This window comes from Acetanaerobacterium sp. MSJ-12 (assembly GCF_018917875.1).
In the GTDB taxonomy this organism is placed as follows: domain Bacteria; phylum Bacillota; class Clostridia; order Oscillospirales; family Ruminococcaceae; genus Bittarella; species Bittarella massiliensis.
The window spans coordinates 399,107-447,335 of the sequence record NZ_JAHLPK010000001.1; the positions used below are offsets into that span (position 1 = coordinate 399,107).

44 protein-coding genes and 2 tRNA genes (1 of these 46 only partly in view) are annotated in these 48,229 nt (G+C 62.0%); 30 read left to right on the plus strand and 16 right to left on the minus strand.

Annotated elements, in window-relative coordinates; all coding sequences use genetic code 11:
* From KQI11_RS01840 to KQI11_RS01860, 5 genes are all read left to right on the plus strand, one after another.
* On the plus strand, positions 1-112 hold the 3' end of the coding sequence (locus KQI11_RS01840) for a DUF4956 domain-containing protein (RefSeq protein ID WP_216400867.1). The gene continues 581 nt to the left of window position 1, outside the view; only the last 112 of its 693 coding nucleotides appear in the window; its start codon lies beyond the left edge, outside the window; the stop codon is at positions 110-112.
* A gap of 23 nt (positions 113-135) precedes the next feature.
* Positions 136-2,079, plus strand: a complete 1,944-nt coding sequence (locus KQI11_RS01845; RefSeq protein ID WP_502757125.1) for a carbohydrate-binding domain-containing protein — start codon at positions 136-138, stop codon at positions 2,077-2,079.
* Between the two features lie 150 nt (positions 2,080-2,229).
* Positions 2,230-2,667, plus strand: a complete 438-nt coding sequence (locus KQI11_RS01850) for a hypothetical protein (protein WP_286172422.1) — start codon at positions 2,230-2,232, stop codon at positions 2,665-2,667.
* Positions 2,668-2,680: 13 nt separating this feature from the next.
* Entirely contained in the window at positions 2,681-2,974 is a 294-nt protein-coding gene (locus tag KQI11_RS01855; protein ID WP_216400869.1) for a 3'-5' exonuclease, read from the plus strand.
* A 105-nt stretch (positions 2,975-3,079) separates the two neighbouring features.
* Positions 3,080-3,613: a 3'-5' exonuclease family protein gene (locus KQI11_RS01860; protein WP_216400870.1), complete on the plus strand. Its 534-nt coding sequence runs from the start codon at positions 3,080-3,082 to the stop codon at positions 3,611-3,613.
* A gap of 53 nt (positions 3,614-3,666) precedes the next feature.
* Here the strand turns inward: KQI11_RS01860 and KQI11_RS01865 are convergent, their stop codons facing one another.
* Positions 3,667-4,053, minus strand: a complete 387-nt coding sequence (locus KQI11_RS01865; RefSeq protein WP_216400871.1) for a desulfoferrodoxin family protein — start codon at positions 4,051-4,053, stop codon at positions 3,667-3,669.
* 502 nt (positions 4,054-4,555) lie between these two features.
* Here KQI11_RS01865 and KQI11_RS01870 point away from each other — a divergent pair.
* From KQI11_RS01870 to KQI11_RS01925, 12 genes are all read left to right on the plus strand, one after another.
* Complete coding sequence (locus KQI11_RS01870) at positions 4,556-4,747, plus strand: hypothetical protein (RefSeq protein WP_059003539.1); 192 nt, start codon at positions 4,556-4,558, stop codon at positions 4,745-4,747.
* 11 nt (positions 4,748-4,758) lie between these two features.
* Positions 4,759-5,211 carry a sigma factor-like helix-turn-helix DNA-binding protein gene (locus KQI11_RS01875; protein ID WP_216400872.1) on the plus strand — a complete coding sequence of 151 codons (453 nt, stop codon included), beginning with the start codon at positions 4,759-4,761 and terminating at the stop codon, positions 5,209-5,211.
* A gap of 154 nt (positions 5,212-5,365) precedes the next feature.
* Positions 5,366-5,959 carry a hypothetical protein gene (locus tag KQI11_RS01880; RefSeq protein WP_216400873.1) on the plus strand — a complete coding sequence of 198 codons (594 nt, stop codon included), beginning with the start codon at positions 5,366-5,368 and terminating at the stop codon, positions 5,957-5,959.
* An 11-nt stretch (positions 5,960-5,970) separates the two neighbouring features.
* Complete coding sequence (locus tag KQI11_RS01885; protein ID WP_216400874.1) at positions 5,971-6,414, plus strand: hypothetical protein; 444 nt, start codon at positions 5,971-5,973, stop codon at positions 6,412-6,414.
* A gap of 150 nt (positions 6,415-6,564) precedes the next feature.
* The gene (locus KQI11_RS01890) at positions 6,565-8,520 is read left to right on the plus strand and encodes a hypothetical protein (protein WP_216400875.1); all 1,956 of its coding nucleotides are present in this window, start codon (positions 6,565-6,567) and stop codon (positions 8,518-8,520) included.
* Between the two features lie 64 nt (positions 8,521-8,584).
* A complete protein-coding gene (locus tag KQI11_RS01895; RefSeq protein ID WP_216400876.1) occupies positions 8,585-9,451 on the plus strand; it encodes a hypothetical protein in 867 nt (288 codons plus the stop codon).
* 188 nt (positions 9,452-9,639) lie between these two features.
* Entirely contained in the window at positions 9,640-10,245 is a 606-nt protein-coding gene (locus tag KQI11_RS01900; RefSeq protein ID WP_216400877.1) for a hypothetical protein, read from the plus strand.
* A 200-nt stretch (positions 10,246-10,445) separates the two neighbouring features.
* Positions 10,446-11,156: a hypothetical protein gene (locus KQI11_RS01905; protein WP_216400878.1), complete on the plus strand. Its 711-nt coding sequence runs from the start codon at positions 10,446-10,448 to the stop codon at positions 11,154-11,156.
* 79 nt (positions 11,157-11,235) lie between these two features.
* The gene (locus tag KQI11_RS01910) at positions 11,236-13,005 is read left to right on the plus strand and encodes a phage tail spike protein (protein ID WP_216400879.1); all 1,770 of its coding nucleotides are present in this window, start codon (positions 11,236-11,238) and stop codon (positions 13,003-13,005) included.
* A 33-nt stretch (positions 13,006-13,038) separates the two neighbouring features.
* Positions 13,039-13,182, plus strand: a complete 144-nt coding sequence (locus KQI11_RS01915) for a hypothetical protein (protein ID WP_216400880.1) — start codon at positions 13,039-13,041, stop codon at positions 13,180-13,182.
* A gap of 48 nt (positions 13,183-13,230) precedes the next feature.
* The gene (locus tag KQI11_RS01920) at positions 13,231-16,293 is read left to right on the plus strand and encodes a DUF859 family phage minor structural protein (protein ID WP_216400881.1); all 3,063 of its coding nucleotides are present in this window, start codon (positions 13,231-13,233) and stop codon (positions 16,291-16,293) included.
* A gap of 11 nt (positions 16,294-16,304) precedes the next feature.
* Positions 16,305-16,634 carry a hypothetical protein gene (locus tag KQI11_RS01925; protein WP_185915660.1) on the plus strand — a complete coding sequence of 110 codons (330 nt, stop codon included), beginning with the start codon at positions 16,305-16,307 and terminating at the stop codon, positions 16,632-16,634.
* 132 nt (positions 16,635-16,766) lie between these two features.
* On the opposite strand, the gene KQI11_RS01930 is transcribed toward KQI11_RS01925, so the two are convergent.
* The 3 genes from KQI11_RS01930 to KQI11_RS01940 all read right to left on the minus strand — a co-directional run bounded on the left by KQI11_RS01930 (position 16,767) and on the right by KQI11_RS01940 (position 18,432).
* Positions 16,767-16,857, minus strand: a tRNA-Ser gene (locus tag KQI11_RS01930).
* A 38-nt stretch (positions 16,858-16,895) separates the two neighbouring features.
* Positions 16,896-16,982, minus strand: a tRNA-Ser gene (locus KQI11_RS01935).
* 151 nt (positions 16,983-17,133) lie between these two features.
* Complete coding sequence (locus KQI11_RS01940) at positions 17,134-18,432, minus strand: alkaline phosphatase family protein (RefSeq protein WP_216400882.1); 1,299 nt, start codon at positions 18,430-18,432, stop codon at positions 17,134-17,136.
* A gap of 251 nt (positions 18,433-18,683) precedes the next feature.
* On the opposite strand from KQI11_RS01940, the gene KQI11_RS01945 reads away from it, so the two are divergent.
* Positions 18,684-19,655: a GNAT family N-acetyltransferase gene (locus KQI11_RS01945; protein WP_216400883.1), complete on the plus strand. Its 972-nt coding sequence runs from the start codon at positions 18,684-18,686 to the stop codon at positions 19,653-19,655.
* Positions 19,656-19,818: 163 nt separating this feature from the next.
* On the opposite strand, the gene KQI11_RS01950 is transcribed toward KQI11_RS01945, so the two are convergent.
* The 4 genes from KQI11_RS01950 to spoIID all read right to left on the minus strand — a co-directional run bounded on the left by KQI11_RS01950 (position 19,819) and on the right by spoIID (position 26,834).
* The gene (locus tag KQI11_RS01950) at positions 19,819-21,285 is read right to left on the minus strand and encodes an amidohydrolase (protein WP_216400884.1); all 1,467 of its coding nucleotides are present in this window, start codon (positions 21,283-21,285) and stop codon (positions 19,819-19,821) included.
* Positions 21,286-22,577: 1,292 nt separating this feature from the next.
* Positions 22,578-25,175: a heavy metal translocating P-type ATPase gene (locus KQI11_RS01955; RefSeq protein ID WP_216400885.1), complete on the minus strand. Its 2,598-nt coding sequence runs from the start codon at positions 25,173-25,175 to the stop codon at positions 22,578-22,580.
* A 32-nt stretch (positions 25,176-25,207) separates the two neighbouring features.
* A complete protein-coding gene (locus KQI11_RS01960; RefSeq protein WP_216400886.1) occupies positions 25,208-25,567 on the minus strand; it encodes an ArsR/SmtB family transcription factor in 360 nt (119 codons plus the stop codon).
* 241 nt (positions 25,568-25,808) lie between these two features.
* Positions 25,809-26,834 carry a stage II sporulation protein D gene (spoIID, locus tag KQI11_RS01965; protein WP_216400887.1) on the minus strand — a complete coding sequence of 342 codons (1,026 nt, stop codon included), beginning with the start codon at positions 26,832-26,834 and terminating at the stop codon, positions 25,809-25,811.
* 257 nt (positions 26,835-27,091) lie between these two features.
* On the opposite strand from spoIID, the gene KQI11_RS01970 reads away from it, so the two are divergent.
* Together KQI11_RS01970 and KQI11_RS01975 are read left to right on the plus strand one after the other, a co-directional pair.
* The gene (locus KQI11_RS01970; RefSeq protein ID WP_216400888.1) at positions 27,092-28,456 is read left to right on the plus strand and encodes a citrate synthase; all 1,365 of its coding nucleotides are present in this window, start codon (positions 27,092-27,094) and stop codon (positions 28,454-28,456) included.
* Between the two features lie 11 nt (positions 28,457-28,467).
* Positions 28,468-29,592 (plus strand): hypothetical protein, encoded by a 1,125-nt coding sequence (locus tag KQI11_RS01975; RefSeq protein WP_216400889.1) that lies wholly within the window; start codon positions 28,468-28,470, stop codon positions 29,590-29,592.
* Positions 29,593-29,722: 130 nt separating this feature from the next.
* On the opposite strand, the gene KQI11_RS01980 is transcribed toward KQI11_RS01975, so the two are convergent.
* Positions 29,723-30,880, minus strand: a complete 1,158-nt coding sequence (locus KQI11_RS01980) for a sensor histidine kinase (RefSeq protein WP_216400890.1) — start codon at positions 30,878-30,880, stop codon at positions 29,723-29,725.
* 255 nt (positions 30,881-31,135) lie between these two features.
* Here KQI11_RS01980 and gap point away from each other — a divergent pair, with 255 nt between their 5' ends.
* Positions 31,136-32,152: a type I glyceraldehyde-3-phosphate dehydrogenase gene (gene gap / locus KQI11_RS01985; RefSeq protein ID WP_021660543.1), complete on the plus strand. Its 1,017-nt coding sequence runs from the start codon at positions 31,136-31,138 to the stop codon at positions 32,150-32,152.
* Between the two features lie 449 nt (positions 32,153-32,601).
* Here gap and KQI11_RS01990 read toward each other — a convergent pair whose 3' ends face one another.
* Positions 32,602-33,948: an APC family permease gene (locus KQI11_RS01990; RefSeq protein ID WP_353653890.1), complete on the minus strand. Its 1,347-nt coding sequence runs from the start codon at positions 33,946-33,948 to the stop codon at positions 32,602-32,604.
* A 245-nt stretch (positions 33,949-34,193) separates the two neighbouring features.
* Positions 34,194-34,871 (minus strand): helix-turn-helix domain-containing protein, encoded by a 678-nt coding sequence (locus tag KQI11_RS01995; RefSeq protein WP_353653892.1) that lies wholly within the window; start codon positions 34,869-34,871, stop codon positions 34,194-34,196.
* Positions 34,872-35,037: 166 nt separating this feature from the next.
* Here KQI11_RS01995 and KQI11_RS02000 point away from each other — a divergent pair, with 166 nt between their 5' ends.
* The 3 genes from KQI11_RS02000 to KQI11_RS02010 are packed head-to-tail and all read left to right on the plus strand — an operon-like array spanning position 35,038 to position 37,174.
* Positions 35,038-35,688 carry a histidine phosphatase family protein gene (locus tag KQI11_RS02000; RefSeq protein ID WP_185915671.1) on the plus strand — a complete coding sequence of 217 codons (651 nt, stop codon included), beginning with the start codon at positions 35,038-35,040 and terminating at the stop codon, positions 35,686-35,688.
* A gap of 53 nt (positions 35,689-35,741) precedes the next feature.
* Positions 35,742-36,284, plus strand: coding sequence for a cob(I)yrinic acid a,c-diamide adenosyltransferase (locus KQI11_RS02005; RefSeq protein ID WP_216400891.1), 543 nt, complete (start codon positions 35,742-35,744; stop codon positions 36,282-36,284).
* A 20-nt stretch (positions 36,285-36,304) separates the two neighbouring features.
* Complete coding sequence (locus tag KQI11_RS02010) at positions 36,305-37,174, plus strand: DUF975 family protein (protein WP_216400892.1); 870 nt, start codon at positions 36,305-36,307, stop codon at positions 37,172-37,174.
* Between the two features lie 223 nt (positions 37,175-37,397).
* Here KQI11_RS02010 and KQI11_RS02015 read toward each other — a convergent pair whose 3' ends face one another.
* Positions 37,398-37,637, minus strand: a complete 240-nt coding sequence (locus tag KQI11_RS02015; protein WP_021660535.1) for an AbrB/MazE/SpoVT family DNA-binding domain-containing protein — start codon at positions 37,635-37,637, stop codon at positions 37,398-37,400.
* Positions 37,638-37,807: 170 nt separating this feature from the next.
* On the opposite strand from KQI11_RS02015, the gene KQI11_RS02020 reads away from it, so the two are divergent.
* Both KQI11_RS02020 and KQI11_RS02025 read left to right on the plus strand, forming a co-directional pair.
* Positions 37,808-38,437 (plus strand): nucleoside recognition domain-containing protein, encoded by a 630-nt coding sequence (locus tag KQI11_RS02020; protein WP_216400912.1) that lies wholly within the window; start codon positions 37,808-37,810, stop codon positions 38,435-38,437.
* Positions 38,434-38,955, plus strand: a complete 522-nt coding sequence (locus tag KQI11_RS02025; RefSeq protein ID WP_185915674.1) for a spore maturation protein — start codon at positions 38,434-38,436, stop codon at positions 38,953-38,955. Before KQI11_RS02020 ends, KQI11_RS02025 begins: the two co-directional genes overlap by 4 nt.
* A 133-nt stretch (positions 38,956-39,088) precedes the next feature.
* Here the strand turns inward: KQI11_RS02025 and KQI11_RS02030 are convergent, their stop codons facing one another.
* The 3 genes from KQI11_RS02030 to KQI11_RS02040 form a co-directional block, all read right to left on the minus strand.
* Positions 39,089-39,346 (minus strand): helix-turn-helix domain-containing protein, encoded by a 258-nt coding sequence (locus KQI11_RS02030; RefSeq protein ID WP_185915675.1) that lies wholly within the window; start codon positions 39,344-39,346, stop codon positions 39,089-39,091.
* A 206-nt stretch (positions 39,347-39,552) separates the two neighbouring features.
* Positions 39,553-40,563 carry a tryptophan--tRNA ligase gene (trpS, locus tag KQI11_RS02035; RefSeq protein ID WP_286172423.1) on the minus strand — a complete coding sequence of 337 codons (1,011 nt, stop codon included), beginning with the start codon at positions 40,561-40,563 and terminating at the stop codon, positions 39,553-39,555.
* Between the two features lie 31 nt (positions 40,564-40,594).
* A complete protein-coding gene (locus KQI11_RS02040; RefSeq protein WP_216400893.1) occupies positions 40,595-41,785 on the minus strand; it encodes an aminotransferase-like domain-containing protein in 1,191 nt (396 codons plus the stop codon).
* A gap of 401 nt (positions 41,786-42,186) precedes the next feature.
* Here KQI11_RS02040 and gltX point away from each other — a divergent pair, with 401 nt between their 5' ends.
* The 3 genes from gltX (at position 42,187) to KQI11_RS02055 (ending at position 47,038) form a co-directional block, all read left to right on the plus strand.
* On the plus strand, positions 42,187-43,641 hold the full coding sequence (gltX, locus tag KQI11_RS02045) for a glutamate--tRNA ligase (protein ID WP_216400894.1): 1,455 nt from the start codon (positions 42,187-42,189) through the stop codon (positions 43,639-43,641).
* Between the two features lie 105 nt (positions 43,642-43,746).
* On the plus strand, positions 43,747-44,331 hold the full coding sequence (locus tag KQI11_RS02050) for a cyclase family protein (RefSeq protein WP_353653893.1): 585 nt from the start codon (positions 43,747-43,749) through the stop codon (positions 44,329-44,331).
* Between the two features lie 355 nt (positions 44,332-44,686).
* Entirely contained in the window at positions 44,687-47,038 is a 2,352-nt protein-coding gene (locus tag KQI11_RS02055; protein ID WP_216400895.1) for a SpoIIE family protein phosphatase, read from the plus strand.
* 229 nt (positions 47,039-47,267) lie between these two features.
* Here the strand turns inward: KQI11_RS02055 and KQI11_RS02060 are convergent, their stop codons facing one another.
* Positions 47,268-47,888, minus strand: a complete 621-nt coding sequence (locus tag KQI11_RS02060; protein ID WP_185915680.1) for a Crp/Fnr family transcriptional regulator — start codon at positions 47,886-47,888, stop codon at positions 47,268-47,270.
* Between the two features lie 44 nt (positions 47,889-47,932).
* Between KQI11_RS02060 and KQI11_RS02065 the strand changes: the two genes are divergently transcribed.
* Positions 47,933-48,229, plus strand: a 297-nt coding sequence (locus tag KQI11_RS02065) for a nucleoside hydrolase (RefSeq protein ID WP_216400896.1), incomplete at its 3' end; no start/stop codon positions are given.

Below are 48,229 nucleotides of genomic sequence, written 5' to 3' on the forward strand. Positions count from 1 at the left end.
CGCGCTGCGGGATCCGGCCCAGGAAAAGGCGTTTTTGGACGAACTGCGCTGCCGGAATGGCAATCTGGAAATTGTCTGCGGCCGCCTCCCCCTCCTCACCGAGGAGCTGTGAGTGGAGAAAGAAGGCGTATGGATTTGACAGGGAGAAAAAAACAGGAGCTGGCGCTGCTGCTGGCGGCGACCTTGGCCCTTTGGAGCTTGGCGGGATGCGGGAAGAAGGCCGTCGAAGAGACCGGAGAGGGGGAGAGCGGCGCGCCCGCCGTCTCCGCCGCCGACATCGACATCACCTTTACCGCCCGGGACCTGGACGTGGGATACGATGAGGGGAGCGCCACCAAGGTGGCGTTTGACGGCTCCGACGCGACCGTCACCGGCAGCGGTGCGGCCCTGGACGGCGGGGTGCTGACCATCTCCGCCGAGGGGACCTACCTCCTTTCCGGACGGTGGGACGAGGGGCAGATCCGCGTCTCGGTGGGGAAAGAGGAGAAGGTGCAGCTGGTGCTGCAGGGGGTGACGGTGCACTGCAGCACCGGCCCGGCCCTCTACATCGCCCAGGGGGACAAGGTCTTCATCACCCTGGCGGAGGGGAGCGAAAACGCCCTGAGTGACGGGGAGAGCTACTCCCTGGACGAGGCCGACGGCAACCTGGACGGCGCCGTCTTCAGCCGGGCAGATCTGACCGTCAACGGCGCCGGCGCGCTGACGGTGGACGGCCACTACAAGCACGGCATCGTCTCGAAGGACGACCTGGTGATCACCGGCGGGGAGCTGACGGTGACCGCGGTGGGGCAGGCCCTGTCGGGGAAGGACTGCGTCAAGATCGGGGACGGGACCTTTGTTCTCACCAGCGGGACCGACGCCATCCAGTCGAGCAACGCCGAGGACGCCGGGCGGGGCTTTGTCTATATTGCCGGGGGGGATTTTACCCTGCACGCGGGCAACGACGGCGTGCAGGCGGAGACGGTCCTCTGGATCGACGGGGGGACCTTTGAAGTGGTGAGCGGCGGGGGCAGCGCCAACGCCAGCACCGACGCTGCCGGTGAGGCCCAGCCCGGCTGGGGCCAATGGGGCGGCGACATGCCCGGCGGGGAGAGGCCAAGCGGAGGGATGCCCGGGGGGATGGGCAGCGCGCCCGATGCCGCCCCCACCGGGGCCCAGACGGTGCAGACCGCGGCCCAGCAGATCGACACCGCCGGCACCCAGAGCGGGGACAGCGCCAAGGGGCTGAAGGCGGGGAGCGAGCTGATCGTCAACGGCGGCACCTTTGACATCGACTCGTCGGACGACTCCCTCTACTGCAACGGCGATTTGACGGTCACGGACGGGACCCTTCGCCTCTCCTCGGGGGATGACGGCATTCACGCCGACGGCAGCTTGCAGATCGGCGGCGGCACCATCGAGATCGCCAAGTGCTACGAGGGGATCGAGGGGCTGCACATCGACATCTCCGGCGGTGAGATCGGCTTGGTGGCCAGCGACGACGGCCTCAACGCGGCGGGGGGGAACGACGGTTCCTCCCTGGGCGGCAGGCCGGGACAGAACAGCTTTGCCGGCGACGGGGACGCGGCCACCATCTCCATTTCAGGTGGGGTGCTCAGGATAGACGCGGCCGGGGACGGCATCGACTCCAACGGCAGCTTGCAGATCAGCGGCGGCACCGTCTATGTAGACGGGCCCACCGACGGGGGCAACGGGGCCCTCGACTACGACGGCAGCGGCGAAGTCAGCGGTGGCACCGTGGTGGCGGTCGGCAGTGTGGGGATGGCGATGGGCTTTACCAGCGGTTCCACCCAGGGCTCCATCCTCTGCAATTTCCCCTCGTCGGTGGCGGCGGGGACTGCGTTTGCCCTCAAGGACAGCGCGGGCAACACCCTGGCGAGCTACAGCCCCCAGAAGGCCTACCAGTCGGTGGCGATCAGCTGCCCTGCAATGAAGCAGGGGGAGAGCTACACCCTGTGCGCCGGCAGCCAGACGGCGGAGGTGACCCTGTCCGAGCTGGTCACCACCTATGGCCAGGGGGGAATGGGCGGCGGCCAGATGGGCGGCGCGCCCGGCCAACAGGGCGGAAGGATGCGCTAGGGGACGGCGCCAGTACAGGAGAAGAGCCCGGGAGGCGACGGCCTGACCGGGCTCTTTTTTTGGTGTGCGGGCATTGACCGGGGCCGCTGGGAAATGGTATGGTAAGGGGAGCAGATCGCCCGGCTTGGGACGGGGGAGAGGGGGATACAGATGGAGCGGGAAATCGATGTCTATTCCTATCAGTGCGGGGTGATGGACGCCTTTTGCGAGATGGTCCACGCCGGGGTCAAGAGAATCGCCCTGAGCCATCCCTGCCCCACCCGGGAGGAGCGGGACGGCTACCTGCCGGTGGCGGAAGAGCTCTGCCGGAAATACGGTGTGCACTGTTTCTTGGAGAACGGGGGGCTGGTGACCGACCTGTTTCCCCGCTCCCTCAACGAGGGCAGCTACAACCTGGTGTTTTACCGCCGGGAGGAGGACATTGCGGCCTACCGGGCCATTGGCGAGGAGAAGGCGCGACTGCTGGCCGACGGGGCCTACCGGGGGGCGGCGAGGGAACGGCTGGCGGTGGACTTTGGCCGATTGCTGGGCTACCGGGAGGATGACATTGCGCGGCTGATGGCGGAAAACAGCGACTGGGAACCGTGAGGGGATAAGACGGATGAACTATGTGATTTTGGATTTGGAGTGGAACCAGCCGGTCTCGCAGGACCGGGCTATCGAGGGGTTGGCCGGGGAGATCATTCAGTTTGGCGCGGTGAAATTGGACGGGGAAAAGCGGGTGGCGGACAGCTTTGAGGCGGTGGTCCGCCCCTGCCGCTACACCAAGATGAACCGGTATGTCAAAAAACTCACCGGCATCGACGAGAAGATGTTGGCGGGGGGGATGACCTTCCCTCAGGCGCTGGACGCCTTTCACCGCTGGTGCGGGGAGGATTTTGCCCTGTTGACCTGAGGGCACGACGACGGCCCGCTGCTCAAGGAGAACGCCCGGCTGCACGGCCTGTCCACCGACTGGATCGCCGCCCCCTACAACCTGCAGGTGCTCTTCAACGAGCAGGTGACGGGGGAGAACCGGCAGTGGTCTCTGGCCTCGGGACTGGAAAAGCTGGGGCTGGCCCCAGACGACGCGGCCCACGACGCCCTACACGATGCCCGCAGCACCGCCCAGATCGCCGCCCGGCTGGACTTGGACAAGGGGATCGCCGGGTACCGGGACGCCACCTCCGCCCTCCTCTGTGCCGATGTGCTGGCCAGCGCCGGTTTTCGGGGGCTGGCGGACCCGGCGGCCGCCCTGGAAGGGGCGGTGGGGGAAATCCCCTGCCTTGTGTGCGGGCGCCCGCTGGAGAGGGGCGAGTGGGTAGAGCAAAACGGCGAGAAGCGCATTGCCATGGCTGCCTGCCCCGAGCACGGGCGGTTTTTCGTGCGGCTCAAGCTGTGGCGCACCGGCAAGACCTTCTCCGCCCGGCGGACGCTCTGCCGGCCGGACGAACAGATCGACGCCTTTTACCGGGAAAAAGCGTCGCGCGCCCGGCAGCGGGCGGAAAAGCGGTGTGCGGATGGGGCCGCGGGCGAACAGGCGGGCGAGAACTAAAAAGGCGAGAAGCCGTTTCTCCGTGGGGGGAGGCGGCTTCTCGTTTTTTGCCTTTATTGGAAGGGGTACTCCTCTTTCCAGAGGCCGTGGAGGTTGCAGTACTCGTACACCGCTTTGGCCCGGTCGTCGGGGTCCAGCCAAAAGGTGGCCACCGGCCGCTGGTCAGGGGAGAGGGACTTGCACTGGCGGACGCCGTTTTTCGTCTCCAGCGCGATCCAGCGGATGGAGTGTTCAGGGGTCATGGGGTGCTCGGCAGAGCCGACGCAGACATGAACGGCATTGCCGTCGATCTGGACGACGGGGAGGTGCTTTTCGACCGCGCCGTCGGTGGTGCCGGGGTGCAGTTCCCCCATGGGCTGGCCGCAGCAGACGGTGGGGACGGGGGCCTCCTCTATCATCTCGACGATCTTTCCGCAGATTTCGCACTTGTAGAATTTCATCAGTGAACTCCTTTCGCGGAGAGGGGAGGGACATAGGCCCCTCCCGTCTTCTCTTATTGGCGGGTCTATGGCAATTATGTGCGGCCGGTTTGGAGAACATTCGCCAAGAGAGGAGAAAAGGGGAAAGGGGATCGCGGAGCGGGCACAGAAAGAGATGCGCCGTTTTTGATTCGCAACGAAATAGCCAAAAACCGTTTCAAAATATAGTGCAAGATTCTTGTCTATTGTACATTGAAAAACAAATGTTCTTGTACTATCATAGAGATACAGCCGATGCCGGGCAGAGACGAAACTGGCGAGAGGGTCAATGCTGGCTACAGAGTAGCGAAAACGATATAAATATCGCTTAAATTGTTTCTTTTTAGAGTTAAAAGAGAGGGAAGACCAGGGTGGATCGCACGGAGAGGTTGGGGGAATCTATCGCGTCGGCGGGGCTGCGGGGTGACGCGCCCTTACAGCGGCAGAGAAAAATACCGGTTGGATCGGCAAAGGAGGAGAGAAAATGATTTACCCCTGTTACAACTGCAAGGAGGAGAGACCCTGTGACCGGGAGCACTGCCTGGCATTTCAGTTGATGCGGCAGCACGGGGAGGAACTGCTGCAGGAGCGAAGGAGGGCCCAGGAGCGGGAGAGGGATGTCCGGCAGACGGAGATGGAGCGCACGGAGATGATCCGGCGCCGGTACAAGAGATAGAGGGTGTAGAGATGGCGACAGAGGAAGAGCAGGTCAAGGCGTTTTTGCGCCAGTATCTGGAGTGCGAGCGGGAGATAGAGGTGCGCGCAGAGGAGCTGGCCAGGTGCCGGTGCCTGGCGGTCAAGACCACAGGGGCAATCGGCGGTGAGCGGGTACAGGGGAGCCGGAAAAACCGTCTCGAAGAGACGGTTGAGCGGATCGTAGAGTTGGAAGAGGCCCTTCTGGAGCAGGTCGAGCGACTGCGGGGGACCAAGGAAGCGGTGGATCGGGCCATTGCGGCGGTGGACAGCGGGGAGCAGCGGGCGGTTTTGCAGATGCGATACCTGGCGGGAAAGAATTGGGAAGAGACCGGCGACGCGCTGGGGTACAGCCTGCGCCACGCCGCCCGCCTGCACAATTTGGCGGTAAAAGAGTTGGCGGGGAGAGGTCGGTTTGTCAAAGTGGGTGATGGGCGGCACCCTTGAGGGAGGATGTCCTTTTTTGTCCCTCCGCCGTGTGCTAAGATGATATTGGAGAAAAGAAGACGGACCCTCCGCTTCTTTTTTTCAGGAGGGCAGGCAACGTTTGAAGTTGTCTATAAGAAACAAATCTTATTGAAATGAAAAGGAGAATGCAACAATGGCAGTATCTGAAATCAAAAGAGGAACCGAGATGGCGATGATCGATTGCTGTATGATCGTCGTGACCCCCGAGGGCGAGGAGAAGGGTTTGGCCGTCACCTCCAATACCAAGTTGGGGGTGGAACCGCTGGTCGAGGTGACCGAGGCGGTGAAGCTGATCATCAAGGGTGTGCTCAAAGCGCAGAAGCCCGAGGTGAAAACCATTACTGGCCACACCCTCACCCTGACCGACAATATGACCATTTTGGAGTTTATCGAAGTGATGCAGGGCGGCACCCTCACCCGCAATGAGGCGGGAGAGATCACTGGTTACACCCCCCCTGTTGTGGGAGAGGCCTACAAGCCCAAAAAGTTCGTGCTGGAGGCATACTCCTCGCAGATCGACCAGGGCGGCAATGTGATCAAGTACGAGAAGGTCCGTTACCCCGGCTGCACCGGCCAGCCCGTCGGCATCAACTCGGAGGATGGGGTTTTCCGCCTGCACGAGTATGTCATCAACTCGGCCCCCGGCAAGGGCGAGGCGCCGTATGAGCTCTCCTACGTGGACGAGCTGCCCGATGTCGACGCCGTCACTTCGGCCCCCGGTAAATAGGAGAGAGAAGGATGGCTGTTACAACCATTGAAGAGCTGCGCAAATACGCCGACGGCAGCGAGGTGGAACTGCCCGGCTTTACCCCTGAGCAGCCGTTTATCGTTCGACTGCGCAGGCCTTCCCTTGTCGAGTTGATTGTGGAAGGAGAAATCCCCAACCCACTGCTCGGTTCAGCGGCCAAACTATTTCAGGACGGGGTAAGCCAATCCCTGGGATACGACGGCGAGCAGTTTCGGCAGACGGCAGAGGTGCTGATGCAGGTGGCAAAGGCATGTCTGGTCGCTCCCACCTTTGAAGAGATCAAGGCCGCCGGCCTGAGTTTGACAGACCTGCAACTATACAGTATTTACGGCTTTATGCAAACGGGGGTCAATGCCCTTGCCAACTTTCGTACAGGGCAGGGGGGCAAATCCGGTGATTCGCATGGCAGAGCTGTACCAAAAGCGGCCGAGTGAGATTTTGGGGCTCACTGACGAATACACTGCCTACTGTTTTGATGAAGCCTGCGCGTATATTGCGCTTATGGAGAAGAGCGGGGAGGCACCTCGATACCGCGAACAGGCAGTGGGATTTTCACAATTTTATCAGAGATTGGGGGTGAATAGATGAGTGAAGAGCTAGAAGTGCTGCAAGAGCTGGAAACGCAGATCCGCCGTGTTCGAGAAGAGCTGGGACGGATGGTAACAAGTGCCGAAGATGCAGAGAATAGCATAGGGGACTTAAGTACACCGTTAAGCGAGTTTGCCAAGCAGTATGAGCTTTTAGAGACGCCTATTTCTCTTGTAGAAAATGCCTTGATCCGGGTCAAAGAGAGGAGCAAACAGGCGACTGATGGGCTCCAAATTGCCGCGGATGATGCTCAACAATTCGCCAATATGGCGGGAAATGTAAATCAACAGATAAAGGAAACAGATGGTTCTTTCAAAAATGCCAAGGATACGGGCACTGGTTTTGGAGACATTTTGTTGCAATTACTTTCCCCCTCGGCTCTGGCACAAACGGCGATTGGTCTTTTGAGTGCAGGAATAGATGCCTATGTAAAGAGTGTAGAAGAAGCTCAAGAAAAAACTGGGGATCTAATTGTAGGCGGTTTCGGCGGATTTCAGGAAGGGATTCAAACAGCACAAGGTTATCTGTCTAGCTTTGATGACAGCCTGTTTGTCTCAACAGAGAAGCAGATAGAGGTGGTAAAGGGGATTCAGGATGTTCAGGCGAATATTCGGGATCTCATCCAAGGGGTCATGGCGGATAGCGGGCAATACACGGATGAACAGAATGCCCAGTTGGATGAGTACTTTACCAAGCTAGAAGAATTGAATAGCAAGCAGGTGGCCGCTGAGCAGATGAAAAGCCAGGCGATTGCCCAGCAGGCGGCGATGGTGGCGGAAACCCACGATGTATCTCTTGAAGAATACCAGGTCAATGCAGAACAGTGGATCGCCACCGCCCAAGACCAGGCAGACAAGCAGAAGGCTTTAATAGGGGAACAGACTACCCAGGAATTGGTACTTCTCAACCAAAGGTACGGCGAAGAGGCTACAATGGAAAATGAGGAGTATGCAAAAAGGTATACTGCACTTATGGAGAATAAGGAAAAAGCAATTGAAGCGGCCAATGACGAAGTAGGTAAAGTCACGGCGGCCTTTGCCGATGGATATGTGCAGCAGTCGGGATTGCAGGAGATATTCAACAGAAAAGCGTCGGTCAATAACTGTTCCCTGGAAGAGGAGAAGACCCGCCATGCAGAGAGACTCAAAGCTATCAATGACATGGAATGGGATATTGAAAAAGAAAAGGACCTAGCAATCTCTGAAGAGGCTGGGAGACACAGGGACAACATTAATAAAATTTATCAGAGCCTGGCCGATGATATGTCTGACAGCGAAACAAAGAGACTGGGCGTCTTTATGGGCATGGTGGCAAATAATGAGTTATACGGCGGCGAGCTTGACGAAGGAACACAAGAGATGGTGAAAAATATCCTGGCAGCCTACGACGGGTTCCCTGACAAGACAAAAGAGATTATGGCAAACGGCATGAAGCCTCTATTGACAGAGATGCAGAAAGCGGAACCGAAACTGTATGCCAAGGCTACAGGTATGGTCAACGGAATCCTTAGCCGGATGAGAAAGACTTTTGAGGAACAATCCCCTTCGAAAGCAACCAGAAAAATTTTTCGATTTGCAATGGAGGGCGGACTGTTGGGAATAGAAGACAAGGAAGAGGGACTGTACCAACAGAGCGACGAAGTTGCCAAGGGGGTCATTGGCCGACTGGAAAAAGGGCTTGAAAATGCTCGGTTGACTTTGCCGGAGCTGCCGGGGCAAGAGATCATTAAGCAGGTAAATGGAACCTTTGAAATGGCTGTACGGAACCCAGAGAAAAATAGTGATGAGTTGGCGGCTAAACTGGCCAAAGTGCTACGGGAGAGCCCAATTCAAGTACAGTCCACAGTGGATGCAACCATCGAAGCAACCAATGTGGTGGAACTGGACGGGGAGAGGGTAGGCCGAGTGGTAGCACCGACAGTGTCGCGGGTTTTGGCACGAAATATGAACTGATTGACAATCCTTCCCAGCACAGGATATACTAAAGAAGAAATAGCTGTGAGGGGAGGCAACCGCGGTGAAAAGAGGACTGTGCTTGTTTTTGGCGCTGTGTTTCTGTCTAGTGGGGTTGACGGGATGCTTGAATTACGGGGACGAGGGGAAGGAAGATCCACAGCAGGAAGTGGAAAAGAGCTTTGTGGAGTGGCTGTGGGAGGAATACAGGGAAAAGGCAGAGACATACGGTTTAGCCTACAACGTGGAAGACGGGATCTATCGCAATTCGGAGTTTGACAAAGAAAAATTCGAAGTGGAAACGCCGGATAAGAAAAATAATATAGCCAGTATGTATCCCAGTGTAGACACAAAGGGAAACTATTTGGGAGAATATGACTTGTATTTTATTCCCCCGAATCAGGCAAGTGGACTGCGAGAGCTCCTGACGGCGACATTTCTGATTTGGGACGAGAACCTAGACGAAGCGGGAGCGCGGGAGAAGGTCAAGGAACTGATCGACAGCTACAGCACAGATAAATACAGCAAGATAGTAGAGTGCGGGGAGATGCGGGTGGTGATTTGCCCCGGTGGCAGCACGTCCCATGTGTGGATCTACAAGGCGAGCCGGTACGGATTCCCAGAGGTAAATAAGGAGGAGTACGAGCCGATCACGCCGGAACTGTATGAGATAGAGCTGAATTCGGGAACCAAGGTGGTGGCGGAAGGGGAGATTTCCTGGGTTCATCTGCCGTCGGCGAGGAGTATCGACGGATTGGCAATGGTACGTTTTGTAGACGACACAGGCCAAAAGTATCAAACCGAATATGGCTACGATTTTCATGGCTTTATTGAGTTTGAGGTGGGACAGCGAATCCGAGTTTATGGGAATACCGGAAGGTCCATTTTGGGCAACCGAATTTATGCGGCCCGGATCGAAGTGATTGAGTAGGGCGTACTGAAAGATTTACATCGAAAAGAGAAGTTCAGCTCGTAGGGGCTGAACTTCTCTTTTTGCAGTTGAGAGGTGCGGGCAAAACACTTTTCAGAGCAGTAGGTCAAAGAAGAGTTGTCACAAACAATAATTCTATTTGATTGGATGTGAAAATTATTGTAAAATGACATAAGAGGAGGGGGAGCATGAAAAGGTTTTTGAAGAATGCACTGGTACTGCTGGTGGCGGCCACCCTTTTGACCGGCTGCGGGAGAACAAAACTGATGGAAGCACAGGCCGATGAGGGGTTGGGTCTGGGAAAAGATGAGTTTATTGCACTTTACAACAAACTCATTGTAAAAGAGCTCGCCGGCAATGCAGAAAAAATTGGGGAGCGGACTTCGCCCACGATAACGGAGTATCCCAGCTATATTGACATCTATGGGATTTCTCATCCCTACCGTGAGCTCACCTCTCGGTTTAAACTTGAAAATGAATTGCTCATCAGCATAGAAGAAAGAGAAAATGCCAAAACCATAACAAAATTTCACCTCTATGGGCCTGCAACGGTCGGCATGCCATACATACACGCTTTTTTGAACTGTTTGAAATTGAGCCAAGAGGACCGGGAACAGGTGGAGCAAAGCATACAGTCTCTCGCAGATGATGGGGGAAGTTATTCTGAAGACCGAGGGGGATTCCATTTTTATTTTAGTATTGATGGAAAGCTGAAGGGAAACAATAAAAGAATACTTGATTTTGACTTCTCAATAGCTGATGCAGCAACTAGTGGCAGGGGCATCGACCAATAGGAGCAGGTAGCAGAGAAATTTGGAATCCTGGTTTTCAGCGATGGCAGGGGAATGTCTCTGTCTCATGGCAAAGCCATTTACACGGCTGGGGCAAATATACATTTTGAGGGAGCGCACCGAAGGGGCGCTCCTTTTTCGTGCCGCCATTTGAAAGGCGAACTCTCAAATGGCGGCTTTTATTTTGGGAGGGAGGAATATTGATGGAAAAAACAGCAGGCGGCCGGGTGGGGGAAATTTGCAGGATCGACGGCAAAGATGCGTTTGCGACATTTGGCGCCGACTTGGCAGAATGTACCCTCTCGCTGGGAAAGGCCAGCGAGGCGCACCAGAGGATAAGCGGGTCGGCGGACTTTATTCACTACGGGGCGGACAGCGATCTGCGACAGATGAAACTGCGCTTTGTAGTGGGGGGAGAGAGCGACGACGAGGCAGAGCGGCGGATGTCAAACCTGATGAAGGCCTGTCGGAGGTGCGAGGTGGCCCGGGAGAGCAGCAAGATGGCGTTTGACGGGTTTCTCACCGACTGCAGTCGGGAGGAGACGGGGATCGAGCACTATTTCTACCTGGAAATCACCCTGGCCGGCACCCTGCGGGGGGCCGAGCAGGTGGTGTACCTGTCCGACAGCGGCAGCTATGAAAACGGGGGCAACGTGGCTTCGGGCTGTGTGGTGTCCATTTTGCCGACAGAGGATTTGGCGGAGTTGACGGTGGCGGGGATCACCCTGCGCAATTTGAAGGCCGGCGAGCGGTTTGTGATTGACGGGGTGAAAAAGGAGATCACCTGCGAGGGGAAAAATCGGTTTTTGGACACCGACCTCACCGCCTTCCCAGCGGCGTTGCCGGGGGAAAACCGGGTGGAACTGTCGACCCCTGTGCCGGTGGAGATCGCCTTTCGGCCCACTTATTTGTAGAGAAAAGGGAAAAATGACAGCGGTCGAGAGAGGGTGGTGGAGGCCACCCCCTCTGCCGTGCGGATGAGGAGGGGAAGCATTGCTGTTTTTGTGTGGAGAGGGGAAGCGGCCGGTAGTCGCCATCGACCCCATTCCGGGAAGTTACTGTGTCACCTACAAGCAGGGGGGAGCAGATGAACTGACCTTTGAGGTGCCCAAGAGCGACCCGGTCTACTTGAAGATACGGGAGGAGTCGGTGATTTCGGACGACTCAAACCGGTACCTAGTGAAGGAGAGGGACAGCCACGGCGAGACGGGAGAGTTTTTCTGTCAGCTGGATCTGGACGAGCTCAAGAGCCGGTTTTACAGGGCGTACAGGAGCGAGGAGACCCTGCCCGACCTGTTTGCCCGCCATCTGCCCCCGGAGTGGCGCTGGGAGACCGGGGGACTGGTGAGCGAAAAGCGGGTCGTTGAGCTGGAGGCGGGGACCGATTTCGACGTGCTGGAGAAGGCCAGAGAGGTGCACGGGGTCTGTTACCGGTGGGACGTGCCCAACAGGGTGCTACAGGTCATCAAACCCTCGGAGGTGGCGCCTTCGGGGGAATTTTTGACAGACGAGCTGAATTTGCTGTCGGTGGGCTTTTGCGGGGAGACGGGGGATTTCGCCACCCGGCTCTACCCCTATGGCAAAGAGGACAGGGAGAGCGGCCAGGTGCTGAACATCGCCTCGGTCAATGAGGGGCTGGAATATGTGGAGGACCACAGCTACAGCGACAAGGTCATCTCCGCCTGCTACCGGGACAAGGACTGCGAGGACCCGCAGGAGCTCAAGGACAGGGCCATTGAGATGCTCAAGACCCTGGCGGTCCCGCAGCGCTCTTACGAGTGCAAGATCGCCGACGGCGCCCAGACCTTTGCCCTGCACCAGGTGGTGACCCTTTTGGACCGGGAGGAGGGGGGACGAGTTGACCACCAGATCGTGGAGTACCGGGACTTCCCCCTCTGCAGGGAGAAAAACACCGCCACCTTGGAGGGGCTGGGCCGCCGCCTAGAGACCGGGATCAAGGAGAAGATCGGGGCCTTGGACCGAGACCTTGCCAGCGGGGAGCGGCGGCTAAATGAATTTGTGGTGGATGCAGACGCCACCTATGCGCGCATTTCAGAGACCTACACCAAGGGGGAGACCGACGCGGTGATCGCCAGCCAGGTGACCCAGGCAAAGGATGTCCTGCGCACCGAGGTCAGCGAGACCTATGTCACCGGGGAGGAGATGCAGAAGCGCGCCTCGGAGATCGAGCAGCGGGTGGAGGAGATCACCCTGTCGGTCAGCCGAACGGGGGGCGACAATCTGGTGCGGGCGTCCGGCGCCCGCCTGGGGCTGGAGGATTGGACGGTGGCGGGGACGGTTTGTTGCGATGACGGGGCGGACTGCCGGCGCAACACCTCGGCCGGGGCCGCATTCCTGTTGGGGGAGGGCCTTGAAAACAGCAGCGGGAGATTGGCCCAGACGGTGAAGCTGGTGCCGGGGGGACAGTACGCCTGGTATTTTCGCTGCAAGTTGGAGAAGGGGATTGCGACCGGGGCAAGCGCCTCCTTTGGTGGGGTGACCATCGACCTGTCGGGCGAGATAGAGGAGTGGACGGAGCACACCGGGGCCTTTGTCGCCCAGGACCAGAGCGGAGAGATCGCCTTTTCGGTTGAGGAGGGGCGGCTCTGGGTGGCGGACATCACCCTGGTGGAGGGGCTGGTCTGCACGGCTTGGCAGCAGGCGAAAAATGAACTGATTGCCGGCAGTGTGTCGGTGAGCGAAAGGGGAATGGAGGTCGCCCAGGCGGGGGACCCCTTCTCCGCTATGATCGACAACCGGTAGTTTTTGATTCACAACACCGACACGGGGGAGGATGTGGCCTATTTCAACAAGGACGAGGGGCGAATCTCCAAATTGACGGCAGAGGACGGGCTGACCGTCCGCCGCCGGGGGAATCAGAGCGGCGCTCTGCGTTTGATGCCTGTCGAGGGCGGGGTATTTTGGATCGTCAACGACTGAGGGCGGAAGCGAAGTTTTGCGCAGACCGACAAGAGGAGGAAATAGAGGATGGCGAGCAGCGGAAGCTGGTACACGAATTTCGGTGGCGGGCACTATCAGCTCACCCTGTCCTGGAGCGCCTCGCAGAGCGTTTCGGGAAACTACAGCGACATTTCGGCGAAGCTGTACATCACCTGTTTTGGCGGGTGGTCCATCAGCGCCAACGCCACAAAGTACGGAAACATCACCATTGACGGGGACCAGATCGACTTTACGACGGTCATCGGCTCTGTCAGCGCGGGGAACACCCCCAAACAGCTGACCAGTGCCAGTAAGCGGGTCTACCACAACGCCGACGGCAGCAAATACCTGAATATCACCGCCTCGCTGGGGGTGGATGTGACGATTTCGGGAGTTGGACATATTGGGACGGTGAATGTCAACTCCTCCAACTCCCTGGACGACATCCCGCGGGCCAGCTCGGTTTCCCTTGCCAATTTTACGGCTGGGGACAACGTGACGGTGAGCATCAGCCGAGCCAGCGGGAACTTCACCCACTCGATTCAACTGGACGTGGGCGGGGTGGCCATCAAGACGGCCAGTGGGGTGGGGACCAGCCACACCTGGAGCTTTACAGAGGCGGATATCAAGAAGATTTACGCGGCCATGGGCTCGGCGGGTTCGGCCAGCGCCACAGTTTGGTGCAACACCTATTCGGGGAGCACTCTGGTGGGGGACGCCCACACCAACGCCACCTGTTACCAGGTGGGTAACAGCGCCCTGCAGACGGCGCCGACCTTTGTGGTCGGCGACAGCCGGACCTACACCGTCAACCGCCTGCGCGGTTCGGTGAGCCACACCCTGCAGCTGTTCGCCGGGTCGACCCTCATCCGCACGGCGACGGGGGTGGGGACATCGTACTCCCTGACACTCACCGAGGCGGAAATTGCCAAAATCTACGCCCTGGGGACATCGGTGGCCACCAAAATGGTCTGCACGGCCTACCACTGTGGTCGAAACATCGGCACATCCCAGCTGACGGGGACCGCTTCGGCGCCGCCGGTCAGCAGCATCACCAGCAAGCCGGACCACACCATCGGCAGCGGGTACACCACCTCCATCTCCCGCAGCCGGAACGCGGTGAGCCACACCCTGCGGCTCTATGCGGCGGGGCAGATGATCAAGGAAATCGGCGGGGTGGCGACTGCCCATACCTGGACGCCCACAGCGGCAGAGGTGGCGGCAGAGTATGCGGCCACCCCCAACAGCAACACGGCGGCGGCCCAGGCCACCGTCTGGTGCTACCACTACGGCAAACTCATCGGCACCGCCACGGCGGGCGGGACGGCCACCGTTGACCCAGCTGCGGCTGCGCCGATTTTTTCTGGCTTTTCTTTTGCCGACACCCGCCCTGCGACAGCGGCCCTCACCGGGGACGACCAGGTGCTGGTGGCAGGGGAGAGCACCCTCAAAGTCACCGTGCCCGCTGCACAGGCGGCCAAAAGCACTACTGGCGCCAGCATCAAGCAGTACATCCTCTACTGCGGAGGTTCCACAGCCACAGGGGGCTATGCGGCTGTGGGGGATGTCACCATCCAGATGGAGAGGGCCAAAGCGGGGAGTGTGCGGCTGGCAGCGGTGGACAGCCGGGGGAACCAAACAGTGGTGGAGCGGTTGGCTGCTTTGGTCGACTACATTCCGCCGCGAGTCACCCAGATGCAGCTGCGCCGGGACAACAATGTGGACAACAAGACCAAGCTGACGATCAAAGGGGTGTGGTGGCCGGGAAATTTTGGCGTGGCGGACAACGCGCTGAAGGCCCATTACCGGTACAAGGTCACCTCGGCGGAAGAGTTTGTCGAGGGCGACACCATCCCCCTGACTTTCCAGAAAGGCGAGTGGTCGTATGAGGGGTATCTCCCGGGGGACATGGGAGCGGAAGGCTTTGATTTTCAGAAGTCCTTTTCGGTTGAGGTGACGGTCGAGGATGCCCTCAATGCTGCGGCAGAGACCGGGACGGTGGATCGCGGCATCCCCACCATGCACATGGACAAGGGCGGTGTGGGGATCGGGAAGATCCGGGAGAACGGGGCGCTGGATGTGGAGGGGGACGTATATTCCGCAGATAAGAGATTGGTGCGTGTAAATGAAGCCATGCTGTATCGCCGCCAGAGAGATAGTAGTGATACGCTGGATGATGCCGCCAGTGAATATGGATACAACTACTCGACTTCAGAGTCAGGCCTTTACGGCCCGTATATTTCAGCGGGCGCTCTCAACGGAACTGCCACATTACAATTGGCATCGAATACCCAGAGTGGGCATATTCTGAGATTTCGCACAAAAGATGTGACGACGAGTAAGTGGAATCCGTGGAGAACGGTCTATAATGATGCCAGCAAGCCGACGCCTTCCGCTATCGGAGCAGCTGACTTATTGGGAAGTATTGCAAGTCCAAGATATATTTCTAATGGAACAAACTTTGATAATATAAAAACTCCCGGTTGGTACCAGTGTCAATCTAATGCCTCAGTTACCAACAATACCAATATGCCAGTAAAATCAGCGTTTGTTATGTCTGTAATAAATAATGGGGGAATTATACAACAGGTTTTTTGGGTATATTCGAACGACACCTCGTATGCCCGATCCTATTATGATTGGAGCAATACATGGTCTTCATGGACAAAATACTATACGGACAAGAGTAGGCCTACACTGACAGAAATTGCGGCGGGTGAATATAGTACGGGAAGTTGGACACCAAACTGTGCGCAACTTAACCTATCGTCAAAAGTAGGATCGTATACTCGAATTGGGAAAATGGTCTACGCGGCATTTGAACTACATATTTCAAGCCGCAAAGTCGGAGCAGGAGAAATTTCTATCACCGGATTGCCATATACCAGTAACAGTATTGGGGCAGGCGGAATTTTCTACTCAAATGTGCTTTTCTACGCCAATGGCAATACCGGTACACCGATGACATCTGTATTTGTTGGATGTTATTCGGGATCGTCAACGCTCAAATTGATGGGATGGGTAGACGGTCGACCATGGACTTTAGGGGGAAATGAAGTGTTTTACAGTGGAGATGTCATTACTGGTGGTATTACTTATCGCATAGCTTAGGAGGAAAGAGAATGGAGCAAATATGTATTGCTGGACGAATGATAGAGTTGTTGGATGATCGATTGGAATTTCGCCTTTTAGAAGTGTCTCCCAAATCCTGTACAATTCAGGCGCAACTCAGGGTAGATATAGGAGATGGGGAAATTTACATGATTCCTGAACCGCACAATGAGGCGATACTCAATTCACCAGAGGGAAGACAACGCTTGTCAGTGTATCCGCAAACTGTGCAAGACTGGCTAATTCCCGGTATTTGGGGAGAAGAAGCTTTAGTAGAAGAGAAAAAAGAGCTAGGAGCATTTAGTCAATTGGAGAGGGATCTGGGAGAAGAATTTAAATAGCATTCATAGAAATTTAAGAGCCCCCGCCTTTTAAGGCGGGGGCTCTTTGTGTTCATGGATTTCCCTCATATCGTAAGAGCGGCATGCTTTCCAGAGAAAAAGCCAGCGGCACATATTGTGTGCCGCTGGCTTTGGCGGAGAAGGAGGGATTTGAACCCTCGCGACGGTTTCCCGCCCTACTCCCTTAGCAGGGGAGCCTCTTCGACCTCTTGAGTACTTCTCCAAAGTCAAAGGAATCATCTATAGAATAAAGTTGAGAGCTGGCGGAGAGGGTGGGATTCGAACCCACGGCTCTTGCGAGTCACTGGTTTTCAAGACCAGCTCCTTAAACCGCTCGGACACCTCTCCATGGCAAGTAACATCCATTATATTAGCATAATGCCCCCCTGCTGTCAACGGGAATTTCCAATTTTTCAGGGCGCAAAAGAGCCCGCCCCTCCGGCTTGCGGGAGGGGCGGGCTTCCTGCAGAAAACAGGGTAGTTTGGCGAGGTGATGGGATCAGTCGGCCAGCAGCTGGTGGAGGACTTTGCCGTCGACCCCCTTCATCTCCAGTCCCAGAAGGGCGGCGAGGGTGGGGGCTTCGTCGACGATGTCGCAGCACTCCAGTTCAACTCCCGGTTTGACGCCGGGGCCCACCAGCATAAAGGTGGGCTGAGGGCCCTTTTCGGGCAGGTGGCCGTGGGTGGCGACGCTGTATTTGTAGTCGGAATTGTCCGCCGAGAAGACCAGCGGCCCGGTCAGATTGTTGCTGTAGGCGTAACCGTCGGCCCCCTCCAACACAAAGGCGAAGTCGCCGGTGAGGCGGTGCGCCTTTACCTCTTCATTGGTGAAGATGGTCTCGATGCCCAGTTCGCCCTCGTCCTGCCAGCGGCGCAGCAGGGCGGCCACCCGGGCGCGCAGATCGCTGTCGCCGGGATCTTTTAGATAGACGTGGGCCGAGTGGGCGGCGGAGTTGACAAAGACATCCCAGTCCTTCAGGCTACCGTCCTCGTTCAGGCGAATGAGCCCTTCCTCCACCAGCTTGATGTTGGGGCAGACCAGGTGGTCCACCGGGGTCTGGCCGTGGTCGCTGGTGATGCAGAAGGTGGTGTTTTCCAGCTCGCCGCTCTCCTCCAGGGCGCGGACGATCATCCCAAACTCCTTGTCCTGCTGGATCCAGGCGTCCCGCTTGAGGCCCTCGGCAAAGACCCCCAGATTGTGCCGGGCGTGGTCGACCGCCGACAGGTGCTGGAAGAAGACGTCGGGCTTTTTCTCCTTGATCATGTAGGCCAGGGCGTGGTTGCAAAACCAGTCGAAGTAGGGGTCGCTGAGGCCCTGGAGGATCTGCCCATAGGCGGGCCAGATCTCCTCGATAAAGGCGGGGGTGCTGCTCTCCATCAGCTGGCGGCGCATGTCCTCAGGCCGGAAGGACCAGTCCCAAATTTCTGCCACGTTCCAGTCGATGTCCAGACCGCCGGTGGTGGGCCAGAAGACGCTGCCCACCTTGTAGCCGCTGCGGTGGGCCAGCTCGGGCAGGGTGTCCAGCGCCTGGTAGGGGGTGCGGTAGTGGTACCAGATGGGCAGCGGGTCGCCGGGGGTGAACTGCTCGTTGTGGACAATGCCGTGCCGGTCGGGGTAGCAGCCGGTGATCATGGACGCGTGGCAGGTGTAGGTCAGCGACGGGTAGACGGTTTTGACCCGCTTGACCCGGGAGGCCCGTTTGACAAAGGGGCCCAGGTTGGGCAGGGTCTCCATGAACGCGGTGTCCTCATAGATCATGGCGTCGATGGAGAGAACATAGAGCTTTCTCTTTTGCACGGAAAAAACACCCTCCTTTTTTCGGGCAAGCGCCCGCACACTGCCGAAGCAGTATATAAAAACGTTTTTACATCTGGGGCAAAAAACTCCCCTTTTACGGGGCCAATTCCATTGTAGACCGGCAGGCGGTTCGGTGCAACTGGCAAATTGCTGATTCTATCGCCATTCTCTTGTGAAAGACGACGGGGAAAATTGGGTTGCCGGGCGGGTGGGGGGATGGTAGACTGTACAAAAAGGGAGGAGGCGCTGCGGTGTTTGCCATTGCCGAGTTGAGCGAGGAGCGGGCCAGGGAGGTCTGCAGTTGGGTCTACCCGCCGCCCTGGCAGATGTACAACCTGCCGGACTGGGAGGAGATTTGCGCCAGTGGCTGGAGCTTGGCGGACCCCCAGCGCCGGCGAGAGAACTGGCGGGCCCTGCTGACGGAAGAGGGGGAGTTGGCGGGCTTTTTCCGGCTGAAGGGGCGCCCGGAGGGCGTCACCATCGGCCTGGGGCTGGCGCCGCAATTTTGCGGCCGCGGCCTGGGGCAGGAGGTGGTGCGCCTGGTCTGCAGCCGGGCGGCGGCCCGCTTCCCCCGGCGGCCGGTGCTGCTGGAGGTGCGCGCCGACAACGCCCGGGCCATCCGCTGTTATGAGCGCGCGGGCTTTGAAGGGGTGGAGGTCTACCGCCAGAACACCCCCACCGGCCCGGCGGACTTCTGGCGGATGGAGCTGCGCGAGCCCCCACCCCAGCCGCTGCGGAGGGGGGAGCGCGCCATGGACCAGCGGGCACAGCAGGAGGAGCTGCTGCGCCTTTGCAAAGTCTGCCGGCTGGCCCTCTGCGACGGCGACCGCCCCTACCTGGTGCCCCTGAATTACGGCTACAGCTGGGATGGGAGCGGACTGCGACTCTACTTCCACTCGGCGAGAGAGGGGCGCAAGCTGGACCTGCTGCGCCGCTCCCCCCGCGCCTGTTTTGAAGTGGACGACGGGGGCGAGCTGACGGCAGGGGAAACTGCCTGCCAGCACGGTTGGGCCTACCGGAGCTTGATCGGCGAGGGGGCAGTCCGTTTTTTGCACGGGGAGGAAAAGCGCCAGGGGCTGGAAATCTTGATGGCCCACCAGACCGGACGCAGGGACTGGACCTTTGAGGAAAAGGCCTGTCAGGCGGTGGCGGTTTTCTGCCTGGAGGTGAGCCACCTGTCCGGCAAGTGCCGTCGGCCTGCACCGGCGCAGCCCGATGTCTGAAAGGCGCCTGTAAAAGGGGGAATTTTGCTGCCCGTTTTTCAGGTTTCCCGTTGACAGCGGGGAAGTTGACGCCGATGGCGCGCGGCCTTTGCAGGGAGAAAAGCAAAAAACAGGGGGCGAAGCACTGCGCTTCGCCCCCTGTTTTTTGATGTAGGCGGATGGCTTACAGCAAGCCGGCCTTTTTGGCCTCGTCAAAGACCCAGTCAGGGACTGGGGGCTCGACCTCGGCGGGGATGGGGCAGACGTACTGTCCGCCGGTCTCCTCTTTGAGCTCGGCTTTGGCCTTTTCCAGCACCGAGGGGTCATCCAGTACCCGTGCGGCGGCCAGTGCCAGCGCTTCGCTGGCCTTGAGCAGGGCCTTTTTGCCGATGGAGGAGCAGGTCTGTCCGGTGATCTGCCAGGTGTGGCCGGGGGTGCCGATGGCCATTCCGGCGGTGCCCATCTGGGCGGTGGGGACCACATAGCTCACGTCGCCCACGTCGGTGGAGCCGGGCATGGCGACCTTGGAGAGGACCAGGGGGGCGATGTCGGTGTCCAGTCCCTGGGCCAGCAGTTTCTTGCCGTGCTCCTCCCCGCGGGATTTGAGGATGGCCGCATCGCTGGCCTGGCGCAGGTCCTCGCCCAGGGAGTCGCGGAACTGGCGGGCCAGGGCGAAGTCGGCCTCGTCAAAGTCGGGGGCGCCCACGTCCACCAGGGCGTCGTAGAGGATGCCGGTGAGGGTGGGGTTGGGGATGTAGTCGCTGACGCCGGTGCGGATGTACCAGTCCATGGTGGTGCCGCAGATGAGGGCGGCGCCCTTGGCGATGTCCTTCACCCGCTCCAAAATCTCGTGTACCTGAGAGATTTTGGGGGCGCGGATAAAGTAGCTGAGGGTGGCGTGGTCCTGCACCACGTTGGGGGAGGTGCCGCCCACGTCCAGATAGGCGTAGTGCATCCGCGCCTCGGGGATGACGTGCTCGCGCAGGTAGTTGACCCCCACGTTCATGATCTCGCAGCTGTCCAGGGCGCTTCTCCCTGCGTGGGGGGCAGCGGCGGCATGGGCGGTGCGGCCGTGGAAGTTGAAGACGATGTTGATGTTGGCCAGGCAGCTGACCCCCCAGGCGGCGTTGTTGTCAAAGGGGTGCCAGGTGAGGACCGCGTCGACCCCCTCAAAGCAGCCGGCGCGGGTCATAAAGGTCTTGCCGTAGCCAGTCTCCTCGGCCGGGCAGCCGTAGAGTTTGACGGTGCCGCTCTTCCCGGTCTTCTCCAGGTAGTCTTTGACGGCCAGAACGGCGCCAAAGGCGCCGGCGCCCAGGGCGCTGTGGCCGCAGCCGTGACCGTTTTCATTCTCGGGCACCGGGGTCTTGACGGGGTTGGCGGCGGCCTGCCCCAGTTGGGAGAGGGCGTCGAACTCGGCCAGAATGCCGATGACAGGCTTCCCGCTGCCGTAGGTGCCGATGAAGGCGGTGGGGATGCCGGCGACCCCGGACTCCACCTCAAAGCCCTGCTCCCGCAGCGCTTGGCAGAAGCTGGCGGCGGACTTGACCTCTTCGTATCCCAGTTCGGCGGCCGACCAGACGGCCTTCTGCAGTTCCCAGATGGCGGCCTCCTTCTCGCGGACGGCGGCCTGCACTTGCTGTTTTGCATCCATGGGTTCATTGCCTCCTTTTTTAAAAAAGCGCGCACCCATCGGGTGTGCCCGGCAGTTTCGGGGGAAGGGGGCGAGCCTCCTTTCCGCTCTACTGTCAGTGTAGCACAGGGGCGGACACTTTTGAAGCGAAGGAGGGGAGGGACGGCAAAAATCGGCGTGTTCCATAAAAAAGAGAGGACCTTTTGCACCGCTTTCACCACCGGGAGGTGGCAGCTTCGCCGCGCTTTCACCTCCACCCGCGCCCTTCGCGGGGAGAGGGCTGGTCCCCCGCAAAGGCATTGTCAGGCGGCCCTTTTTAATTGGCGCTTCCCGCAGGGGGAAGGCGTCGAGGGGAAGGGTGCAGGTGGACAGCTCTGTGCCGTTGGTTCGCCGCAAAGGGCGCGGCGGGAGGTGACTTGGGCGAATGGCCGCCCACGCACCTGCACGGGGTGCGGACGAGTGAAAACCGTTTGCCGCGTTCCCTCTGGCAATTTTTATTCCGCACGCCCGCGCAGAGAGCCGGGGTTGGTCGAGAATGACTCGAAGAAGATATTCTTTCGATCCACGCCCCCCACGCAGGGGGCGACGTTTCATGACAGGTCGCGCCATTCTCTGCGGCGATATTTCGATCTGCGCACCCGCGCGGGGTGCGACCCGCGTCAGGGGTGAAGGCCTTGGTCGCCGGGTCATTTCAATCTACGCACCATGTGGGGGGGGGATAGATCCAGCGGCTTGACACATTGACGACATACCCATTTCGCTCCCTACATCTGTATGGGGACGGTGTGCTTGGGGCTGCCCGTCCCCAAAAGAGTGTTGTTGCGCTCCACACCCGCGTGGGGTGCCACTCGGAAGAAGGTGTTTGCCAATTCTGGAGAGGGCATTTCAATCCGCGCATCTGCATGGGATGCGGCCAGATGGCGGCAGTTTTGGGAGGCGAGGAAAGCATTTCAATCGATGTATCCGCGCGGGTTGAAATGGGGTGTGGCGGGGTTGATCGGCGGCGACCGCGGTCCCCTTTTGCTCCCCCTTGGGCTTCGCCTGCACCGCTGCCCTTCCCCAAGCCCGCCATCGCCTGCGGGAAGGACGGCAAGCCGGCCGCCGCCGACATCGGGTCGATTGCGGATGCCCCGCTTGTGTGCGGGGGACGGTGCGGATGGGGAGGCGACCATTTTACCGGTCTTCCTTTTCGCCCGTGCGCCTGCCGGGGATGCGGCGGCCGTGGCAGCGGCGCTGCAGGCAAAGTACAGTTCACGTCCCCGCAGGCGGCAAAAAACGGACGGGGCGATTTTTCGCCCCGCCCGTCTGCGCGGTTACTGTTTTTTGCCGCCCAGCAGCAGCCGGGTGACGTTGAGGACCGAGAGGACGGTGACCCCCACGTCGGCAAAGACCGCCATCCAGATGGTGGAGAGGCCGAAGAGGGAGAGGCCGATGACCAGGAACTTGACGATGAGGGCAAAGGCGATGTTGAACTTGATGAGGTTCATCACCCGGCGGCTGAGTTTGACCGCGCCGGGGAGGGAGCTGGGCTTGCCCGAGACCAGCACCACGTCGGCGGCCTCGATGGCCGCGTCGGTGCCAAAGCCCATGGCAACCCCCACGTCAGAGGCGGCCAGGACCGGGGCGTCGTTGATGCCGTCGCCCACAAAGGCCACCGTCTTCCCCTCCCCCTTGAGGGAGAGGAGGCCGTCCACCTTGTCCTGAGGCAGCAGGTCGGCCCGGTAGTCGTCCAGCCCCAGCTGGCCGGCGACCTTGGCGGCCGCCTTGGCGCTGTCGCCGGTGAGCATGGCGGTGCGCACCCCGAGGGTTTTCAGCTGGGACATGGTCTCCCGGCTGTCGGGGCGGACCTGGTCGCCCACGGCCACATAGCCCTTGCATTGCCCGCCGATGGCCAGCAGGACATTGGCCTCGATCCCCTCGGGGACGGCCACCCCGGCATCCCGCAGCAGCCGGGCCGAGCCGCAGAGCAGCTCTCTGCCCTCCAGCTGGGCGCGCACCCCTTTGCCGGCGATCTCCTCCACCGAGAGGAGTTTTTCGCCGGGGAGCTGGGGGCACTGGGCGACGATGGAGCGGGAGATGGGGTGGTTGGAGTACTGTTCGGCCAGGGCGCTGTAGGCCAGTACCTCCCCCTCGCCCAAGTCGGCCAGGGCCTTCACCTCGGTCACCTGCAGCTTGCCGTCGGTGAGGGTGCCGGTCTTGTCAAAGACAGCGTCGGTGAGTTTGGCCAGGTTTTCAATGTGCTTGCCCCCCTTGATGAGCACCCCCCGCTTGGAGGCGGCGCCGATGCCCGCGTAGAAACCCAGGGGGATGGAGATGACCAGGGCGCAGGGGCAGGCGGAGACGACGAACACCAGGGCGGTGTAGACCCAGTGATTCCAGCTGCCCAGCCCGGTCAGGGGGGGCAGGATCGCCACCAGCAGGGCGCACAGGAGGATGACCGGGGTGTAGATGGCGGCAAAGCGGGTGATGAACTTCTGGGATTTGGACTTTTGGGCGGCCGACTCCTCCACCAGCTTGATGATGCGGGCGGCGGTGGACTCCTCCAGCGGGGAGGTGACCTTGGCCCGCACCAGGCCGGAGAGGTTGATGGCCCCGGAGGGGAGGGCGTCTCCCTCGGCGGCGTTGACGGGCAGGCTTTCGCCGGTGATGGCCGATTTGTCCACCGCGGTGCTGCCCGAGAGGATGACGCAGTCCAGCGGCACCCGGTCGGAGGGGCGGATGACGATCTCGTCGCCCACCTGCACCTGCTCGGCTGGGGTCTCGGTGACCTGGCCGTCCGGCCCGGCCACGGCGGCGGTTTCGGGCTGGATATTGGTGATGGCGTTCAGGCTCTTGCGGGTGGCGCCCACGGCTCGGTCTTCTAAGTAGAGGCTGATTTTAAAGAGGAGGGCCACCATGGCGGCCTCGCCGAACTCGCCCAGGAAGAAGGAGGCGATGACTGCCACCGTCACCAGCAGGTTTTCGTCGACCCTCTTTTTAAAGATGCCGGTGACGCCCTTGTACCAGACGTCGTAACAGGCCAGGGCACAGGCCGCCACCAGCAGGCCGTCGGCGATCCAGAGGACGGCGGTGGCCGTCGCCAGGTGTTCGCCCACCATCCCGGCCACCGCCAGCACCACCGCCAGCAGCAGGGGCCAGAGGGGGCGTTTCTCCTCCCCCTCCTCGCTGGGGGCGGCCTTTTTGGAGGGGCCTATCTCGGCCAGGGAGACCTGGACGCCGGGCTCGATGTCGTCGCACACCTGCTGGACGAAGGTGAGGTCCTCGAAATCGAGGGCGCGCGGGGAGCGGATGAGGATGGCCCCGGTGGCAAAGCTCACCGACACCGCCTCAAAGCGGCCCGACTTCTCCAACCGCTCCTCGATCTTCATGGCGCAGTGGGAACAACTAAGGCCGGTGAAGCGAAGGGTCTGGGTGCCGGGGCGGGCGGCCAGTTTGCGGGCGGCCTGCTCGCTGGCCCCGACGGCGGCCTCTTCGCCGTGGTCGCAGTCATGGGCGCCGTGTTTGTCATGGCCGTGGTCGTGCCCGCAATCGCAGTGGCCGTGCTCGCCGTGGCCGTGGTCGTGCCCGCAGCCGCAGGTGTCGTGTTCCCCATGGCTGTGGTCGTCTCCACAGCCACAAGCGTCGTGTTCCTCATAGCTGTGGCCGTGCCCGCTGTCGGGAACCGCGCCTGAGGTCGGGGCAGTCCCCGGCTTTTGCAGGGAGAGGGTGACCCCCGGCTCGATGTCGTCGCAGATTTTTTGCATGGCGGCCAGCTCCCCTTCGCTGACCGGGTGATCGCTCTCCACCAGGATGACGCCGGTGGCAAAACTCACCGCCACCTCGGGAAAGAGTTTCCTCTTCTCCAGCTTTTCCTCAATTTTCATGGCGCAGTGGGAACAGCTGAGATGTTCAAAGTAGACCCGCTGTTTCATAAAAAGTTTCCCTCCTCCATCGCGTATTCGATTTACCCCATGTGGGAGATGTGGTTGACCGCCTGGACGATGATGGTCTTGACGTGGTCGTCGTCCAGGGAGTAGTAGACCGACTTGCCGTCCTTGCGGAACTTGACAATGCCGCTCTGGCGCATCAGTCGCAGCTGGTGGGAGACGTTTGACTGGCTGCACTCCACCGCGCCGGCGATGTCGCAGACGCACATCTCGCTGTCCACCAGGGTGAGGATGATCCGCATCCGGGTGGGGTCGGAGAGGACCTTGAAGATGTCGCAGAGCGGGTCGAGCTTGTCGTCGTCCAGGATGTGCGCCCGGGCGCTCTGGATGAGACAGGTGTGCTTGTGCTGCTCCTGGCAGCGCTCGTCAGGTTTCATGGGGGCCTCCTCTATCGCCAAAGTGGGTGAATGGGTGAAACAAGCGAACATATGAATAACTGTTCATCTGTTCATAGGATATGCCCTTCCCTTTCATTTGTCAAGGGGGAGGAGGGGTGTTTTTTGCATTTTTTTGACGGACGCTTCGGCTCCCCCCATGGGCGGAGAGAGGAGAAGGGCGGCAAAACAGCCCGCCTCCCCCGGTCGGGGGAGAGGCGGGCTGTCAGGAGATAAAGACAGTTTAGGAGAGGAAGTTTGCCAGGGGTTCCAGCGCGGTGCCGGGGTAGTAGTGGGCCAGGATGTCCTGGGCGGAGGAGCCCTGCCGGGCCATGTAGTCGGCGCCGTACTGGCTCATCCCCACCCCGTGGCCGTAGCCCTTGACGTCAAAGGTGAAGGTGCCGTCTTTATAGGAGACGGAGAAGGCCGCACACCGCAGGTTGAGGGCGGAGCGGATGTCCCCGCCGCTGAGCGCCTTGCCGCCGACTGTGAGGGTTTTGACGGTGCCCGAGGGGGTGGTGGCCAGGTCGGCAAACCAGGTGGCGGGGTCGTCGCCCAGGGCGATGTCCGACCACTTCTGCGAGAGGTTTTCCTTGACCACGTCCTTGGTGAAGGTCTCCTTGGTCTCGTAGTCGGGGGCCAACAGGTCGCCGGGGCTGTCGACGCTCACCAGGTAGGGGACGGCCTGGCCCCAGATGTCCTCGGCCGCCTCGGTCTTGCCGGGGGAGATGGAGTGGTAGGCCGAGATGATGGGGGCCCCTTCATAGGTGAGGATCTGATTGCCCGACTGGTCCACCGCCTCCTGGATGAGGGAGCGGTAGTAGTCGTAATTCTGGCCCCAGCGGGCCTGCAGGTCGGCATCGCTGATATACCCCTGGTGGAGGCGGGAGTCCACCGAGATGTCGGCCCCCTTGAGGGACTCGTTGGGGCTTTCGGCCGCCTGCTGTTTGAGCCGCAGGGCGTAGGTGGCGCAGGCGGTGGCCTGGGCCTTCAGCGCCTCCGGGGCGAAGGTGGGAGGCATTTCGGCGGCCAGAGCGCCCCGCAGATAGTCGGAAAAGGCCAGCTCCATCACCTTGTCCTGGGCGCTGTCGTAGACCTTGATGGTGGCCTGGCCGCCATCCGGGGCAGGGGAGCTGCTCTCCGCACCGCCGGGCTGCGGACCGGCCGAGGAGCTGCCGCCCCCCTCTGGCGTGCCGGCCAGAAAGACCGCCAGGGGGGAGGCAAAGGTCACTGCGGCAAAGACCGCCGCCACCGACACTTTCAAACGCATGTGAACACATCCTTCTCCGCTGTGCCGTTTCCCCTGCATCAGACGGGGAGCGACATTTTTTATTTTGCAGGATTTTAAAAATGATATTTCAATTTTTTTAAAAATAGGCCAAAAGAGTTCTGCTGAACTGAAGAAAATGAAATACAAAAGAGAAAAAAGTGCAAAACGGTGTTGACAAGCCCTAGACAGAACAGTACAATAAGAACAATTCGCAAAACCGGCCATGCCGGTTTTAGCCAGATGAAGGGGTGGTACCTGTGGGATACAACGTGTCCGGTTCCAAGCAAAAGGCCATTAACATCCTATGTGATGAGTTTCGGAAATATAACTTCATCGACCCGGAGGACTGCGAGAAGCTGGGGGTCAAGCGGGGGCTGCGCAACGCCGACAACACCGGCGTCCTGGCGGGGCTGACCCTGATCTGCGACGTAGTGGGCTACGAGATGGTCGACGGGGTCAAGACCGCCACCCCCGGCAAGCTGCTCTACCGGGGCATCGACCTGGACGAGTTCGTGGCCGGGGTCATCGATTCGGGCCGCTACGGGTTTGAGGAGTTGAGCTGGCTGCTGCTCTTTGGCAAGCTGCCCACCCAGCAGCAGCTGGACTTCTTCAACGACGTGCTGGCGGACTTTCGCGCCCTGCCCCCCGGCTTTGCCGAGGACATGATCATGAAGGCCCCCTCCCCCGACGTGATGAACAAGTTGGCCCGCTCGATCCTGGCCATGTACAGCTATGACGACGAGGCGGAGGACCTCTCCATGGGCAACGTGATGCGCCAGTGCATCGAGATCATCGCCGGCACCCCCACCATCATCACCAACGCCTACCAGGTCAAGCGGCGCAACTACGACCACAAGAGCATGTACTTCCACCTGCCCAAGCGGGAGCACTCCACCGCCCAGACCATTCTGCGCACCGTCCGCCCCGACAAGCGCTTCACCGAGGAGGAGGCCCACCTGCTGGACCTCTGCCTCATCCTCCACGCCGAGCACGGCGGCGGCAACAACTCGGCCTTTGCCTGCCGGGTGCTCTCCTCCTCCCTCACCGACACCTATTCGGCCCTGGCCAGCGCCGTGGGCTCCCTCAAGGGCCCCCGCCACGGCGGCGCCAATCTCAAGGTGACCCAGATGCTGGAGGGGATGAAGGAGGCCATCCCCCACCCCGCCAGCGAGCAGGACGTCGAGGACTACCTGCGCCGCCTGCTGCGGCGGGAGGCGGGGGATCGCTCGGGGCTGATTTACGGCATCGGCCACGCGGTCTACACCGTCAGCGACCCCCGCGCCCAGATCCTCAAGCGCTACGCCGAGCACCTGGCGGTGGAAAAGGGCTTTGGCGAGGACCTGCACCTGCTGCAGATGGTGGAGAAGCTGGCCCCCCAGGTGTTTGCCGAGGAAAAAGGTGTTGACAAGAATTTGTGCGCCAATGTAGACTTGTATTCGGGACTGGTGTACCGCACCCTCGGCATCCCCGAGGAGCTGTTCACCCCGCTGTTTGCCGTTGCCCGGATGCCCGGTTGGTGCGCCCACCGCATGGAAGAGCTGATGTTTGGCGGCCGGATCATCCGCCCGGCCTACAAGAACCTGACGGCAAAACAGTCGTACGTCCCCATTAACCAACGTTAGGTGGGGTTTTTATGAAGATCGCTTTTCTGGCCGCCTGGGCCGTCTTTACGGCTGCCTCGGCGGCCTTGCGCGTTTTCCAGCTGGACCGATATGTGGCGGGGGGGCTCTTTACCAGCCAGTCCCCGCTCCAGTACGGGGCCATTGCCGGGGCGCTGCTGCTCTGCATCCTGCTGGCCCTCTTCTGCGCCAGGGGGGAGCCGCGGGGCCGCCGGGACGGCTCCGCCCGGCCCGGCTGGGGCGGAGCGCTCTGCGCCCTGGGCATCCTGGTCGCCGGGGTGGGGGCCGCCCAACTGGTCTCCCTCTTTTTAGGGGGGCGGGTCCCCCTGGCCCGGCTGGGCCTCTACGCCTTTGCCGTCCTCTTTGGGGTGGGGCTCTTCGGCTGCGGCCGCTACCTCGCCGGGGCGGCCAGCCGGCTGCCGGTGCTCTGCGCCCTCTACCCCGGCTACACCCTGGTGCTGCTGATTGCGGGGCGGGCGGTCTCGGCCCTGGTCTCCCAGGGGATTTTGGAGCTGCTCTCCTGCTGCACCGCCTGCTTCTTCTTTGTCCACGCCGCCGGGGCCATGGGCGCCCAGTGGGGCGGCGACCGGGTGCGCAAGGGGACCTTTTGGGGGCTTTTGCACCTGTTCTGCTTCGCCCTCGCCACCTTCCCACCGGCGGTCCTCTCGCTGGGGGGCGGGGCCGCCTTCGCCCTGGGCGACCTGCTGGGCCTTGTCTTTGACCTGCTCTACTTCGCGGCCGGGCTGGTGCTCTGTCTCTACCTGGCGGGAGAGCTGGACCCTGCCCGCCGGGCGGGGGAGCACCTGGCCCCCGCTCCCGGCATCCCCCTGGCGGACCGGGCGCAGCTCTTCTACACCGCCGACAGGGAAGAGGGGCCGCAAGACCCCCCCGCGGCGGAGAAGAGGGCTGCACCCCCCTCTGGGGAGGGGAGGGGGAAGGCCGTCCCCGCCGCAGACGGGGAGCGGCCGGAGGAGCCCTCTGCCAGGGCCACCCCTCCCGCCCCGCGGCCGGCAGAGCGGCCTGCGCCCAGCGCCCCCCGGCGCTCGTCCGGCCCTCGCAGGGCGGCGGGCAGGGGGGACGGCGCCTATGTGTACCGGCCCCGCAGCAAGAGAGAGGGCGGCCCCCGCCGGGGGCGATAGCACTCAAATCGAGGAAAAAAGGCCGTCGCCCGGCTCAAAGCGGGCGGCGGCCTTTTCGTGTGCCGATGAAAAGAGGAAAGCGGCCCTGCGCGATCCGACGCGCAAGGCCGCTTTCCTTGGCTTGAAAAAACTACGCGTAAGGCAGCTGACAGACATCAGCCAACTCCACGTAAAGGGCCGAATACCGGTTTTGGAGCAGCTCAAAGGGGCTTTCGCTCCGAAGGACCGGGTCCTCGGCGCTCTCCCGCACGGGGAGGATGCACTTGACAGTGGTCCCCTCGCCAGGGGTGCTCTGCAAGAGGACCCGCCCGCCGTGGAGGGCGACTGCATACCTGCAGAGGGTCAGCCCCAGCCCGGTGGAGGGGAAGCCCCCATCCGGCCCGTGGGAGAAGTAGGGTTCAAACACCTTGGCCTGCAGGGCCGGTTCGATGCCCCGCCCCCGGTCCCGCACGGTGATCACCACTTCGCCGCCAATCAGGCGCGCGTCCAGGTGGACGGCGTTTTGGTCCCGGGTGTAGAGGAAGGCGTTGGAGAGGAGGTTGGTCAGGGCCTGCTCCAATTTGCCCTGGTCGGCCTGCATCTGCACCCCGTCCAGCTGGATTTGGCTGGTGAAGGGGATGCCGCTGCGCCCCATCACCAGCCGCACCCCCTCGCAGAGGTTTTCCAAAAACCGGCCCATGTCGAGGGGCTGGGGCAAAAAGGGGTTGTTGCCCGACTGGTATTTGGCGATCTCCTCCACGTTGCGGCTGATGCGCAGCAGGCGGTAGGCGCTCTGATTGATCCGCTCCACCAGCTGCTGGCCGGCGTAGTCGCCGCTCTCCTCCAGCCGGCGGGCCAGGGGGGGCAGGGCGGAGAAGATGGCGGTCAGCTTGGTGCGGTAGGACTGGGAGAAGGCGGCTGCCACCCGCTGCGCCCCCTCCAGTTCCAGGGGGGAGGCGGCGGTTGCCGGCGCGGGGAAGAGGGCGAAGACCGCCTCTAGGGCGCCGTCGTCCAGACAGGGCAGCAACCGCACCGAGGCGGTCCCCTCCCCGGAAAAGAGGGAGGGCAGCTGCAGCAGCACCTCCTGCCCCCGGCGCAGCTGCGCCTCGACCTGCGGCCAGTCGCACTCCTGCGAGAGCTCCCGCAGGCTGCGCAGGGAAAACTGGGGGCACTGTCGCTCTAAATATGGGTTTTGCCAAAGGGTGTCAAGCGCGGGGTCGCAGAGGGATACCGGCGCCTGCATATCTCGAAAACACCGCTTGACCATCTCCACAATGGGAGGGTGAGGGATCGGGTCCAAACCATTCATCGACAATTTTCTCCATAATTCGACAAAATAGGATAGTGTCAGTATACTATCACTGAAATCGGTTTGTAAAGACATTTCGCCAAATATTGGGGTTTTAGCTGGGCGGAGGGCCCCCTTTTTGCAAACGCCTGCACGCCCCGGCGGGGAAAACGTGAAAATACTGGGAAGGAACAGTTAATTTTGTGACAAACCCTTGCGGTTTCCCCTGTTTTGATATAAAATGAAAGCAACTTAAAATATAGGAGGCTGTTTCCAATGGCTATCAAAATCGGTATCAACGGCTTTGGCCGCATCGGCAGACTGGTGTTCCGCGCTGGTCTGGACAACCCCGACTACGAGTTCGTGGGCATCAACGATCCCTTCATGACCCCTGACTACTGCGCTTACATGCTGCGCTACGACACCGTGCACGGCCAGTACAAGGGCGAAATCAGCTACACCGATGACGCCATTGTCGTCAACGGCAAAGAGATCAAGTTCTATGCTGAGATGGACCCCGCCAACATTCCCTGGGGCGAGTGCGGCGCCGACTACGTGGTTGAGTCCACCGGCGTCTTCTGCACCACCGAGAAGGCTTCTGCCCACATCAAAGCCGGCGCCAAGAAGGTCGTCATCTCCGCTCCCGCCAAGGACAAAGAGACCCCGACTTTCGTGTGCGGCGTCAACCTGGAGACCTACACCAAAGACATGATGGTCGTCTCCAACGCTTCCTGCACCACCAACTGCCTGGCTCCCATCGCCAAAGTCATCAACGACAACTACGGCATCGTCGAGGGCCTGATGACCACCGTTCACTCCACCACCGGCACCCAGAAGACCGTTGACGGCCCCTCCAAGAAGGATTGGAGAGGCGGTCGCGCCGCTGCCGGCAACATCATCCCCTCTTCCACCGGCGCCGCCAAGGCCACCGCTCTGGTCATCCCCTCTCTGAAGGGCAAGCTGACCGGTATGTCCATGCGCGTTCCCACCCTGGATGTCTCCGTGGTCGACCTGACCGTCAAACTGGCCAAAGCCACCACCTACGAGGACATCTGCGCCAAGATGAAAGAGGCTTCCGAGACCTCTCTGAAGGGCGTGCTGGGCTACACCGAGGACGCCGTTGTCTCTTCCGACTTCTACGGCGATCCCAGAACCTCCATCTTCGACGCCAAGGCCGGCATCATGCTCAACGACACCTTCGTGAAGCTGGTTTCCTGGTACGACAACGAGTGGGGCTACTCCAACAAAGTTCTGCAGCTGATCTCCCACATGGCCGAGGTCGACGCGAAGTAACTTTGCCGCAAGCATTCAAAAGGGCCGCTGCCGAGAGGCAGCGGCCCTTTTATTGTGCGAAGAATGAACGGCAATATGCGGAAAAAGGGCAAAGGAAACGGCGGTTGACCGCAGCGCTTGTGGGAGGGAGGGACCCGTGTCTTTTCCCGCCGCTGCAGCGTTTTGTTCGGGAGGGATGGCAGAGCTTTTCCCCGCACAAAACTTGGTGCGCTTTGAGCGCTGGGGGGGTGTCCGCTTTGCCGGCGCTCCTTCGGCGCCTACCCCCAGCCCCAAAGACCGGGCCGGTGAACGGCCCTTTTGGGCGATCAAGCGCGCTTTTTCTTCGGGCGCCGCGGCCTAATTCGCCATGGGCAGCGGAGGGCCCTTTGACGGCCTGTCCCCCATTGCGGCCCGACACCCGCCCTGGCAGCCAGCGGCGGCCGGGAAGGCCATTGCCACAGAGGATTTGCTTAGGGCCGGATGCCGCCCGCTCGGGAGACCGGGCCGCCATACCGCCAGACGGCGGCGGCCAGGACGGCGGTCACCACAGCTGCCGCGGGCCAGAAGAGGGGGTTGTGGGTGCCGCCAGCCAGGATCAAAAGCCCGCCCAGGGTGGCCAGCAAGGGGATGAGCACCCCGCTGACCCAGCCGCCCGCCTTCCCCCGGAAAAACAGCCGGATGAGGAGGAAGTAGACCGCCATGTAGAACAGGTAGCTAAAGGCCACCGTGCACTCGGACAGGTCGGCGTTGGGCAGCCAGCCGCCGCGCTGGCTCCAGTAGTGCAGCCCCAGCCAGAGCGCCGAGGCGGCAAAGGAGAGGATGGCCGAGGGGACGGGGATGTCCAGCTGGGCGTTGACCCGTTCGAGGGTGGCGGCGCCGGGTACCATCCCCCGCAGGGCCAGGGCGTGGGGCATGCGGATGCTCCCCATCACCAGGCCGTTGACCGTCCCCATCACCGAGATGAGGACAAAGACCAGCACCGCCTTGGCCCCCCAGGGCCCCAGCAGGTCGCCGGCCATCACGTCGATGTGGGCGTCCCCCAGGGCCATCACCCGCTCCGGGCCCAGGTAGCAGGAGACCCCCACAAAGTAGAGCAGGTAGATCGCCAACACCAAGAGGGGAGCGGCGATGAGGGCGATGCGGAGGTTTCGCTTGGCGTCGCGCACCTCGTGGGCGATGGAGGTGGCCACGATCCACCCGTCAAAGGAGAAGGCGATGGGGGCCAGGGCCGCCGTCCACCCCAGGGCGGCAAAGGCGCTGCCGGTCTGCGGGGGGACGATGGAGGAGGGGTCGCCGAAGAGCATCCCCACGGCGGCGAAGAGGAGGAGGGGGATCAGCTTGACCACCGAGGAGAGGCGCTGAAAGGCGCCCCCGAATTTGGGGGAGAGGGTGTTGTAGAGGTAGCACAGCAGCAGGAACCCGCCCCCCACCAGCACCTGTGTGCCCAGGGACCAGTCCTGCCCAAAGAGGAGGGCCAGATAGACCCCCACCACCGAGGAGACCACCGAGATGAGGGAGGGGTAGTAGAAAAAGGTCTGAAACCACCCGGCCGCACAGGCCAGCCGTCGGCTGCCGAACTCCTGGGCATAGGCCACCAGCCCGCCGGGGGAGTCGGTGAGGGAGGCCAGCTGGGCAAAGGCCAGCCCGCCGAAGACGATGGCGATGGCCGCCACCGCAAAGGCCAGGGCCCCCAGGGCGATGTTGCCCCCGGTGAGGGTGAGGATGTCGTCGGCCTTGAAGAAGATCCCCGAGCCGATGACGATCCCTACGATCATGGTAAAGGCGGTGAACAGGCCGTATTTTGGTTTGAGTTCCACGCAGTTGCCTCCTTTTCCCCTTTTGCGCACAGCAAAAAGAGGGCTTTGTGTTGAGTATGGTCGATTGCTCCGCCCTTTAGCCGCCCGCCGCTGCCCGGCGGGCAGAAAAAAGGCGGGCCGCCCAGAAGGGGCAGTCCGCAGTCGACTTGGAAAAGGGAGAAAAAATTTGAAAAGCGTTTTCAATTGCGGGTAAAAATGGTAGTATACTAATGGACAGGGGCGACGGCCCGACCCTGGGGTGCCGCCTACTTTTTGCCCCTGCCACCGCCGTTTTTGCCCAGCTCCGCCTCCACATTGCTGATGAGGTTTTGCAGGGAGGAGTAGTAGAGCGGGTAGTTCTCGGTCATGGATTGGGTGGTCAGGGCAAAGGCGTCCCGGTTTTCGATGGGGGTGAGCCCCTCCAGGTCCTGCCCAGCCGACAGGCAGTCGATGTTGGCCTCGTTCTGGCTCATGGCGCTGCGGCAGAGGTGGGACACCCGCACCTTGGAGATGCTGAACATGGTGTCCTGATTTTTGGGGTTGATGCCGCAGAGTTTGCGAAAGGACTTGTAGACGGCGGTCATCAGGTAGCTCGACACCTCACGCGTCAGCGAGTCGTTGCGCCCCTTGGAGAGCATGTCGAAGACGATGTGCAGGGAATTGGTGATGAGCTTTTTGTTGAGCACCGGCATGATGCTGCCGGCAAAGGCGTTCTGGCGGCCGCCGTCCCCGTCGGGCAGGTCGTCCACCGAGAGGGTGAGCCCGGCCCGGTCGGGCGAGCGGCCCAGCAGGTAGTCGCAGGAGACGCCGTAGTAATCGGCCACCTTCACCACGAACTCCAGCCCGCACTCCCGTATGCCCTTTTCGTAGTGGGAGAGGAGGGCCTGGGAAATCCCCAGGCTGGCAGCCACCTGTTTTTGGCTGACCCCCTTCTCCTTCCTCAAAAGAGTCAGGATCCTATGAAAATCGGCATTCATCGTCAAAACTCCCCGCATTTTTACATAGTGTAAATTATAAAGCAAGCAAAACCTTTTGTAAAGGCAAATTTGAGCGATTTGGGCGGAGGGATTTTTCTTTCTCCGCATTGCAATAATAAGGAATGGTGTTTTTATGAAAACTTACAAGGTTCACCTCATCCGCCACGGCCTCACCCAGGGCAATTTGGACGGCAGGTACGTGGGGGCGCGCACCGACCTGCCCCTCTGTCCCGAGGGGGTGGCCCGCCTGCGCCGACTGCAGGGGGATTACGACTACCCGGCGGCGGACAAGCTCTATGTGGCGCCCCACCTGCGCTGCCGGCAGACCGCCCACCTGCTCTACCCCGGGGTGGCCGAGCAGGAGGTCATGGAGGAGCTGGGGGAACTGGACTTCGGCCGCTTTGAGGGCAAGACCCTGGAAGAGCTCAAGGGCGACCCCGACTTTGAGAAGTTTGCCGCCGGGTCGCCGGACGCCTTCATCCCCGACGGGGAGGAGATCGAGGAGTTTGCCGCCCGCTGCACCCTGGGCATCCGCACCGTCATCGAGGACATGATGAAGGGCGGCCTGGAGTCGGCGGCAGTGGTGGTGCCCGGCGGGGTGATCATGGGGCTGCTGGCCGCCTTTGGCTACCCCCGCAAGCGCCAGTTGGAGTGGCACTGCGATGACGGCTGCGGCTACACCCTGCTGGTGACCCCCCAGCTGTGGCAGGCCGCCCAGGCCTTTGAGGTCATCGGCATCATGCCCCACGGGGCGCAGACGCCGACCCCCCTCAGCGGGCGGTAAAGAGAGAGATTCGGCGGGGCCTGTGGCCCCATGGAGAGAAAGGCGGTCGCGTGATGGCGGAAGAGAGAAGAGAGCAGTTGGGCCTGGTGCACATCTACACGGGGGACGGCAAGGGGAAGACCACCGCCTCGGTGGGGCTGTGTGTGCGGGCGCTGGGCGCGGAGGAGCGAGTCTACTTCACCCAATTTTTAAAGGGCGGCGACTCGGCCGAGCTGGAGAGCCTGCGCCGCCTGGGGGCCCAGGTGTGTTCGCCCCTCACCAGCGGCAAGTTCTACTTTGCCATGGACGAGGGGGAGAAGGCGGCCTGCCGGGCCCAGCAGCAGGAGCTGCTCGCCCAGGCCGCCACTGCCGCCGCCGGCGGGGCCTACCGGCTGGTGGTCTGCGACGAGATCATGGCCGCCCTCTCCCTGGGCCTGGTGGAGGAGGGGCAGGTGCTCGCCCTCCTCGCGGACCGGTCCCCGGGGACCGAGGTGGTGCTCACCGGGCGGGACGCGCCGCCCGCCCTGGTAGAACAGAGCGATTACTGCACCGAGATGTGCTGCCGCAAGCACCCCTTCGAGAGGGGCGTCCCCGCCCGCAAGGGGATCGAGTTTTGACGCTGGCGGGAAGGGAGGGAGTGAGCGAGTTGAGACAGAGCATCAAGCGGGACTCGAAAAAGATCCTTCGCCACCAGATCGGCAAGGCTATGGCCGTCCTCTTCATGGTGGTGTCGGTGCTGATGTTTTTCACCCTGGTGGAGCGCATCTGCGTGCAGACCCTCAACATCTGGGGCCTCTCCGACCTCTTTGCCCTGGGGGAGGTCCCCTTTGACGCGCCGGTGGTGATCCTCAGCGCCTCGGTCATCCTCGCCATCTGGCTGCTGCGGGGGCTGGTCCTGGCCCCCCTCTATCTGGGGCAGCACCGCTGGTACTGGAATGTGGCCCTGGATCCCGACGCCCCGGTGTGGGATGTCTTTCACTACTTCGGCGGCCTGCGGCGAATGGGGCGGAGCATCTGGTACGCCCTCAACCTGATTGCCCGCAGCGCCTTTTACAGCATCTGCATGCTGGCCCCCCCGGCGGGGCTGCTCTGGGCCGGGTACTACTTCTACATCTCCACCGACAGCACCCTCTTCACCGCCCTGGGGGCGGTGGTCATCATCCTCTCCCTGCTGCTGATGGCCTTGACGGTGCCGCTGCTGGTCTACTTTTTGACCCGGTACTTTCTGGCCAAGTACATCGTCATCTCCCGCTCCGACATCCCGGTGCGAAAGGCCTTTCACATCTCGGTGAAGGAGATGGCCAGCCGCCGGGGGGAGCTGTTCTTCCTCTATCTGTCCTTTCTGCCCTGGGCGCTCCTCTCCCTGCTGGTGATCCCCATCCTCTACTTTTTTCCCCACCTCTCCACCAGCACCGCCCTCTACGCCCACTGTTGGCTGCGGGAGGTGGACTTCACCGCCTACGGCTGCCCGGCGCAGCGGGCGACAGAGGGGGCCAGCCGCCCTTAAAACAGCTCCGCCCGCCCTCTGACAGGGCGGGGAGAGAAGAGAGCCGCACCGGACTGCCAGGCCCGGTGCGGCTCTCTTTTTATCGGGTTGCCCTTGCCGCAGAGAGCGGCGTTTTTAGGGTGCAAAAAAGGCAGCGCCGAAGCGCCGCCTTTTTTGCCGCGTGAGGAAACGCGAAGTGCAAACTTGTATGAAAATATAGAGGGCAAGCGTGGGGAGAAGAAGCCTATTTTTTCAGCTTCTCAATGCAGTCGCTGCAGACCAGGCGGTCCATGTAGTTGACCAGATCCTTGTCAGAGCCGCAGAAGACGCAGCTGTCTTTGACCTTGCGCAGGCTGATGACGTCGTCCTCCACGAAAATTTCAATGTTGGTCCCCTTGGTCATGTCCAGGCTGCGGCGCAGCTCAATGGGGATCACGATGCGGCCGAGTTCGTCCATCTCACGAATAATGCCAGTAGATTTCATTGCTATTTCTCTCCTTCTTGTCGATATAAAACTGCAAAAAATGTGGGAACTGAGATTATTATAGTCAAATGGGGTCGATTTGTCAATTTTTTCAAGTAAATAAATGGGAGAAAGGAATACAATTTACACTCTTGACATATTTATCCTCGAGAGAGGGGCGGATTTTCGTGATGACGTATATATGGGTGGGGATGCTCGTTCTGTCGGTGATCTGCGGGGCGCTCACCGGGCGGATGGAGGGGGTCTCGGCCGCCGCCATGGGGGAGTGCCTCAAGGCGGTGGAGCTGTCCATCACCCTGCTGGGCTCCCTCTGTCTCTGGGGCGGGGTGATGAACATCGCCGAGAAGTCTGGGCTGACCGAAAAGATCTCCGGCTGGTTTTACCCCCTGGTGGGCAGGCTCTTTAAGGGGGTGCGGCGGGACTCCCCCGCCTTTGCCGCCATCTCCATGAACCTGATGGCCAACCTCCTGGGGCTGGGGAACGCCGCCACCCCCCTGGGCCTTGCCGCCATGCGGGAGCTGGACCGGCAGAACGGCGGCGGGGAGAGCGCCTCCGACGACATGATCACCTTTGTGGTGCTCAACACCGCCTCGCTGCAGCTCATCCCCACCACCGCCGCCACCCTGCGGCTCAAGGCGGGCAGCCAAAACCCCATGGAGATCATCACCTGTGTCTGGCTCTGCTCCGTCCTCGCCCTGGCGGCGGGGCTGCTGGTCAACCGCGCCCTGCGGGGCGCCACCCGCACCCGCGAGCCCGGGCCGGCCGCCCGCCGGATCGCCAAGGGGGGGAGCCGGCCGTGACCGCCTATGTGGTGCCCCTGCTCCTCTGCGCCTTTGCCCTCTACGGCATCTCGCAGAAGGTGCCGGTCTTTGACGCCTTTATGGAGGGGGCGGGGGAGAACGCCAAGGTGATTTTGCGGGTGCTCCCCTCCCTGGTGGGGCTGATGACCGCCGTGGGGATGTTCAAGGCCTCCGGGGCGCTGGACCTCCTGCAGGTGGGGCTGGCGCCGGTGGCGTCGCTGCTGCAGATCCCGCGGGAGATCATCCCCCTGGCCCTCCTGCGCCCCATCTCGGGCAGCGGGGCGATGGTCATCTTTCAGGACGTGCTCCAGTCCTTCGGGCCGGACAGCTACATCGGCCGGGTGGCCAGTGTGCTCATGGGCTCCACCGAGACCACCTTTTACACCCTGGCGGTCTACTACGGGGTGACCCACGTCAAAAAGACCCGCCACACCCTGCCCTCGGCCCTCTCGGCCGACCTGGCGGGCTTTGTCTGTAGCGCCCTGCTGGTGCGCCTCTTCTTCGGCGCGGCGGGGTGAGGGGCAAAAAAAGAGGGGCGCAGGTCCGCCGCGCGCGGCGTCTGCGCCCCTTTTTGGGCCGCCTTCCCCTTCGGATTAGGGGGAGGCGGCCTTTTGGCCGGCCGGGTCTCTTCCGGGTGAGTGGAGGAGGCCCTCAACTGGACTGCCCCTCTGTCAGCTCCTCCATCGAGACCTGCAGCAGTTGGGCGATCTGTGCCAACTCCACGTCGGTCACAAAACGGCTTCCATTTTCAATTCGCTGGATGGCGTTCTTGTCCAAATCCAGGCCGAGCACCTGCAGCCGTTCGGCCAACAGCCGCTGGGACACCCGGGGCCGCATCTGTTTGCGCAGATGGGCAATTTGCTTGCCGCAAAGGTTGTTGCGGCCGTCGGGAGCTTTGTTCTTGTACATGGTCGTATCACCTTCTCGCTCGCCTTGCGCAGGCGTTTTTTCAAGCCAGTTTTATTATAGGTTTGCCCGGGAGAGAGGGTGACATTCGCCTAATGTCAGGGTCGCGCGGCCGTGGGAAGAGGGGATAAAAAAGAGAGGGCGGGGGAAGCCACTGCTTCTCCCGCCCTCTCGGGCGCATGGAATGCACGGTTGTGTAGACAGGTGTTTTACAGGCCGATGAAGCCCACTTTTTTGTAGACCTTTCGCAGCATCTTGGCGGTGGCGCGGCAGGCCTTTTCCGCGCCCTCGGTGTAGCATTTTTCCAGGTATTCCCTGTCCTTTGACAGCCGGGCGAAGGCCTCGCGGATGGGGGCCAGCTCGTCGCTGACGGTCTCGCCCACCGCCAGCTTGAACTCGCCGTAGCCCTTGCCGGCAAACTCCCGCTCGATCTCGTCGAAGTCCTTGCCGGTGATGGCGGAGTAGATGGACATCAGGTTGTTGATGCCGGCCTTCCCCTCCCGGCGGCAGACAACCCCCTCGGAGTCGGTGACCGCCTTTTTGAATTTGCGGAGGATGACGTCCGGCTCGTCGAGGATGGAGATGAAGCCGTTGGGGTTGGGGTCGGACTTGCTCATCTTCTTCTCCGGCTCGGTGAGGGACGTGATCTTGGCCGCCGTCTCTGGGATATAGGGTTCGGGCACCACAAAGGTCTCGCCGAAGCGGCCGTTGAAGCGGTTGGCGATCCCCCGGGCCAGCTCCAGATGCTGTTTCTGGTCCTGCCCCACCGGCACCAGGTCGGTGCCGTAGGCGAGGATGTCGGCGGCCATCAGCACCGGGTAGGTGAAGAGCCCGGCGTTGATGTCGTCGGGGTGCTTCTGGCTCTTCTCCTTGAACTGGGTCATCCGCCCCAGGTCGCCGAACTGGGTGAAGCAGGAGAGGACCCAGGCCAGCTGGCTGTGGGCGGGGTTGTGGCTCTGGATGAAGAGCAGGCTCTTCTGGGGGTCGATGCCGCAGGCGATGAGCAGGGCGTAGCAGTCCAGCGTCTGGCGGCGCAGCTTGGCCGGGTCCTGCTTGACGGTGATGGCGTGCAGGTCCACCACCGAGTAGGTGCAGTCGTACTCGTCTTGCATGGGACCCCAATTCTTCACCGCCCCCAGATAGTTGCCCAGGGTGAATACCCCGGTGGGCTGGATGCCGCTGAAGATGACCTTTTTGCGCGGGGTCATGTTCTGTTCCATAAATGCTCCTCTTTTCTATACTAAACGTAATTTATGCAAAAGTTTTTACAATTTTCGCCATGATCTGCACCCCTTTGACGATCTCCTCGTCGCTGGGGGTGGAGTAGTTGACCCGGAAGGAGTGGCAGGGCTGGCTCTCGTCAGTGTAGAAGGCGTTGCCCGGCACCAGGGCCAACCCGGCCTTGACGCACCGCTCGCAGAAATCCGGCATGTCGATTTCATCGGGGAGGGTGCACCACAAAAACAGGCCGCCCTGGGGCTTGCGGTAGGTGACCTTGCCCGCCAGGTAGCGGTCGATGGCCTCGCACATGGTCTGGGCCTTTTTGCGGTAGGTGGCCTGCAGCCCGGCGATGTGCTCGTTTACGTCCCAGCGGGTGAGGAACTCGTTGCAGATGATCTGCGCCAGGGAGTTGGAGTGGACGTCGGTGGTCTGCTTGGCCACCGCCAACTTGGAGGCCAGCTCGTTTCGGGCCACCACAAAGCCCACCCGCAGGGCGGGGGCCAAGATCTTGGAGAAGCTGCCCAGGTAGATGACCCGGTCGCCCCCCCGGTCGAGGGACTTGATGGTGGGCACCGGCTCCCCGTCGATGCGCAGGTCGCCGTAGGGATTGTCCTCCAAAATCAGCAGGTCGTGGGCACGGGCAAAGTCGAGGATGGCCTGGCGTTTTTGCAGCGAGGTGACCACCCCGCTGGGGTTTTGGAAGGTGGGGATGATGTAGAGGAAGCGGGGGTTGTGGGCCCCCTCCCAGGCGGATCGCAGGCTCTGCAGTGAGAGGCCGTCGTCCTCCAGCTCCACCGGGGCCAACTGCACCCCGTAGGAGCGGAAGGTGTTGAGCGCGCCGATGAAGGTGGGCTTTTCCACCAGCACCGTGTCCCCCTCGTCGCACAGGCATTTGGTCACTAAGTCGATGCCCTGCTGGGCGCCAGAGGTGATGAGCAGGGTGTTCTCGGAAAAGTCGATGCCGTAGTCCTGGGCCAGCCATCGCTCCAAGGTGGTGCGCAGGGCGGGGTAGCCCTCGCTGAGGGAGTACTGCAGGGCGGCGGTGGGGTCTTTTTGCAGGATGTCGGCGGTGATGGCGGCGATCTTCTCCACCGGGAAGGTCTCGGACGCGGGGTTGCCGGCGGCGAAGGAGATGACATTCGGGTCGGACGAGTACTTGAGGATCTCCCGGATCACCGAGGGCTTGAGGGTCGACATCTTGTGCGAGATGGGGTAGGACATGACGGTTCCTCCTTTTCACGGTCCCAGCCGGGCCCCGATGGGGCGGGCCGGGGGATGGGTGCGGCTGGAAATGCCAGGGGCGCGCAGCGCGAGGCGATACGGGCCATGGGGCGGGGCAGAGGGCGTTTGCACATCTGCCCGGCCGCCGCTGGTATAATAGCCGCGTTGCGGCTATTATACCACAAAGAGCGGGGGGAGAAAAACCCCCCGCCCCTGCAAAGCGCCGAAAATCCCCCGGCCGGCAGCCGATAAATTGACAAATGACGGCCCAGACTGTACTATAAGGGCAGGTGGCTGCCGCCGCCTTTTTTGTGCGGCGCCGGCCGACTGCACACCGCAGCAGCGCCCGCCCCGGTGGCCGGGCAGTTTTGATTTGAAGAGAAGAAAAGGTGGTAAAGAGAATGGAAGGCAAAGTTCGCACCCGGTTTGCGCCCAGCCCCACCGGCTACATGCACGTGGGCAACCTGCGCACCGCCCTGTACGCCTATCTGGTGGCCAAGAAAGACGGCGGCACCTTCATCCTGCGCATCGAGGACACCGATCAGCAGCGCAAGGTCGAGGGGGCCGAGGACATCATCTACAACACCCTGCGCCAGTGCGGCCTGCGGTGGGATGAGGGCCCGGACATCGGCGGCCCGGTGGGCCCCTATGTGCAGAGCGAGCGGATGGGGATGTTCATCGACTACGCCAAGCAGCTGGTGGAGTCGGGCCACGCCTACTACTGCTTCTGCGACAAGGACCGGCTGGAGCAGATGAAGACCATCCAAAAGGCCTCCGGCCAGCCCACCCGCTACGACGGCCACTGCCGGAACCTCTCCAAGGAGGAAGTGGAGGCCCGCCTCGCCGCCGGGGAGCCCTATGTCATCCGCCAGAAGATGCCGCTGGAGGGGACGACCACCTTCCACGACGAGATCTTCGGCGACATCACCGTCGAGAACAGCACCCTCGACGACCAGGTGCTCATCAAGCGCGACGGGATGCCCACCTACAACTTCGCCAACGTGGTGGACGACCACCTGATGGGGATCACCCACGTCATCCGCGGCAACGAGTACCTCTCCTCCACCCCCAAGTACAATCTCCTCTACCAGGCCTTCGGGTGGGAGATCCCGGTCTACATCCACTGCCCGCCGGTGATGAAAAACGCCACCGAAAAGCTCTCCAAGCGAAACGGCGACGCCTCTTTTGAGGACCTGGTGGCCAAGGGCTATTTGAAGGACGCGGTCCTCAACTACATCGCCCTGCTGGGGTGGAACCCCAAGGGCGAGGAGGAGATCTTCACCCTCGACGAGCTGGTGCGGGAGTTCTCCCCCGAGGACATCTCCAAGTCCCCCGCCATCTTCGACCCCCAGAAGCTGCGCTACATCAACGCCGAGTACCTGCGGCGGATGGACGAGGAGACCTTCTACGAGACCGTTCTCCCCTGGATGAAGAAGGGCGTCGCCCGGGAGGACATCGACTTTCACCTGTTGGCCCAGGTGCTGCACGCCCGCACCGAGGTGCTGGAAGAGGTGCCCCCCCAGCTGGACTTCATCGACGCCCTGCCCGATTACAGCAACGACCTCTACACCCACAAGAAGATGAAGACCAACGCCGAGACCTCCCTGGACGCCCTGCAGAAGGTGCTGCCGGTGCTGGAGGGGATCGAGGACTTCACCCTCGCGCCGGTCCACGACGCCCTCTTCGCCCTCATCGCCGAGTTGGGGGTCAAAAACGGCGCCGTCCTCTGGCCGCTGCGGGTGGCCCTCACCGGCAAGTCCTTCACCCCCGGCGGCGGGGTGGAGATGGCGGTCATCCTGGGCAGGGAGGAGTCCCTCGCCCGCATCCGCAAGGGCATCGCCCAGCTGCAGGGCTGACGGGCGGATCCCCTTTTCAAAGAGAAGAGACGGCCGGGGGCCGCGGGGTCGGCAGGATCCTGCGGCCCCCTTTTTTTGTGTGCGGCCCCGCCGCGAAAGGAGCGAGTGAACGTGTTTGTCGACCTCACCCTCAAAGTCACTCCAGAACGCACCAAGGACGCCCAGGGAAATGAAAAAAAGGCCCTCACCGGCCACCTGGGCACCCACTTTGACGTCATGGACAAGGTCTTCCCCCTGGCGTTTCTCCGCCGCCCGGCGCTGGTGCTCGACGTGTCGGCGGTGACAGGGCGGGACATTGAGCCGGAGGACCTGCCCCTGGAGCGGGTCCTCCCCGGCGACGCCGTCCTCTTTTCCACCGGCTGGCTCGAGCGGGAGGGCTACGCCACCCCCGCCTACTTCAAGGGGCACCCCCAGCTCTCCCAGCGGCTCATCGACGCCCTGCTGGAGCGGGAGGTCTCCCTCCTGGGCATCGACTGCGCCGGCATCCGCCGGGGCAGGGAACACACCCCCGCCGACCAGCGCTGCGCCGACCGGGGGGCCTTTGTGGTGGAGAACCTCTGCAACCTGCAGGGGGTGCTGCGGGGGGCGCCCTGGGCGGCCTGCACCCTCTACACCTTCCCGGTGAACTTCGCCCAGATGAGCGGCCTGCCCTGTCGGGTGGTGGCCGAGTTGCCCGAGGGGGAGGAGTAGGGGACAGGTCCCCCGCCCATTCCTCTGCGCGGTGAACGGGGGGCGTTCCCCGCGAGCGCCCGGCACCTGCTTGGGCGGCTCCGTTGAACGGCGATCCCTATCAAACAGAGAGAGGCGGCCCGGAGAGGGCCGCCTTTTTTGCGCCCTTTCCCGCAAAAAAGCGCCCCCTTTTCCCAAAAGGGGCCCTTCTCCCGCCTCCCTCGCCGCAAAGGACTATTTTTCCCCATGCCCGCTGCGACAGAATTTCCACCCGCCGGCCCTCTATACTGAATGTACCAAAGAGGACCGACACCCCTCCCCCCTATGTGTATGCGCCGGGGGGAGGGAAGATGCGCAAACCAGGGAGGAATTGGCCATGAGAGGGATGCTGTTTACAGCCGCCGGGCGGCTGGCCCGGGGCAGGGCGGGGAAGAAGGGGGAGGGCCAGCGCAGCTGGCTGGCCCAGATGGCCCACCGCCATGCCTTTTTGCTGCGGCAGGCGGGGGTGTTCGCCGTGGGCTTTGTGCTGGCGGGGGCCTCGCTGCTGGGGGAGATGTCCCCCCTGGCCATCGCCTTTCTGGCGGCGGTCCCCGGCGACTATCTGCTCTGGAGCGCCACCGGCGCCTTCTGCGGCTACCTGTTGCTCACCCCGCTGGAGACGGGGCTCACCTACCTGGCAGCGGCGCTGCTGACGGTGGTGCTGCGCTGGACCCTGGCCTTCCGGGCGGAGGACCGGCGGGCGGCCTGGCCCAAAATCACCGCCTGTGGCTTGGGGGTGCTCATCGCCCGGGTGGGGCTGGCCTCGGCGGTCGGGTTGGCGCCCGACCGGCTGGCCCTGTCCGCCAGCGAGGCGCTGCTGACCATGGGGGTCTGCTACTTCTTCACCGTCACCGCCGCGGCCTTCTCCCAGGGGAAGAGCCTCAAGGGCTTTTCCAACTTACAGCTGGCCAGCCTCTTCATCTGCCTGGCCTGCGGGCTGATGGCCCTCGACGGGATCGCGGTGCTGGGCCTCTCGGTGGGGCGGATGGCGGCGGTGGTCTTCACCCTGGTGGCCGCCTACCTGGGCAAGGAGTCCACCGGCGCGGTGGCGGGGGTGCTGATGGCGCTGGCCATCTCCCTCTCGGGGCCGCAGATGCTGCTGTTCATGGGGGCCTTCCCCCTGGGCGGGCTGGTGGCGGGCCTCTTCGCGCGGCAGAACAAGGTGCTCTGCGCCCTCTCCTTTGGGGTCTGCTGCACCATTGTCGCCACCTTCCTGCCGGCGCAGGAGCTCTCGGGCGGGCTGGTGGTGGAGTGGTTCGTGGGCTGCGCCCTCTTCCTCCTCCTGCCGGGGAGGCTGCTGGGGGCCCTGCCCCTGGGAGAGGGGGCGGACAGCCTGGTCAAGAGCGAGCGGGTCAAGCGGATGGTGAGCTACAAGCTGCAGTCCACCGCCGCCTCCCTCTCCACCATCTCCCACAAGATCCAAACCCTCTACAAGCGGCTGGACACCCTGGGCGGGGAGGACATCTCCCAGGTCTACCACTGCGCCGCCGACAAGGTCTGCAAAAACTGCGGGCTGTGCAGTTTCTGCTGGGAGCAGCAGTACACCGAGACCTGCGACTGTCTCAACAAGGGGATGGAGGCGCTGGGGCAGCAGGGCCAGCTCTCCGGGGAGGACCTGCCCCCCTATTTCGTCAAGCGCTGTGTCAAGCTGGCCCCTTTGCTGCAGGCGGTGGAGGAGGGCTATGAGCGCTACCTGCAAAACCGGGCGGTGGGGCGGAAGATGTCCTATGTCAAGAGCGGGGTCATCGGCCAGATGGACAGCCTCGCCAAACTGCTGGCGGGGATGGGCGAACAGGTGGAGAGCATGGACGACGTGGACATGCAGTCCAGCCGCCAGATCGCCAATCTCCTCACCGACCTGGGCTTTGCGCCCAAGGACGTCCTCTGCACCACCTCCCGCCAGAAGGGGGCCAAAATCGAGCTCAAGCTGGACAACGACCTGAGCGAAAAGCAGCAGCGCTACATCTCAGAGGAGCTCTCGGACTACTGCGAGCGCAACTTTGACGAGGGGGTGCTCAAAAAGACCTTGGACGGCAGCTACCTCACCCTCAACGAGCGCCCGCCCCTGGTACTGGAACACGGGGTCTGCCAGCTGGCGGCGGACGGCCGCTGCGGCGACAGCTTCGACGTCTTTTCGGGGGAGGACGGCTACTGCTACTGCGTCCTCTCCGACGGGATGGGCACCGGCGACTTCGCCGCCATCGACTCCACCATGACCTGCTCGGTGGTCTCCACTGTGCTGCGCTCGGGCTTTGACATCGACGGCTCGGTGGAGCTCATCAACAGCGCCCTGGCGGTCAAGACCGGGGACGAGGCGGTCTCCACCATCGACCTGATGCGCTTTGACTGCTTCACCGGCGAGGCCCTCTTTGTCAAGGGGGGCAGCCCCTGCACCTACCTGCTGCGGGGCGGCCGAGCCGCCCGGCTGGGCAAGCCCTCCCTGCCCATCGGCATCCTCCAGAGCGTGGCGCTGGACAAGAGCGCCGCCCGCCTCAAGGCCGGCGACCTGGTGCTGATGGTCAGCGACGGCGCAGTGGGGGAGGACGAGGCCCTCATCGCCCAGCAGCTGGCCCTTTTAAAGGACGGAGAGCCCGAAGAGATCGCCCAGGCCATCTGTCAGCTGGCCAAGCACGCCGCCGGCCAGCGAGACGACATCACCGCCATCTGCTTTCGGGTCTCGGCCCAATAGGCGTTTCCCCCGCCGGGGGACGCACCCTTTTCCGCCTGGTCAGCGGGGGAGGGGCGTCCAGCGGCTTGGCATATAATCTCCTCTTTTTGTGACAGCGCCCCCTCCCGCCCTCTTGCCGGCGAAGGGGGCGCTGCCGCGCGCCCGGCCCCTCTGCAAAGGTGCACAAAAAAGCCGCCGTCTGTTTTGCAAAAAAATAGACGGCGGTCTTTTTCTTTTTAGAAGGGGGATCTTATACTGTAAGTGCGGCCAGTTCCCCCCGCGCAAGGAGGGTCACCGCCCGGCGGTCCGCCCGCACCAACCCCGCCTGTTCCAGCTTTTGCAGGGCCCGGTGGACGCTGCGCAGGGTGGTGAAGAGGGCGTCGGCCATCTCCTGTTTGGGCAGGGTGACCACCCCGTTTTCGTCGGCGCTGGCCAGCAGGAGGGCCGCCAGGCGGACGACCACCGTCTTTCCCTTGGCGCCGGTGCGCTCCAGCGACTGATTCAGCTGCTGGCGGGCGGTCTTTTCGTAGAGGCGCAGGGCGAGCCCCGCATCCCGCTGCAAAAGGGCAAGCAGCTCCTCTCCGCCGATGCGGTAGCCCCGGCAATCCCCCGAGGCAAAGACGGTGGTGATGACCCGCTGGTGGCAGACGATCTCCAGGTCGCCGAAAATCTCCCCCGGCCGGTAGCGGTAGAGGATGGCGGAGAAGCCGTCGGGGTCCAGGGTGCGGACCACCGCCTCCCCCTCGGTGAGAAGGCAGGCCCACTCGGGCACCTCCCCCTGCAGCAAAATGGCCTCCCCATTCTTGCAGGCAAAGGGGGCAAAGTGCCCCAGCAGGCCCCGCTGCACCAGGTATTCTAAGATGTTGTCCACAGGCCCACCCCCTTTTTCTTTTATGATAGGGGGGCGGCATCCATTTGTCAATCGAGAGAGGAGAGATCGCACAGCAGACAGCGCGCAAAAAGATCATCATCGACACCGACACCGCGTCCGACGACGCGGTCGCCCTGGTGGCGGCCCTGCGGGACCCCACCTTGCAGGTGCTGGCCATCACCACCGTGGCGGGGAATGTGGAGCTGCCCCTGGCGGTCAAAAACGCCCTCCTCTCGGTGGAGCGGGCGGGCAGCTATCGGCCGCCGGTCCATGTGGGGGCCCCCGGCCCCCTCCTCTGCGAGCTGGAGACGGCCGACCAGATCCACGGGGCCGACGGGATG

What these genes read in the sequence shown, in the direction of transcription:
- KQI11_RS01850 (WP_286172422.1), top strand. Translation starts at nt 2,230, where the DNA reads ATGGAGCGGGAAATCGATGTCTATTCCTATCAGTGCGGGGTGATGGAC.
- KQI11_RS01855 (WP_216400869.1), top strand. Translation starts at nt 2,681, where the DNA reads ATGAACTATGTGATTTTGGATTTGGAGTGGAACCAGCCGGTCTCGCAG.
- KQI11_RS01865 (WP_216400871.1), bottom strand. Translation starts at nt 4,053, where the DNA reads ATGAAATTCTACAAGTGCGAAATCTGCGGAAAGATCGTCGAGATGATA.
- KQI11_RS01870 (WP_059003539.1), top strand. Translation starts at nt 4,556, where the DNA reads ATGATTTACCCCTGTTACAACTGCAAGGAGGAGAGACCCTGTGACCGG.
- KQI11_RS01875 (WP_216400872.1), top strand. Translation starts at nt 4,759, where the DNA reads ATGGCGACAGAGGAAGAGCAGGTCAAGGCGTTTTTGCGCCAGTATCTG.
- KQI11_RS01880 (WP_216400873.1), top strand. Translation starts at nt 5,366, where the DNA reads ATGGCAGTATCTGAAATCAAAAGAGGAACCGAGATGGCGATGATCGAT.
- KQI11_RS01885 (WP_216400874.1), top strand. Translation starts at nt 5,971, where the DNA reads ATGGCTGTTACAACCATTGAAGAGCTGCGCAAATACGCCGACGGCAGC.
- KQI11_RS01890 (WP_216400875.1), top strand. Translation starts at nt 6,565, where the DNA reads ATGAGTGAAGAGCTAGAAGTGCTGCAAGAGCTGGAAACGCAGATCCGC.
- KQI11_RS01900 (WP_216400877.1), top strand. Translation starts at nt 9,640, where the DNA reads ATGAAAAGGTTTTTGAAGAATGCACTGGTACTGCTGGTGGCGGCCACC.
- KQI11_RS01905 (WP_216400878.1), top strand. Translation starts at nt 10,446, where the DNA reads ATGGAAAAAACAGCAGGCGGCCGGGTGGGGGAAATTTGCAGGATCGAC.
- KQI11_RS01920 (WP_216400881.1), top strand. Translation starts at nt 13,231, where the DNA reads ATGGCGAGCAGCGGAAGCTGGTACACGAATTTCGGTGGCGGGCACTAT.
- KQI11_RS01925 (WP_185915660.1), top strand. Translation starts at nt 16,305, where the DNA reads ATGGAGCAAATATGTATTGCTGGACGAATGATAGAGTTGTTGGATGAT.
- KQI11_RS01950 (WP_216400884.1), bottom strand. Translation starts at nt 21,285, where the DNA reads ATGGATGCAAAACAGCAAGTGCAGGCCGCCGTCCGCGAGAAGGAGGCC.
- KQI11_RS01955 (WP_216400885.1), bottom strand. Translation starts at nt 25,175, where the DNA reads ATGAAACAGCGGGTCTACTTTGAACATCTCAGCTGTTCCCACTGCGCC.
- KQI11_RS01960 (WP_216400886.1), bottom strand. Translation starts at nt 25,567, where the DNA reads ATGAAACCTGACGAGCGCTGCCAGGAGCAGCACAAGCACACCTGTCTC.
- spoIID (WP_216400887.1), bottom strand. Translation starts at nt 26,834, where the DNA reads ATGCGTTTGAAAGTGTCGGTGGCGGCGGTCTTTGCCGCAGTGACCTTT.
- KQI11_RS01975 (WP_216400889.1), top strand. Translation starts at nt 28,468, where the DNA reads ATGAAGATCGCTTTTCTGGCCGCCTGGGCCGTCTTTACGGCTGCCTCG.
- KQI11_RS01980 (WP_216400890.1), bottom strand. Translation starts at nt 30,880, where the DNA reads ATGAATGGTTTGGACCCGATCCCTCACCCTCCCATTGTGGAGATGGTC.
- gap (WP_021660543.1), top strand. Translation starts at nt 31,136, where the DNA reads ATGGCTATCAAAATCGGTATCAACGGCTTTGGCCGCATCGGCAGACTG.
- KQI11_RS02000 (WP_185915671.1), top strand. Translation starts at nt 35,038, where the DNA reads ATGAAAACTTACAAGGTTCACCTCATCCGCCACGGCCTCACCCAGGGC.
- KQI11_RS02005 (WP_216400891.1), top strand. Translation starts at nt 35,742, where the DNA reads ATGGCGGAAGAGAGAAGAGAGCAGTTGGGCCTGGTGCACATCTACACG.
- KQI11_RS02015 (WP_021660535.1), bottom strand. Translation starts at nt 37,637, where the DNA reads ATGAAATCTACTGGCATTATTCGTGAGATGGACGAACTCGGCCGCATC.
- KQI11_RS02020 (WP_216400912.1), top strand. Translation starts at nt 37,808, where the DNA reads ATGACGTATATATGGGTGGGGATGCTCGTTCTGTCGGTGATCTGCGGG.
- KQI11_RS02030 (WP_185915675.1), bottom strand. Translation starts at nt 39,346, where the DNA reads ATGTACAAGAACAAAGCTCCCGACGGCCGCAACAACCTTTGCGGCAAG.
- trpS (WP_286172423.1), bottom strand. Translation starts at nt 40,563, where the DNA reads ATGGAACAGAACATGACCCCGCGCAAAAAGGTCATCTTCAGCGGCATC.
- KQI11_RS02040 (WP_216400893.1), bottom strand. Translation starts at nt 41,785, where the DNA reads ATGTCCTACCCCATCTCGCACAAGATGTCGACCCTCAAGCCCTCGGTG.
- gltX (WP_216400894.1), top strand. Translation starts at nt 42,187, where the DNA reads ATGGAAGGCAAAGTTCGCACCCGGTTTGCGCCCAGCCCCACCGGCTAC.
- KQI11_RS02055 (WP_216400895.1), top strand. Translation starts at nt 44,687, where the DNA reads ATGAGAGGGATGCTGTTTACAGCCGCCGGGCGGCTGGCCCGGGGCAGG.